The organism is Cupriavidus alkaliphilus (genome assembly GCF_014191175.1).
GTDB lineage: Bacteria > Pseudomonadota > Gammaproteobacteria > Burkholderiales > Burkholderiaceae > Cupriavidus > Cupriavidus alkaliphilus.
Genome location: NZ_JACHWE010000003.1, coordinates 167196 through 223072 on the forward strand (window position 1 = coordinate 167196; position 55877 = coordinate 223072).

Here is a 55877-nt window from a genome sequence, read left to right on the forward strand (position 1 = left end):
GACAAGTTCAGCGAAGGCGTGCTGGCCTCGCTCAACTATGCCGGCAGCTTCTTGGCCATCCACTTCGCGCACTTCACGCTGGCGACCAAGCAGCCGGCCATGACCGGGCCCGCGCTGGCGCACCGGCTCGACAACGCGGGTCGGCCGGAAGGGCGCGAGATCTTCGTCGACGACACCGTCGCCATGATCCGCTCCAACGCGGCGGCCATTGCCGGCAACCTGGCGGTGGTGTTCCCGGTGGCGCTGGGCATCCAGTGGCTGGCGCGCAGGCTGCTGGGTACCAACCTGATCACGCCGGCCAAGGCGATCGCCACCATCGAGTCCTTCTCGATCCTGGGGCCGACGCCGCTGTACGCTGCCTTCACCGGCGTGCTGCTGTGGCTGTCCAGCCTGTTCGCGGGCTGGGCCGACAACTGGTTCGCGCTGCACCGCGTGCACGACGTGATGGCCTACCACCGGCGCCTGCAGTACGTGCTGGGCGCGCACGGCGCCACCCGGGTCGCGGACTTCTGGAAGCGCAACCTGTCGGGCATCGTCGCCAACGTGTCGCTGGGCCTGCTGCTGGGGCTGGGGCCGGAAATCCTGAGCTTTTTCGGCCCGCATATGGAAGTGCGCCATGTGACGCTCTCGACCGGGTCGGTGGGGGCGGCGATCGGCGTGCTGGGGTGGGACGCGCTGCGCATGCCGGCGCTGTGGCTGGCAGTGGCGGGCATCGCGCTGATGGGCATGCTGAATGTGGCGGTCAGCTTTGCGCTGGCGTTCAATATGGCGCTGCGGTCACGCAATTTGCGGCGCATCGATCGCGCCGAGCTGAGCGCGGCCGTGCGGCGGCGCATCCTGAAACACCCGCTGTCGCTGCTGGTGCCGCCGCGCGCGGCACCGGCGCAGGCGGCTGCAGGCGGGCGCCAGGCCTGAGGGCGGGGTGGTGCGGTGCGGCAGGGGTAGTTGACTGAATTAGTCGGGTACCTTTATACTTGACGGAAACGATCAAGTATTAGCTTCACCCCCACGCTTCACCCCAGAGCCCTGCACCATGAGACTGACCACCAAAGGCCGCTTCGCGGTCACTGCGATGATCGACCTGGCCATGCGCCAGGACCAGGGGCCGGTCACGCTCGCCGGCATCAGCCAGCGGCAGAAGATCTCGCTGTCGTACCTGGAGCAGCTGTTCGGCAAGCTGCGCCGGCACGAGATCGTCGAGAGCGTGCGCGGCCCGGGCGGCGGCTACAGCCTGGCGCGCAAGGCCGAGGACGTCACCGTGGCGGACATCATCATCGCCGTGGACGAGCCCCTGGATGCCACCCAGTGCGGCGGCAAGGGCAATTGTAACGGAGATGACGGCTCGGGGCGGTGCATGACCCACGAACTGTGGGCCACGCTGAACCAGAAGATGGTCGAGTACCTCGACTCGGTTTCCCTCAAGAACCTGGTGGACCAGCAGCGCGAGCGCCAGCCCGCCGTGCTGCACGACATGCGCGAAGACGCCGCGCAGCCGGTCGCCGCCGCCGCGCGCGGCAAGGCCGACAAGCAGGAAAAGCCGGTCCGGGCCAGAATGGTGAATTCAGTTTTCAGCCTGGCGCAGTCCTGAGCGCGCCGGCAAGACAGCAACACAGCGATCAGCGGTCCCTTACAAGGCAGTCATAACGATGAGCACCCCACATTTCCCCATCTACATGGATTACTCGGCCACCACGCCGGTGGACCCGCGCGTGGCGGACAAGATGATTCCGTACCTGCGCGAGCAGTTCGGCAATCCCGCGTCGCGCAGCCATGCGTACGGCTGGGAAGCGGAGCGCGCGGTGGAAGAGGCGCGCGAGCAGGTGGCCGCACTGGTCGGCGCCGACCCGCGTGAAATCGTGTGGACTTCGGGGGCAACCGAGTCGGACAACCTGGCGATCAAGGGCGCCGCGAACTTCTATTCGGGCAAGGGCAAGCACATCATCACCGTGAAGACCGAGCACAAGGCCGTGCTCGACACCACGCGCGAGCTGGAGCGCCAGGGCTTTGAAGTGACGTACCTGGACGTGAAGGACGACGGCCTGCTCGACATGGACGTGTTCAGGCAGGCGCTGCGCCCGGACACCATCCTGGTATCGGTGATGCTGGTCAACAACGAGATCGGCGTGATCCAGGACGTCGAGCAGATCGGCGAGATCTGCCGCGAGAAGGGCATCATCTTCCATTGCGACGCCGCGCAGGCGACCGGCAAGGTAGCGATCGACCTGAACAAGCTGAAGTGCGACCTGATGTCGTTCTCGGCCCACAAGACCTACGGCCCCAAGGGCGTCGGCGCGCTGTACGTGCGCCGCAAGCCGCGCGTGCGCATCGAGGCGCAGATGCACGGTGGCGGCCATGAGCGCGGCATGCGCTCGGGCACGCTGGCCACGCACCAGATCGTCGGCATGGGCGAAGCCTTCCGCATCGCCCGCGAAGAGATGGCGACCGAGAACGAGCGCATCCGCATGCTGCGCGATCGCCTGTGGAACGGCCTGTCGGACATGGAAGAGGTCTACCTGAACGGTGACCTGGAACATCGCGTGCCGCACAACCTGAACGTCAGCTTCAACTTCGTCGAAGGCGAGTCGCTGATCATGGCGATCAAGGACGTGGCGGTATCGTCGGGTTCGGCCTGCACCTCGGCCTCGCTGGAGCCGTCGTATGTGCTGCGCGCGCTGGGCCGCAACGACGAGCTGGCGCACAGCTCGATCCGCTTCACGGTCGGCCGCTTCACCACCGAGCAGGAGATCGACTACACCGTCGAGCTGCTCAAGAGCAAGATCGGCAAGCTGCGCGACCTGTCGCCGCTGTGGGAAATGTTCAAGGACGGCGTCGACCTGAACTCGATCCAGTGGGCCGCGCACTGAGCGCATTGGGTACCCGCAGGATCCCGCGAAAATAACAGCAAGACCCCCGTAAAAGATACGCAAGAGGTAAGCCAAATGTCATACAGCACGAAGGTTCTCGACCACTATGAAAACCCCCGCAATGTCGGCTCGTTCGACAAGAACGACGATGCGGTCGGCACCGGCATGGTCGGTGCACCGGCCTGCGGCGACGTGATGAAGCTGCAGATCAAGGTCAACGAGGCTGGCGTGATCGAAGACGCCAAGTTCAAGACCTACGGCTGCGGCTCGGCCATCGCTTCGTCGTCGCTGGTGACCGAGTGGGTCAAGGGCAAGACCGTGGACCAGGCGCTGGAGATCAAGAACACCCAGATCGCCGAGGAACTGGCGCTGCCGCCGGTGAAGATCCACTGCTCGATCCTGGCCGAAGACGCGATCAAGGCCGCCGTCGATGACTACAAGAAGAAGCACGGCGCCGAGCAGAAGGCCGCCTGACCTGTCGCACTGAGCACGGCACCGACGAAGGAACGCAACGATGATCACCATGACCGAGAAGGCCGCCAAGCATGTGGCGCGCTACCTGGAACGCCGCGGCAAGGGCGTGGGCCTGCGCCTGGGCGTGAAGACCACCGGCTGCTCGGGCCTGGCCTACAAGCTGGAATACGTCGACGAACTGCTGCCGGAAGACAACGTGTTCGAATCGCACGGGATCAAGGTCATCGTCGATGCCAAGAGCCTGCCGTATATCGACGGCACCGAACTCGACTACGCGCGCGAAGGGTTGAACGAAGGCTTCCGCTTCAACAACCCCAACGTCAAGGACGAGTGCGGCTGCGGCGAGTCGTTCACGGTCTGACGCACGCTGGCGCGGGCAGGTCCGGTGGAGCGCAGCATCGTCGGCTTCCGCCGGGACGAGGAAGGCCACTGGGTGGCTGAACTCGACTGCGGCCATGGCCAGCATGTGCGGCACGACCCGCCCTGGCAGTCGCGGCCGTGGACGCAGAGCGAGGCTGGCCGCGCCGCCATGATCGGCGCGCGGGTGAATTGCCTGAAGTGCGACCGCAACGAGCCGCCGGCCGAGTGGGCCAGCCAGCCCGCGCGGTAGCGGTGGCAGCACGGACGAAGGGCGGCGCGGCCGCTCTTTTTTCTTGGGGAAGCAGTTGAAAGACGATTTTTTTGCGCTGTTCGGCCTGCCGGTGCAGTACGGCGTCGACGAGGCCGCGCTGGACGCGGCGTACCGCACCGTACAGTCGCAGGCGCATCCGGACCGCTTTGCCCAGGCCGGCGACGCCGAGCGCCGCGTGGCGATGCAGTGGGCCGCGCATGCCAACGAAGCCTACCGCACGCTGCGCCAGCCGCTGCGGCGCGCGACCTACCTGCTCAAGCTGCGCGGCATCGACGTGCAGGCGGAGAACAACACCGCCATGTCGCCCGCGTTCCTGATGCAGCAGATGGAATGGCGCGAGGCGCTGCAGGACGCGGTGGAAGCGCGCGACGTGGACCGCCTTGACGCGCTGCTGCGCGAGCTGCGCCAGGAAAAGCGCGAACGCCACGCGGCGCTGGGCGCGCTGCTCGACGCCGGCGACAACGACGCAGCCGGCGGCGCAGTGCGGCAACTGATGTTTATCGAGAAGATCGAGCACGATACCAGCGAGGCCATCGACCGGCTGGAAGACTGACCGGCAAGATCGCCGGGGCCATGACACAATGGCGCCCGGCCTGAAAACCGCACGCATGCCGCCCCGCATGGCGGTTTCCCCTGCCGTACAAGACAGCGAAGAATTACCATGGCACTGCTCCAGATTTCCGAACCCGGCATGTCGCCGGCGCCCCACCAACGCCGCCTCGCCGTCGGCATCGACCTCGGCACCACCAACTCGCTGGTGGCCGCGGTGCGCAGCAGCATTCCCGAAGTGCTGGCCGACGAGCGCGGCCGCGCGCTGCTGCCGTCGGTCGTGCGCTACCTGCCTGACCGTACCGCGCACATCGGCTACCGGGCCCAGGAAGAAGCGGTGCGCGACCCCAAGAACACCATCGTCTCGGTCAAGCGCTTCATGGGCCGCGGCCTGCGCGACGTCGCCAATATCGAGCACAGCCCGTACGACTTCGTCGATGCGCCCGGCATGGTGCAGATCAAGACCGCGGCCGGCGTGAAGAGCCCGGTCGAGATCTCGGCCGAGATCCTGGCCACGCTGCGCCAGCGCGCCGAAGACAGCCTCGGCGATGACCTGGTCGGCGCCGTCATCACGGTGCCGGCGTATTTCGACGAGGCCCAGCGCCAGGCGACCAAGGACGCCGCGCGCCTGGCCGGCCTGGAAGTGCTGCGCCTGCTCAACGAGCCCACCGCCGCGGCCATTGCCTACGGCCTCGACAACGCCGCCGAAGGCATCTATGCCGTGTATGACCTGGGCGGCGGCACCTTCGACATCTCGGTGCTCAAGCTGACCCAGGGCGTGTTCGAAGTGCTGGCCACAGGCGGCGATTCGGCGCTGGGCGGCGATGACTTCGACCAGCGCCTGCTGTGCTGGATCGTCGAGCAGGCAAATCTGCAGCCGTTGTCGGCGCAGGACATGCGCCTGCTGATGGTGCGCGCGCGCGCCGCCAAGGAAGCGCTGTCGGAAGCGGACAGCACCGTGATCGACGCGGTGCTGGAGTCCGGCGAGATCGTGCACCTGACGCTGACCGACGAGACCTTCGAGCAGATCACCGCCCACCTGGTGCAGAAGACGCTGGCGCCGGTGCGCAAGGCGCTGCGCGATGCCGGCGTGAGCACCGGCGAGGTCAAGGGCGTGGTGCTGGTCGGCGGCGCCACGCGCATGCCGTCGATCCGCAAGGCCGTTGGCGATTTCTTCGGCCAGAACCCGCTCACCAACCTCGATCCGGACCGCGTGGTGGCGCTGGGTGCCGCGATGCAGGCCAACCTGCTGGCAGGCAATCATGCGCCAGGAGAGGACTGGCTGCTGCTCGACGTGATCCCGCTGTCGCTGGGCGTCGAGACCATGGGCGGCCTGGTCGAGAAGATCATCCCGCGCAACAGCACCATCCCGGTGGCGCGCGCGCAGGAGTTCACCACCTTCAAGGACGGCCAGACCGCGATGGCGATCCACGTGCTGCAGGGCGAGCGCGAGCTGGCCAGCGACTGCCGTTCGCTGGCGCGCTTCGAGCTGCGCGGCATCCCGCCGATGGTCGCGGGCGCGGCGCGCATCCGCGTGACCTACCAGGTCGATGCCGACGGGCTGCTGTCGGTGACCGCGCGCGAGACGCATTCGGGCGTAGAGGCCTCGGTCACGGTCAAGCCGTCGTACGGGCTGGCCGACGACGATATCGCGCGCATGCTGCAGGACAGCTTCCGCGAGGCCGAGCACGACATGAAGAGCCGCGCCCTGGCCGAGGAACGCGTGGAAGCGGACCGCCTGGTCGAGGCCACGCAGCGCGCGCTGGAAACCGACGGCGACCTGCTGTCCGTGGAGGAGCGCGCCGCGGTGGAAGCGCTGATGGCAACGGTGCGCGAGATTGCCGCCGGCGAGGACCATCTCGCCATCCGCGCCGCGGTGGAGCAGCTTTCGCACGGTACCGACGAATTTGCGGCGCGCCGCATGGACCGCTCGATCAAAAGCGCACTGGCGGGGCGCAAGGTGCAGGAGCTGGGCTGAGCGCCGGCCGCACCGCATTACAGAACTCAGGACACCACATGCCACAGATCATTGTTTTGCCCCACGTCGAATACTGCCCGGAAGGGAAAGTGATCGAAGCCGAGAAGGGCGTCAGCGTCCTCGACTCCCTGCTTTCCCACGGGATCGATCTCGAGCACGCGTGCGAGAAGTCCTGTGCCTGCACCACCTGCCACGTGATCGTGCGCGAAGGCTTCGACTCGCTCAACGAGGCCGAGGAGAAGGAAGAGGATTTGCTCGACAAGGCCTGGGGCCTGGAGCCGAATTCGCGCCTGTCGTGCCAGGCCATCGTCGACGAGGAAGACCTGACCGTCGAGATTCCCAAGTACACCATCAACCACGCCAAGGAAGGCCACTGAGCGGCCGGCACAGACCTCAGCGGAGAACAAGCCCATGAAGTGGACCGATACCTACGCCATCGCCGAAGCCCTGTACGACAAGTACCCGGATGTCGATCCGGCCGGCGTGCGCTTTACCGACCTGCGCCGCTGGGTGCTGGAACTCGACGACTTTGCCGATGACCCGGCGCGCTCGGGCGAGAAGATCCTGGAGGCGATCCAGCAGGCGTGGATCGAAGAAGCGGAGTAAATTCCTGGCGTCAGGGATAAGCAAAAGGCCGGCTTGATGCCGGCCTTTTGCTTTGGTGCTGCGACGCAGCCCTGATCGACTGCGGGTTTGCTCCCTCTCCCGCGCGCGGGAGAGGGAAGCAAAGCATCAGTCTTCCCGCCGCAGGTGCGGGAACAAGATCACGTCACGGATATTCGGGCTGTCCGTCAGCAGCATCACCAGCCGGTCGATGCCGATGCCGCAGCCGCCCGTCGGCGGCATGCCATATTCCAGCGCGCGGATATAGTCGGCGTCGAAGTACATCGCTTCCTCGTCGCCGGCGTCCTTCTGCTCGACCTGCTTGCGGAAGCGGTCGGCCTGGTCCTCGGCATCATTCAGCTCCGAGAAGCCGTTGGCGATCTCGCGCCCGGTGATGAACAGTTCGAAGCGCTCGGTGATGCCCGGCACCGTGTCCGACGCGCGCGCCAGCGGCGAGACCTCGACCGGGTAGTCGACGATAAAGGTCGGCTCCCACAGCTGGCTCTCGGCGGTTTCCTCGAACAGCACCAGCTGCAGCGTGCCCAGTCCGGCATTGAGGAACTGCGGCGCGTTGGTGTTGACGCCGAACTTCTTCAGTTCGGTGCGCAGGAATTCGGCATCGGCCAGCTGCGCGTCGGTGTACTGCGGCGCGAACTTCTGGATCGCCTGGCAGATGGTGAGGCGGTGGAACGGCCTGGACAGGTCCAGCTCGCGGTCCTGGTAGGTCAGCACGGCGCTGCCGCGCGCGTCGATCGCGGCCTTGCGGATCAGGTCCTCGGTGAAGTCCATCAGCCAGCGGTAGTCGGTGTACGCCGCGTAGAACTCCATCATGGTGAACTCGGGATTGTGGCGCGGGCTCACCCCCTCGTTGCGGAAGTTGCGGTTGATCTCGAACACGCGCTCGAAGCCGCCGACGATCAGGCGCTTCAGGTACAGCTCGGGGGCGATGCGCAGGAACATCTGCATGTCCAGCGCATTGTGGTGCGTGATGAAGGGCTTGGCCGCGGCGCCGCCCGGGATCGGGTGCAGCATCGGCGTTTCCACCTCCATGAAGCCGGCGTCGGCCATATGGCGGCGCAGCGACGAGATCGCGTCGGTGCGCGCGCGGAAGGTGTTGCGCGTTTCCGGCGACACGATCAGGTCGACATAGCGCTGGCGGTACTTCATTTCCTGGTCGGCCAGGCCGTGGAACTTGTCCGGCAGCGGGCGCAGCGACTTGGACAGCAGGCGCAGCTCGCGCACCTGCACCGACAGCTCGCCCTTGTTGGTGCGGAACAGCTCGCCGCGCGCGCTGATGATGTCGCCCAGGTCCCAGTGCTTGAAGGCCGCGTAGACCTCTTCGCCGACCTTGTCGCGGGTGATGTAGAACTGGATCTGGCCGCTGCCGTCCTGCACCGTGGCGAAGCTGGCCTTGCCCATCACGCGCTTGAGCATCATGCGCCCGGCGATGGCGACCTCGACCGGCGCGGCCTCGAGCGTGGCCTGCTCGGTGTCGGCGTACTGCGCCTGCAGCGCGGCTGCCTGGTGGGTGGGGCGGAAATCGTTGGGGAAGGCCACGCCTTGCTGGCGCAGCGCGGCCAGTTTCTCGCGCCGCTCCGCGATGATCTTGTTTTCGTCGACGGCGGGCGTGTCAGCGGCCTTGTTCTGCGCCTGGGCCTGGGCGCGGTTCGGTTCGGTCATGATGTCGTGTCGGTCGCGCGCCGGGCAGCGCGCGGGTTCAGTATGGCTTCAGTAGTTGCGGAGATCGTCCAGCTCGGTGGTGCCGAAATCCGGGCGGTGCAGGTAGGCGACGATGCGGCCGGCGGTTTCCTCGGCCGAGGCGAGCTGCTGGTTGGCCTTGAGCTCGCGGAAGCGCTGCACCTGGGCAAAATCGGCATTGCGGATGGTGGCCTGCATGCCGGTATCGATCACGCCGGGTGCCAGCGCCACCGCGCGCACGGTGCGCGGCGCCTCGGCCTGGGCGTATTCGGCGTTGACCGAGCGCATGAACATGTCGAGCCCGGCCTTGCCGGCGCAGTAGGCGCTCCAGCCTTCGATCGGGCGCCGTGCCGCGCCGGAGGAGATCGCCAGCACCTTGCGCGGGCAGCCGAACTTCTCGGTGCGCTCCAGGAACGCCGCGGTCATGGTCATCGGCGCCGCCAGGTTGGTCAGCAGGTGCGGCACCAGCGATTTTTCCTGCAGCGCCGCGACCGGCCCGATCGGCTCGACCACGCCGGCGTTCAGGATCAGCGTGGCGCTGGTCGGCGGCAGGTCGAGCGTGTCGAGCACGCTGGCCAGCCAGGTGGCCGCGGGGCCGGCCTGCGCCAGGTCCTGCAGGTGCCAGGCCACCGGCACGCCGCTGAGCGTGGCGATGCGTTCGAGCTCGGTGTTGCGGCTGCGCGCCACGCAGATCAGGCGGTTGCCCGGCACGAGCAGGGCGTTGGTCAGTGCCGCGCCCAGCCCGCGCGAGGCGCCGGTGATGATGTACAGGTGATTGGCTTCGCTCATGGTGCCCCGGTCGGAAAGGCCGTCGTGCCGGCAAGGCGCGGGCGGCGGTACAGCGATGGATGGGTTGCTGTGCCGCCGCCGGCCGGCGGCGGGTACGGTCTCAGAGTCCCTGCTTGAGGCTGGCCTCGATGAACGGGTCCAGGTCGCCGTCCAGCACCTTCTGGGTGTTGGACATTTCCACGTTGGTGCGCAGGTCCTTGATGCGGCTCTGGTCCAGCACGTAGGAGCGGATCTGGTGGCCCCAGCCCACGTCGGTCTTGCCGGCCTCGAGCTTGTCGGCCTCGGCCTGGCGCTTGCGCATCTCGTGCTCGTACAGGCGCGACTTCAGCATCGACATGGCTTCGGCGCGGTTGCGGTGCTGCGAGCGGTCGTTCTGGCACTGCACCACGATCCCGGTCGGGATGTGCGTGATACGCACGGCCGAATCGGTCTTGTTGATGTGCTGGCCGCCCGCGCCCGAGGCGCGGTAGGTGTCCACGCGCAGGTCCGCCGGGTTGATCTCGACCTCGAACGAATCGTCCACCTCGGGGTAGACGAACACCGACGAGAACGAGGTATGGCGCCCGCCCGACGAATCGAACGGCGACTTGCGCACCAGGCGGTGCACGCCGGTTTCGGTGCGCAGGTAGCCAAAGGCGTATTCGCCCTCGATCTTGATGGTCGCGCTCTTGATGCCGGCGACGTCGCCTTCGGACTCTTCCAGCACCTCGGCCTTGAAGCCCTTGCGCTCGCAGTACTTCAGGTACTGGCGCAGCAGCATCGAGGCCCAGTCGCACGCTTCGGTGCCGCCGGCGCCGGCCTGGATGTCGATAAAGGCGTTGGCCTGGTCCATCTCGCCGGCGAACATGCGGCGGAATTCCATGTCCGCCACCACCGCCTCGAAGCCCTTGACGTCGGCCTCGATCGACTCGAGGGTATCGTCGTCGCCTTCTTCCCTGGCGAGCTCGAACAGCTCGTCGGCACCGACGAGGTCATCGGTGAGCTTGCCCAGGACGCCGACCACGCCCTCGAGCATCTTCTTTTCCTTGCCGAGGTCCTGGGCCCGCTTGGGGTTGTTCCAGACGTCGGGGTCTTCCAGCAGGCCGTTGACTTCGTCCAGCCTTCCTACTTTGACATCGTAGTCAAAGATACCCCCGTAGATCTTCCGTCCGGGAACGGAGATCGGAGATGGCACCGGAGATGGCGTTGAGGCGTTCTGCTTCCATGATGTTCCTGCGCTTCGAAAACCTCGAATTATAGCGGATCGGCGCGGCAGATCGGGGCTTCGCGGGCGCAGCGGCGCGGCCGCAAACCGAACGGAACGGCGCCCGCGCGGTCTATCCGGCGGTGCCGGCCGGCGCACGCGGCGATAATACGGGTCGCAAGCCGCCCCCGGCACAGACCAAGAACAGGGACGCATGACGAAAACCAGACATGACATCGAGCCAGGCCGGCGCCGCGCGCTGGGCCTGCTGCTGGCCGCCGCGACGACGGCAATCACGGCCGGCTGCGGCACTACGGGCGGGCCCGTGCCGGACGGCTATTACCGCGTCGAGCGCGGCGACACGCTGTATTCGATCGCGCGCAAGCACCGTCGCAGCGTGCGCGACCTGACCCGCTGGAACAGCGACCTCACCAGCCCCAGCCAGATCGAGGTGGGGCAACTGATCCGGGTGCGGCCGCCCGGCGCCGCGGCCGGCGGCGCGACGGCGTCGACCGGCACCGGCCAGGCCGTGACCGATACGCCGCGCGTCGACAGTGCCGCGGCATCCCGGCCGCCGGCCAGCAGCATCCGCCTGCAATGGCCGGCCGACGGCCGCGTCACCGCCGGCTTCTCGCCGCCCGCCAGCAAGGGCCTGAGCATCGCCGTGCCGGCCAACGGCACGGTGCGCGCCGCCGCCGCCGGCCGCGCCATCCACGTCGGCAACCTGCGCGGCTACGGCATGCTGGTGATCGTCAAGCACAACGACGACTGGCTCACCGTGTACGGCAACCTGGACCAGCCGCTGGTCAGCGAAGGCACGCAGGTGTCGGCGGGGCAGGACGTGGGCCGCATGGGCGCGAGCCCGAGCGAGCTGCACTTCGAGGTGCGCGGCAACGGCAAGCCGGTGAATCCGGCCAGCTACCTGCCGTCGCGCGGCTGAGCCGGGGCGCGCCGCGCCCCCTCCGGGCACGCTACTGCGCGTGCTCGATCACCAGCTGCACGCGAGTGACGCCGTTGAAGGTGTTGTTGTCGAGCCGGTAGGCCACCTGCGCGCTGGCGCCGAGCGAGTCGGCATGGTTGAACCAGATCGCGTCGAAGCGCTGGCTGCCGCGCCCCAGCTGCAGCTTCAGGTGCTTGCCCTTGAGCACGCTCTGGCGCAGCACGTCGAACTCGCCGCAGAAGGTCGGCGCCGGGAAGCCCTGGCCCCACACCTGCTGCTCGAGCAGGGTGACGAACTCCGGGCTGAAGCACTGGTCCTCGATATCGCCGTCGGTCTCGATCACGCGCGCCAGCTGGTCGTCGGTCAGCCATTCGCGCCCGACCGCCTCGAACGCTTCCTGGAACTCGGCAAAGCGCTCGGCGCGCACGGTCAGCCCCGCCGCCATGGCGTGGCCGCCGAACTTGAGCAGCATGCCGGGATGGCGCTTGGACACCAGGTCGAGCGCGTCGCGCAGGTGGAAGCCCGGGATCGAACGGCCCGAGCCCTTGACCGTGGTCTCGTCGCCCGGCGCAAAGGTGATGGTAGGGCGGTGGAACTTGTCCTTCAGCCGCGACGCGACGATGCCGATCACGCCCTGGTGCCAGGTGTCGTTGAACACGCTGACCGTGAAGCGAGCCGACGGATCCGGTCCGGCGAGCGGCTGCTCCAGGATCTGTAGCGCCTCCTGCTGCATGCCGGCTTCGATGTCGCGGCGCTCGCGGTTCATGCTGTCCAGCTCCTGGGCGATTTCCCAGGCCCGGTTGGCATCGTCGGTCAGCAGGCACTCGATCCCCAGCGACATGTCGGCCAGCCGGCCGGCCGCATTCAGGCGCGGACCGAGGCCGAAGCCCAGATCGAAGGTATTGGCGCGCGCGGCCTCGCGGCCGGCGGCGCGGAACAGCGCGGCCACGCCGGGCTGCATGCGGCCGGCGCGCATGCGGCGCAGGCCCTGCGCCACCAGGATGCGGTTGTTGGTGTCCAGCCTGACCACGTCGGCCACGGTGCCCAGCGCCACCAGGTCCAGCAGCGTCTGCAGCGGCGGCTGGGTCTGCTGGGTGTAGACGCCGCGGCGGCGCAGCTCGGCGCGCAGGGCCAGCAGCACGTAGAACATCACGCCCACGCCCGCCAGGTTCTTGCTGGGGAATTCGCAGCCCGGCTGGTTCGGGTTGACGATCACCGCGGCCTGCGGCAGTTCCGAACCAGGCAGGTGGTGGTCGGTCACCACCACGTCGATGCCCAGCGCATTGGCCGCGGCGACGCCGTCGACGCTGGCGATGCCGTTGTCGACCGTGACGATCACGTCCGGATTCTGCCTGGCCGCCAGCGCGACGATTTCCGGCGTCAGGCCATAGCCGTACTCGAAGCGGTTGGGCACGATGTACTCCACCCGCGCCCCCAGCATGCGCAGCCCGCGCAAGCCGACCGCGCAGGCGGTGGCGCCGTCGCAGTCATAGTCGGCGACGATCAGCAGGCGCTTGCCCGCGGCGATGGCGTCCGCCAGGTAAGTCGCGGCATGGCCGATCCCTTTCATTGCCGCGGGCGGCACCAGTTCAGGCAGGTCGGTGGCCAGCTCGGCGGCGCGGGCAACGCCGCGCGCGGCCAGGATGCGCGCCAGGGTCGGGTGCAGGCCGGTGGCGGCCAGCGCGCTGGCGTGTTCGGGGGAATATTGACGGATGGCGATCCGGGTCATGGGCGGGGCGGCAGTGTGTTGGGAGAGCGCTGGCTTCAGGCGGCAAGGGCGAGGTCGGACAGCAGCGCGCGCCAGTCGCCGCGCTGGCCCATGCCGCGCCAGAACTTGCGCAGGTCGGCGCGCCGCACGGTGAACTCGGCAAAGTGGTTCTCGCCGCCCAGCACCAGCGTGATGGTGCCGATCTGGCCGGCCGCGAGCGCTGCCAGGGCCGGGCCGAACCAGTCGGCATCGAGCGCGTGCATGCGGTCCAGCCACAACCCCCAGTCTTCGGCGATATGCGCTTCGGTGGCGCTGTCGAGCATGGCCAGCACCGAGCCTTCGAGCGCGGCCGCGCCGCCCAGGCCTGCCGGCACCGGCAGCACGCGGCTGCCGGCGGCCAGCGCCAGGCCGCTCAGGAAGGGGTCGCTGCTCAGCACCGTGTCGGCCAGTCGCGGCACCGGCTGCAACGCGCCGCCGCCGTAGAGCCAGACCGAATTGACCGGCACCTCGCCGGCGGCTTCGCGTGCCTGGTTGACGCGGTGGTCGAACCACGTCATCTGGATTTCGTTCTGCAGCCGGCGCCAGTCGCGCGCGCGCGCGCCGGCCTGCATCCAGATGTCGATATTGCGGCCCGCCGCGCGCAGCGGCGTGGTGGCTTCGAGCGGGCCGAACACGGCCTCGGGCAGATACCAGCGCTGCGGGCAGGGCGTCTCCAGCGCGATGCCGGATTCCTGCAGCAGCGCGTCGATGGCCTCGCGCAGCGCGGTGGCTTCCTGCGGCCGCAGGCCGAGCTGGCCCGGCGGCATCAGCACCAGGTGATCGCGCGCGGCATGGATGTGCACCGGCTGCAGGCAGGCCCAGGACTGGCCGTCGGCGGTGGCCGGGTTGCCCGCCGGGGGGGGCGTGGCCGCGCCGGCGCTGTCGGCCAGCCGCATATAGGGCGCCAGCGGCACCTGCGCCGTGTCCAGTCCGGCCTTGCCGGCCAGCCAGCGTTCCTGCGGCAGGCTGCGCAGGAAGGGGTCGTCGTGCCGCTCGCGCGGGCCGGGCGCGGCCCGGGTCAGCAACTTTCCGAGCGCTGGCAGCTCCAATTGCCGCAGCAGCGCGCCGGGGACGACGTCGTCGCGGCCGTCGTCGCCGGCGCCGGGCGGGACGGAAAAGGGCACAATCAGGGTCAGGTGCGTCATCATGGTGGCGAGATTGTAAACTCCCGGCTGGCTCGCGCCAGTCCCGGACGCTGCCGCGGCATGACCGTGGCGCCGCCCGCCACGGCTGGCCTGCGTGCTGCCGGCGGCGCCCCGACGGGCACTGGCGCTTTTCCGAAACAACAGGAATCCTCTTGAAATTTCCCTACGAGTGGCAGATCGGCTGGCGATATACCCGCGCAAGCAAGCGCGCCAGCCGCAACACCTTCATTTCGTTTATCTCGATGATCTCGATGCTGGGCATCGCGCTCGGCGTGGCCGCGCTGATCGTGGTGCTGTCGGTGATGAACGGGTTCCAGAAAGAAGTGCGCGACCGCATGCTGTCGGTACTGGCGCATATCGAGGTGATCGGCCCGTCGGCGCTGCCGGACTGGCAGAAGACCGCGGCCGAGGCGCTGCAGAACAAGGAGGTGGTCGGTGCCGCGCCCTACGTGGCGGCGCAGGCGATGCTGACCCGCGACGATGCCGTGCGCGGGGTGCTGCTGCGCGGCGTGGAGCCGTCGCAGGAGCCCAATGTGTCCGAGGTCGGCAGCCAGTTCCGCGCCGGCAGCATGGCGGCGCTGGTGCCGGGCAGCTTCGGCATCGCGCTGGGCAACGAGCTGGCCAATGCCATGGGCGTGCAGGTCGGCGACAAGGTCACGCTGCTGGCGCCGCAGGGCACCATCACGCCGGCGGGCGTGCTGCCGCGGCTCAAGCAGTTCACCGTGGTGGGCGTCTTTTCGTCCGGCCACTTCGAGTTCGACAGCGCGCTGGCGCTGGTCAACCTGCAGGACGCCGAGACCCTGTTCCGCCTGAGCGGCCCCACCGGGGTGCGCCTGAAGCTGCAGGACATGCAGCGCGCGCCGCTGGTGGCGCAGGAACTGGCCGGCACCATGTCGGGCGAGCTTTACCTGCGCGACTGGTCGAAGCAGAACCGCAACTGGTTTGCCGCGGTGCAGACCGAGAAGCGGATGATGTTCATCATCCTGACGCTGATCATCGCGGTGGCCGCGTTCAACCTGGTGTCGACGCTGGTGATGACCGTCACCGACAAGCAGGCCGATATCGCCATCCTGCGCACCATGGGCGCGCAGCCGGGCTCGATCATGAAGATCTTCATCGTGCAGGGCGTGGCCATCGGCTTTATCGGCACGCTGCTGGGCGTCGCCGGCGGCACGCTGATCGCCACCAATATCGACGTGATCGTGCCCTTCATCGAGCGGCTGCTGCACGTGCAGTTCCTGCCGCGCGACATCTATTTCATCAGCCAACTGCCTTCCGACCCCCGCGTGAACGACATCGCCACCATCGGCATCATCTCCTTCGTGCTGGCCACGCTGGCCACGCTCTATCCCAGCTGGCGCGCCGCCCGCGTCAATCCGGCGGAGGCGCTGCGCTATGAGTGAAGCCGTGCTGCAAGCCGATACTTCCACGCCCGCCCCGGGCCTGCCGCGCACCGGTGCGCCGGTACTGGTGGCCGAGGGCCTGACCAAGCGCTTCCGCCAGGGCGAACTCGACGTCGATGTGCTGCGCGGCGTCGACGTACGCGTCAACGCCGGCGAGAAGGTGGCCATCGTGGGCGCCTCCGGTTCCGGCAAGAGCACGCTGCTGCATGTGCTGGGCGGGCTCGACGAGCCCGATTCCGGCCGCGTCGCGCTGCTCGGCAAGCCCTTCACGGCGCTGCGCGAGCGCGAGCGCAACGTGGTGCGCAACCGCTCGCTGGGCTTTGTCTACCAGTTCCACCACCTGCTGCCGGAATTCACCGCGCTCGACAACGTGGCGATGCCGCTGCGCATCCGCGGCCTGACCCAGCCCGCCGCGCGCGAGGCCGCACAGGCGATGCTGGAGCGCGTCGGGCTGGGCGGGCGCTCGCGCCACCGGCCGGGCGAACTGTCCGGCGGCGAGCGCCAGCGCGTCGCCATTGCGCGCGCGCTGGTGGGCCAGCCGGCCTGCGTGCTGGCGGACGAACCCACCGGCAATCTCGACGACCACACCGCCGGCGGTGTCTACGACCTGATGCTGGAACTGTCGCGCACGCTCGGCACCAGCTTCGTCATCGTCACCCACGACCTCGATCTCGCCGGCCGCTGCGACCGCGTGCTGCGGCTGCGCGACGGCCACCTGCACCAGGAACGCTGAAGCGGCCGCGGCCATGTGGATCGACACCCATTGCCACCTCGACGCCGGCGAGTTCGACACGGACCGCGAGCAGGTTGCGAACGCAGCCGAGGCTGCCGGCGTGCGCGGCATCGTGGTGCCGGCGGTGGCCGCGTGGAACTTCGACACCGTGCGCGCGCTGGCGCAGCGCGACGCGCGCTGCGTCTACGCGCTCGGCATCCATCCGCTGTGCTCGCCCGGCGCGGGCCAGTCCGAGCTGGACACGCTGCGGCGCCAGGTCGCCGCCAGCATGGGCGACCCGCGCTTCGTCGGCATCGGCGAGATCGGGCTCGATTTCTTCGTCGCGGGGCTGGATGCGGACCACCAGACCTGGCTCTACGTCGAACAACTGAAGATCGCGCGCGAGTTCGACCTGCCGGTGCTGCTGCATGTGCGCAAGTCGCAGGACCAGGTCGGCGCGCAACTGCGCAAGCTGGGCGTCAAACGCGGCATCGCCCATGCCTTCAACGGCAGCCATGAACAGGCGCGGCGTTTCGTCGAGCAGGGCCTGAAGCTGGGCTTCGGCGGCAATGTCACCTTCAGCCGCGCGCGCCAGATCCGCCGGCTGGCTACCGAGCTGCCCCTGGAAGCCTTGGTGCTGGAAACCGACGCGCCCGACATCGCGCCGGCGTGGCTGTCGGACGACCAGTTCGGCGAACAGCACAAGGCGCGCAACACGCCGGCGGAGGTGGCGGGGGTGGCGCGCGTGATGGCGGAACTGCGCGGCATCGACGCACTGACGCTGGCGCAGGCGACCTGGCGCAATGCCGTGGCGGCGCTGCCGCGCCTGGCGGCGTTTGCCGACACCATGGCGCCTCCGCTCGCTGGCGGTCACACAACTTCCACGCCTTCTTGACAGGCTGACAAGCTTGCCGCGCCTGCGCGCGGGTACAACTCCGGTAATGCAAGATCAACGGAGGAGGTGCCATGCGTCGCTTCGTGGTGGCATTCGTGGCCGGATGCTGGGCCCTGCAGCAGCAGTCGACGCTGCCGCAGCCGCACGGCCTGCGCCTGGGCGCCGCGCTGCTGGCCTTGTGCGCCATCGGCATGGCCTGGTGGGGCAGGCGCCTGCCTGCCACGCTGCAAGGCCTGGCGCTGGCGATGCTGGCCTTTGCCATTGCGTTCTGCTGGGCCGCCTGGCGCGCCGAGTTGCGCCTGCGCGAATGGCTGCCGGTGGCGCTGGAAGCCCGCGACCTTGACGTGCGCGGCGTGGTCTCCGGGCTGCCCACCCAAACTGTCACCGGCACACGCTTCGCGTTCACCGTCGAGCAGTCAGCCGGTTCAGCCCCGCCGTTGCCGGGCCGGGTCATCCTCAACTGGCGCGACGCGCCCCCCGGGTTGAGCCCGGGACAACGCTTCACGCTGACGCTGCGCCTGCGGCGCCCGCGCGGGCTCGCCAATCTGTCCGGCTTCGATTACGCCTACTGGCTGCTGGCGCAAGGCTATGGCGCGACCGGCTACGTGCGCCGCGCCCAGGGTCCGCCGCAGGATGCCGCCTCCGAGCGGCTGGCCTGGCGCATCGAAGCCTGGCGTGCCGCGGTGCGCGATCACCTGCGCGCCGCGCTGCCGGCCGGGGCGCGCTATGGCGCGGTGCTGGTTGCGCTGGTGATCGGCGACCAGCGCGGCATCGAGGCGCAAGACTGGCAGCTGTTCCGGCGCACGGGCGTGAGCCACCTGGTCGCCATTTCCGGGCTGCATATCACCATGGTGGCCGGCATGGCGGCGTCCCTTGCCGGACTGTTGTGGCGCCACTCGTTCGGCTGCGGCCGCTGCCTGCGCCGGCCACTGCCATTGTGGCTGCCGGCCCGGCAAGCCGCGCTGGCGATGGCGGTGGCCACCGCGCTGGGCTACGGCATGCTGGCCGGCATGCAGATCCCGGCGCTGCGCACCGTGGCCATGCTCTGCGTCGCGGCGGTCGCGGTATGGGGCTCGCGCGCGCCGCCGGCTTCGGTAGTGCTGGCGTGGGCGGCGCTGGTGGCGCTGCTGGTGGACCCGTGGGCCGCGATGCTGCCCGGCTTCTGGCTGTCCTTCGGTGCCGTCGCGGTGATCTTCTTCGCTGCGCGGCCGGGACGGGACGCCGCGATCGCAGGGCGCTGGCAACGGCTGCGGGCCGCGCTTGCCGCGAGCGCGCGCACGCAGTGGGCCGTCACCATCGGGCTGGTGCCGCTGACGCTGTTGCTGTTCGGCCAGGTCTCGGTGGTGTCGCCGTTCGCCAATGCCCTGGCGATTCCCGTGGTCAGCCTGCTGGTGACGCCGCTGGCGCTGCTGGGCGCCGCGCTGCCGCTGTGGCTGGCCGCGCCGGTCATGGCGGTCGCGCATTTGGCGATGGTGATGCTGGCTGCCGTGCTGCAATGGTTCTCCCTGCTGCCATGGGCGATGTGGGAGGCCGCCAGCGCAGGGCCGGTGGCGCTGCTGCTGGCGGCGCTTGGCGTGGCGCTGCTGGTGGCGCCCGTGGCTTCGGCGCGCCTGCGCCGGCATGGCGGGCTGCTGATGCTGCCGATGCTGCTGGCGCGCGGCCCGCCGGTGGCCGAAGGCCAGTTCCGCGCGGTGATGTTCGACGTCGGGCAGGGCACGGCGGTGCTGGTGCGCACGCGCTCGCACGCCCTGCTGTACGACACCGGGCCGGGCTATGCCGCGGGCGCCAGCGCGGGCGCGCAGGTGGTGGTGCCGCGATTGCGCGCCGAGGGGGTGACGCGGCTCGACCACCTGATGGTCAGCCATGAAGACATCGACCATGCCGGCGGCGTCGCGGACATTGCGGGGACGGTCGACGTGGCGGCACGCAGCACCGGTGCGCCTGCCGGCCACCCGCTGCTGGCAGCTCCCCATCCGGGGGCTGGTCCATCCGACTGGAGCCCGTGCGCCGCGGGACAGCAATGGGAGTGGGACGGCGTGCGCTTTGCCGTGCTGCACCCGCTGCCGGAGCAGTCCCAGCAGGCCGCCATCCCCAGCAATGCGCGCAGTTGCGTGCTGCGCGTGGATAGCGCCGCGCACAGCCTGCTGCTGACCGGCGATATCGGCCTGGCGCAGGAGCGGGCGTTGATCGGGCGCTTGCCGGCCGGGGCCTTGCGCGCCGACGTGCTGGTAGTGGCGCATCACGGCAGCGGCACGTCGTCCGGTGCGGACTGGATCGAGGCGGTCGGGCCCGCGGCCGCGGTGTTCCAGCTGGGCTATGGCAACCGCTATCGCCATCCGAACGCCGAAGTCTGGGAGCGCTTTGGCCGCGCGGGCATCCCGCGCTATCGCACCGACGAAACCGGCGCGGTAACCCTGGACACCGCGCGCGCGGGTTACACGCTGTCGATGTTCCGGCAGGCGGAGCCGCGCTACTGGCGGGAACGGCCGCCTGCGCCGCGCTAGGGCGCGCCCGTGCCGCGGGCGGTCAACCGGCCTTGCGGCGCCCGGGGCGCGCTGCGGGCGGCACAGGTTTGGCAGGCGGGGCGGGCTCGGCCGCCACGGTGCGGCCCCGGCTGCGTGCCGGCGCCGGCTCGGCCCCGGCGATGCGCCGCTCGCGCAGATGCGCCTTGGCGCGCTGCAGGCGCGGCGCGACGGTGTCCGCGCGCGCCAGCGCGACGCCCGCGGCGAGCACGTCGCCCAGCACCAGGTGGCTGATGCGCGAGGTCATCGGCGTGTAGACCTCGCTGTCTTCCTCGACGTCCGAGAACACGCAGACATCGGCCAGTCGGGCCAGCGGCGAGCCGCTGTGGGTCAGCGCCAGCACGCTCGCGCCGCTGCTGCGCGCCAGCGTGGCGGCGGTCAGCATGTCCCAGGTGCGGCCGCTGTTGGAAACCAGCACGGCCACGTCGCCCGGGGCCAGCAGCGCCGCCGACATGCTGAACACGTGCGGGTCGGCATAGGCGACGGTCGGCATGCCCAGGCGGAAGAACTTGTGCTGCAGGTCCAGCGCGACGATGCCGGAGTTGCCGCAGCCGTAGAACTCGATGCGGCGCGCGCCGGCGAGCAACTGGATGCCATGCTCGATCTGGTCGGCCGACAGCGCGTTGCGCACGCTCATCAGCGTGGCAATGGTGCGGTCGAACACCTTGCCGGCGATGTCCGCCGGGCGGTCGTCGGCGGCGACATCCTGGTGCACGAAGGGCGTGCCGCCGCCGAGATTCTGCGCGAACTGCAGCTTGAATTCGCGGAAGCCGTCGTAGCCCAGCGCCGCGCAGAAGCGCGCGATGGTGGGTTGCGATACCCCGGCGCGCTCGGCCAGTTCCGGCATCGACAGCCGGATCACGGCGGCGCCGTGGCGGGCGACATAGTCGGCCAGGCGGCGTTCTGAAGGACGAAGGGTGTCGTAGACGGCAAGGATGCGGTCGCGCATGGCGGCAGGCGGCGGTATCGGTGTGGAAAGGATATGTAGATATTCTACATTGATTGGCGCCGCATCTTGCCTGAGATGAGGCCCGGCTGGCTCTCCGGGTTTGTCCTGATTACGGCGTTTTTTGCGTGATTTTTCCGTACGGATGGGTCGACGAGCGGCAGGTGCTGGGTATAATGGCGCCCGATCTGTAGAAAATCTACAGTTTTAAGCGCCGCTGCGGCGCCCGTCACCCCGCCTCATTCCGCCCACAAGGACCGTCATCGCCATGCCTTCCGCCGTCCATGCCGAGCTTCAGGCCGTTACCGCCCGCATCGTTGCGCACAGCCGCGCCAGCCGTGCCGCCTACCTTGCCCGCTGCGAGCGTGCGCAGGCGGAACTGGCGCCGCTGCGTGGCATGTCCTGCGCCAACCTGGCCCACGGCTTTGCCGCGCTGCCCGCCAGCGACAAGCTGAAGCTGCGTGTCGAGCATGCGCCCAACCTGGGCATCGTCACCGCGTACAACGACATGCTGTCGGCACACCAGCCCTACGAGCGCTATCCCGCCGTGATCCGCGAGGCCGCGCGCGCGGTCGGCGCGGTGGCGCAGGTGGCGGGCGGCGTGCCGGCCATGTGCGACGGCATCACGCAGGGCAACGCCGGCATGGAGCTGTCGCTGTTCTCGCGCGATGCGATCGCCATGGGCACCGCGGTGGCACTGTCGCACAACACCTTCGATGCGGCGCTGATGCTGGGGGTGTGTGACAAGATCGTGCCGGGGCTGCTGATGGGCGCGCTGCAGTTCGGCCACCTGCCGATGGTGTTCGTGCCGGCGGGCCCGATGGCCAGCGGGCTGCCCAACAAGGAAAAGGCGCGTGTGCGCCAGCTCTACGCCACCGGCCAGGTCGGGCGCGACGCGCTGCTGGAAGCCGAATGCCAGGCCTATCACGGGGCCGGCACCTGCACCTTCTACGGCACCGCCAACAGTAACCAGTTCCTGATGGAAATCATGGGCCTGCACCTGCCGGGGGCGGCCTTCGTCCATCCCGACAGCGGCCTGCGCGATGCGCTGACGGCCGCGGCGGCGCAGCGCGCGATCGCGCTGCGCGCGCGCGGCGACAGCTACCTGCCGCTGGCGCGCATCGTCGACGAACGCGCCATCGCCAATGCCATGGTCGGCCTGCTGGCCACCGGCGGCTCCACCAACCACACCATCCATCTGGTGGCGATGGCGCGCGCCGCGGGCATCGTGATCGACTGGAACGATTTCGACCTGCTGTCGCGCATCACGCCGCTGCTGGCGCGCGTCTATCCCAACGGCTCGGCCGATGTGAACCACTTCCATGCCGCCGGCGGCGCCGGCTTCGTGATCCGCGAGCTGCTGCAGGCCGGGCTGCTGCACGAGGACGTGCAGACCGTGGCCGGCCCGGGCCTGGCCCGTTACGCGCAGGAGCCGGTGATGACGGACGGCGTGCTGCACTGGCGCGACGGCGCGGCGCGAAGCGGCGACCCGCAGGTGCTGGCGACCGCCGCCGCGCCGTTCTCCGCCGAGGGCGGCCTGCGCCTGATGCAGGGCAACCTGGGCCGCGGCGTGATCAAGGTCTCGGCCGTGGCGCCCGAGCACCGCGTGGTCGAGGCCCCGGTGCGGGTGTTCGATTCGCAGGAGGCGCTGCAGGCGGCGTTCGATGCCGGCGAGCTGGGCGGCGACCTGGTCGCGGTGGTGCGTTTCCAGGGACCGAATGCCAACGGCATGCCGGAACTGCACCGGCTGACCCCGGTGCTGGGCGCGCTGCAGGACGCCGGCCACAAGGTGGCGCTGGTGACCGACGGACGCATGTCCGGCGCCTCCGGCAAGGTGCCGGCGGTAATCCACGTCGGCCCCGAGGCGCTGGCGGGCGGCGCGCTGGCGCGCGTGCGCGATGGCGACCGCATCCGGGTCGACGCCGTCGCCGGTACGCTGCAATGGCTGGGCGACGAGGCCGAATTCGCTGCGCGCGCGCCGGCCCGCGCGCCTGCCGATCCGTTCGCGCAATTCAGCCTGGGGCGTGGCCTGTTCGGCCTGTTCCGGCGCCACGCACGGATCGCCGAAGAGGGCGGCAGCGCACTCGACCTGTCCGAGCTCGATGCCGCAGCCGCCGGTGGCGACGTCCATACCGCCGCGCTGCGATCCGTCGCACAATAGCCCGGTCAGAGGCCGATTTTTATCGTGAACTTTCCCGCGGGGCGACAGCGCCCCGCGACGTCCCTGGGATCGGCAGCAACCGCGTTCAGCGGGACCGACCAGGACGGGCAGGCAACCGACAAGGATGGCACCACCATCCGATACCAAGACCGACGGAGCAGACATGATCTATATCCTGATGGGCGTTTCCGGCAGCGGCAAGACCACGGTCGGCCAGCTGCTGGCGCAGCGGCTGGGCTGCGGCTTCCATGACGCCGACGACTTCCACAGCGACGCCAACAAGGCCAAGATGCACGCCGGCATCCCGCTGACCGACGAAGACCGCTGGCCCTGGCTGGCTGCGATGCGCGCGGCCATCGACACCGCCCGGGCCGAGGGCCGCACCCATGTGTTCACCTGCTCGGCGCTGCGCCAGGCTTACCGCGACCGGCTGACCCCGCCCGATGGCGGCGTGACCTTTGTCTTCATGAGGGGGGATGCCGAGCTGATCGGCCAGCGCCTGTCCGCGCGCACCGAGCATTTCTTCAACCCCGAGCTGCTGCAAAGCCAGTTCGATACGCTCGAAGAACCCGGCGACGCGCTGGCGCTCGACATCCGCCAGCCACCCGAGGCGCTGGTCGACACCATCCTGCAGGCCACCGTGCGGCAGGGCGCCGGCGCGGCGCGCTAACCTTCCGTCGATCTGCCCACGGAGGGGCATGGTTGGGGGCGAGCTCTCGATTTTTCCATGGATCGCAACCACGGCCGCCGGCCTCGCCGCCGGCTGTTTTTGCGTGCGCTGGCAGGCATCTTGCTAGCCTGGCTTTGGTGCCGGTGCGGCGCGGGAACGGTGCCACAGGCGGCCCGCCGCGCCACCTTGCGGCTTTCGCCGGCACGGGTATGCTGGAAGGGCCAGTGACTCGACGGCATCACCGCGGCTTGCGCGAACCGGCGCGGCCGCGCGGCAGGGCAAGACAGCCAGGGCAACCAGGGCGGCCGGCAGCGGCGCGAACGCGCGCTGGCTTCGGCGCCCGCGACATGGAGGAGCGGCCATCATGGCGGCGCGGTACTTCGACGAGATGCTGGACTGGCGCGAGGACAATGCGCTGGCGCTGATCCACGCGGGACAGGCCTTGCCTGAAGGGGCGGTACGCCCGCACTACCGGCATTTCGCCGAATGGCTGGCGCGCCAGACCGAAAGCACGATGGCCAACAAGCGCGCGGAGGCCGACCTGGTGTTCCGGCGCGTGGGCATCACCTTTGCCGTCTACGGCGATAAGGACGAGGCCAACAGCGGCACCGAGCGCACCATCCCGTTCGACGTGGTCCCGCGCATTTTCCCCGCGAGCGAATGGGCGCTGCTGGAAAAAGGCCTGCGCCAGCGCGTGGCCGCGCTGAACCGCTTCATCCACGACATCTACCACGGCCAGGACATCATCCGCGCCGGCGTGATCCCGCCCGACCAAATCTACAACAACGCCCAGTACCGGCCCGAGATGCTCGGTGTCAGCGTGCCGCACGACGTCTATGCGCATGTCGCCGGCATCGACGTGGTGCGTGCCGGCGAGGGCGAGTTCTACGTGCTGGAAGACAACCTGCGCGTGCCGTCGGGCGTGTCGTACATGCTCGAGAACCGCAAGATGATGATGCGGCTGTTCCCGGACCTGTTCGCGCGCAACCGCGTGGCGCCGGTGGCGCACTATCCCGACCTGCTGCTCGACATGCTGCGCGGGGTCTCGCCGCAGGCCATCGCCGATCCCACCGTGGTGGTGCTGACGCCGGGCATGTACAACTCGGCGTACTTCGAGCACGCCTTCCTGGCGCAGCAGATGGGGGTGGAACTGGTCGAGGGCAGCGACCTCTTCGTCGAGGACGACCACCTGTTCATGCGCACCACGCAGGGGCCGCAGCGTATCGACGTGATCTACCGGCGCGTCGACGACGATTTCCTCGACCCGCTCGCTTTCCGCCCCGATTCCGCGCTGGGCGCGGCGGGGTTGCTGTCGGTCTACCGCGCCGGCAACGTGACCATCTGCAATGCCATCGGCACCGGCGTGGCCGACGACAAGTCGATCTATCCGTATGTGCCGGACATGATCCGCTTCTACCTGGGTGAAGAGGCAATCCTCAGCAACGTGCCGACCTACATGTGCCGGCGCCCCGACGACCTGCAGTACGTGCTGGACCATATGGCCGAACTGGTGGTCAAGGAAACCCATGGCGCCGGCGGCTACGGCATGCTGGTCGGCCCGGCGGCGACGCGCGCCGAGATCGATGCCTTCCGCGAGGTGGTCAGGGCCAGGCCCGGGCAGTACATCGCGCAGCCCACGCTGGCGCTGTCCACCTGCCCGACCTATGTCGAGGCCGGCATCGCGCCGCGCCATATCGACCTGCGCCCGTTCGTGCTGTCGGGCAGAGAAGTGCGCATGGTGCCGGGCGGGCTGACGCGCGTGGCGCTGCGCGAGGGCTCGCTGGTGGTGAATTCCTCGCAGGGTGGCGGCACCAAGGACACCTGGGTGCTGGAACGATGAACGCCGATACGGGAGAGCCCACATGCTGAGCCGCACCGCCGACCACCTGTTCTGGATGGCCCGCTACACCGAGCGCGCGGAGAACACCGCGCGCATGCTAGACGTCAACTACCAGACCTCGCTGCTGCCGCAATCGGCCGAAGTCGCCGAGCAGGGCTGGTGGGCCATGCTGGACATCTCGGAGCTGACCGAGGTGTTCGACCACAAGTACGGCCTGCTGTCGCGCGACGACGTGATCGATTTCATGGTGCGCGACATGACCAATGCCTCGTCGATCATGAGCTGCCTGCGCGCGGCGCGCGAGAACGCGCGCGCGGTGCGCGGCTCCCTCACCACCGAGGTCTGGGAGACCGTCAACACCACCTGGCTGGAGGTGCAGCGCCTGATTGCCGACGGCGTGCTGAAGGAAGACCCGGCGCGCTTCTTCGAATGGGTCAAGTTCCGCTCGCACCTGGCGCGCGGGGTGCAGTTCGGCACCATGCTCAAGGACGATGCCTTCCATTTCATGCGGCTGGGCACCTTCCTGGAGCGCGCCGACAATACCGCGCGCATCCTCGACGTCAAGTTCCAGGCGTCGTCCGGCGCGGAGGGTGGGAACGGCGGGAACGGCGGGAATGGCGGAGAGGGCGTGGAAGCCGAGCCCAATCCCGACCAGGGTGCCCACAACGATTTCTACCACTGGGCGGCGATCCTGCGCTCGGTGTCGGGCTTCGAGGTTTACCGCAAGGTCTATCGCGCGGTGATCACGCCGCAGCGCGTGGCCGAACTGCTGATCCTGCGCCCGGACATGCCGCGCTCGCTGGTGTCGAGCATGGACGAGGTGGTGGCGATCCTGCATACGGTGCGCAACCAGCATTCGGCGGAAACCGAGCGGCAGGCTGGTAAACTTCACGCCGACCTGAAGTACGCGCGTATCGACGATATCTTTGCCGTCGGCCTGCATGCGTACCTGACCAGCTTCCTGGAGCGCATCGGCGACCTCGGCAACGGCATCAGCCGGGACTTCCTGGTGCCGCTGCAGGCGGCCTGAGCCGGGCCACCGGCAGCCTTCCGTGCCGCCGCGCGCCCTGATACCGTGAAATACAAGATCCACCACCATACCGTCTACCGCTACGCCGAACCGGTGCGGCGCAGTGTGCACGAAGTGCGGCTGCAGCCGCGCTCGGGCCCGCTGCAGACCGTTGACCACTGGCAGCTGTCGACGCCGGGCAACCCGTCGGCGGCCCGCGACGGCTTCGGCAACATCGTGCACAACTTCACGGTGGTCGGGCCCGCCAGCACCATCGCCATCGAAGCCAGCGGCGAGGTGGAGGTGCTGCCGCCACATGGCGATCTCGACCGCGACGGGCACCATGCATTCTGCGATGCGCCGCCGGATGGCGAAGCACGCGTGTCGCCGCTGTATTTCCTCGGCAGCACGCCGCTGACCACGGCGCCGGCGGCGATGCAGGCGTTTGCCGCGCCGTTCCTGGCGGCGGGGCATGACATCGATGCGCTGCTGGCGCTGGCCGGTGGCATCGGCGAGCGCGTGCGCTACAAGCCCAACACCACCGATGTCGGCACTTCCGCTGCCGAGGCCTTCGCCCTGGGCAGCGGCGTGTGCCAGGACCAGGCCCAGGTGATGGTCGCGGCTTGCCGGGCGCTGGGCATTCCGGCGCGCTATGTCAGCGGATATTTCTACGACCCGGCCGCCACCGAACTGGCCAGCCACGCCTGGGCCGACGTGTGCCTGGATCCGGCCGGCGAAATCTGGTGCAGCATCGATATCACGCATGGCTGCCTGACCGACGAACGCCATATCCGGCTGGCGGTGGGACGCGATTACGCGTCGGCGGCACCAGTGCGGGGCATCCTTGACGGCGGCGCCGGCGAGACGCTGGAAGTCAATGTAACAATTACGCCACTTTCGACCTGATTAGGTGCTTGCTTCCAGACGCGGCGCCGTGCCGGTGCACGGGCGCTAGAATCCGGAGTGATGCAGGCCACTGCCGGCTAGGGCCGGCCGCCACCCAGAACACCAAGACAAACCATGACGTATTGTGTAGCCATGCGGCTGGATGCCGGCCTGGTATTCCTGTCCGATTCCCGCACCAATGCCGGGGTAGACGCCATCTCGACCGCGCGCAAGATGACGGTGTTCGAGGAGCCCGGCGACCGGGTAATGGTGCTGATGACCGCCGGCAACCTGGCGATCAGCCAGTCGGTGCGCCAGATCCTGATCGAGGACCATGACGAGAAGCGCTCGCTGTGGACCGCGCGCGACATGTTCGAGGCCGCCTCGATCGTCGGCGAAGCGGTGCGCCAGGTGCACCGGCGCGATGCGCACGCGTTGCGCGACGCCGGCATCGAGTTCAATGTCAGCCTGATCTTCGGCGGCCAGGTGCGCGGCGAGCGGGTGCGGCTGTTCAATATTTACGCGGCCGGCAATTTCGTCGAGGCCACGTTTGAGAACTGCTATTTCCAGATCGGCGAGGCCAAGTACGGCAAGCCCATCGTCGACCGCGTCGTGCATCCGTCGCTGCCGCTGGCGGAAGGCGCCAAGTGCGCGCTGATCTCGATGGACTCGACGCTGAAGTCGAATATTTCGGTCGGCCTGCCGCTGGATCTGCTGGTCTATGAAGCGGATTCGCTCCAGGTGACCCGCTTTGTCAATATCGACGAGCGCAACGCCTATTTCCGCATGATCCGCGACACCTGGGGCCATCGCCTGCGCCAGGTCTTCGGCGAGATCCATAACCCGGAATGGGATCCGGCCGCGCCCGCGGAATTCTCGCTGGCGCGCTCCGGCGAGGCCGACCGCTGGGCCCAGCCGGTGCGGGCCAGGCGCGTGCATCCGCGCAAGCCGGACTGAGGCGGCGGCAGACATGCGCGAGATCATTCATTTTTCCCACGCCAACGGCTTCCCGGTGACGACCTACCGCAAGCTGTTCGGCGAACTGGACGGCGAGTTCGAGTTCCGCGCCGTGGACCGCTACGGACACAAGCCGGAATTCCCGGTGACACGCGGCTGGCCGCATCTGGTGGAAGAGTTGCTGGGCGACATCGACCGCCAGTACCGCCAGCCGGTGTGGCTGGTGGGCCATTCGCTGGGCGGGTTCCTGTCGCTGATGGCGGCGCTGCGCCGTCCGGAACGGGTGCGCGGCGTGGTCATGCTGGACTCGCCGATCATTGCCGGCTGGCGCGCGTCGCTGCTGAAGACCGCCCAGATGCTTGGCATCGATGAAAAGCCGGGTCCGGCGGCGGTGACCAGGAACCGGCGCACGCACTGGCCGGATGCCGAGGCGGTGTGGGAACACTTCCGCGCCAAGCCCAACTTCGCGGTGTGGGACCAGGACGTGCTGCGCGACTACGCCATCCACGGCACCGAGCCCACCGGCAAGGACAACGAGCGCCGGCTGCGCTTCGACCGCGAGGTCGAATACTGGATCTACCGCACGCTGCCGACCAGCCTGGGGCGCAAGGTCGCGCGCGGGGCGCCGGTGCCGGTCGGCTTCGTCGCCGGCACGCGCTCGCGCGAGGTGCGGCAGTGCGGCCTGGGGGCGACGCGCCGGCTGGTCGGTCCCAACCTGCGCTTTATCGAAGGCGGCCATCTGTACCCGATGGAGCGGCCCCGGCAGACCGCGCAACTGGTGCGCGAACTGATCGGCGCGATGCGGGAGCAGGGGCGCTGAGCCGGTGTGCGGCGCATGCGCCGCAGCGCGGCCGCAAACATGGCGCGCAGCCCGCCGCAGCCGGGCTGCTGTCACAATTTCCGGGTCGGCGGGGAACGGGCTCTCATGTATAATCCCGATTTCCCCGGCAAGCTCGGTTTATGACCAAATTCGTCTTCGTCACCGGTGGCGTCGTCTCTTCTCTCGGCAAGGGCATCGCTGCTGCCTCGCTCGCGGCCATTCTTGAGTCGCGCGGCCTCAAAGTCACCCTCCTCAAGCTCGATCCCTACATCAACGTCGATCCCGGCACGATGAGCCCTTTCCAGCATGGCGAGGTGTTTGTCACGGAAGACGGTGCGGAAACCGACCTCGATCTCGGCCACTACGAGCGTTTCGTCTCGGCCAAGATGCGCAAGTCGAACAACTTCACCACCGGCCAGATCTACGAATCGGTGATCCGCAAGGAGCGCCGCGGCGAATACTTGGGCAAGACCGTGCAGGTGATCCCGCATATCACCAACGAGATCCAGGCCTTCGTCGAGAAGGGCGCGGCCGCGTCGCACGACGGCAAGGCCGATGTGGCGCTGGTGGAAATCGGCGGCACCGTGGGTGACATCGAGTCGCTGCCGTTCCTGGAAGCCGCGCGCCAGATGAGCCTGCGCATGGGCCGCAACCACTGCGCCTTCGTGCACCTGACGCTGGTGCCGTTCATTGCCAGCGCCGGCGAGCTGAAGACCAAGCCGACCCAGCACTCGGTGCAGAAGCTGCGCGAAATCGGCATCTCGCCCACCGCGCTGCTGTGCCGCGCCGACCGCCCGATCCCCGACGACGAGCGCGCCAAGATCTCGCTGTTCGCCAATATCCCGCAGGACGCCGTGATCTCGGTGTGGGACGCCGACAGCATCTACAAGATCCCGCAGATGCTCAACGAGCAGGGCCTGGACCGCCTGATCTGCGAGGAACTGCGCCTGGATCCCAAGCCGGCCGACCTGTCGATGTGGCAGAAGCTGGTCAACGCCCAGGAAAATCCCGAGCACGAAATCACCATCGGCATGGTCGGCAAGTACGTCGACCTGACCGAGTCGTACAAGTCGCTGATCGAGGCGCTGCGCCACGCCGGCATGCACACCGCCACGCGCGTCAATATCGAGTACATCGATTCCGAGGAACTGGAATCGGGCCACCTCGAAGTGCTGGCCCCGCTCGACGCGATCCTGGTGCCGGGCGGCTTCGGCAAGCGCGGCACCGAAGGCAAGATCCGCGCGATCCAGTACGCGCGCGAGAACAAGATCCCCTATCTGGGCATCTGCCTGGGCATGCAGCTGGCGGTGATCGAGTTTGCCCGCCACCTGGCCGGCATGGCCGACGCCAACTCGACCGAATTCAACCTGGAAACCGAGCACCCGGTGGTCGCGCTGATCACCGAGTGGGTCGACCGCGAAGGCAAGGTCGAGCAGCGCTCGGCCGATTCCGACCTGGGCGGCACCATGCGCCTGGGCGCGCAGCGCGTGCCGGTCAAGGAAGGCACCAAGGCCGCGGCCATCTACGGCGCCGAGGTCAACGAGCGCCACCGCCACCGCTACGAGGTCAACAACCACTACGTGCCGACGCTGGAAAAGGCCGGCATGGTGATCTCGGCGCGCACGCCGACCGAGAACCTGCCGGAAATGATGGAGCTGCCGGAGTCGATGCACCCGTGGTTCGTCGGCGTGCAGTTCCACCCGGAATTCACCTCGACCCCGCGCGACGGCCATCCGCTGTTCAAGGCCTACGTCGAAGCCGCGCTGGCCAGCCAGCAGCGCAAGGGCGCGTAAGGCCCGGCGCAAGCAGGAGAGACAGTCATGAAACTCTGTGGATTCGAGGCCGGCCTCGACCAGCCGTTCTTCCTGATCGCGGGTCCGTGCGTGATCGAGTCCGAGCAGATGGCGCTGGATACCGCGGGCGAGCTCAAGGCCATCACCACCGAGCTCGGCATCCCGTTCATCTACAAGTCGTCGTTCGACAAGGCCAACCGCTCGTCCGGCAAGTCGTTCCGCGGCCTCGGCATGGAGAAGGGCCTGGAGATCCTGGCCCACGTCAAGCGCGAGATCGGCGTGCCGGTGCTGACCGACATCCACGAGATCGACGAGGTCCAGCCCGTCGCCGCCGTGGTCGACGTGCTGCAGACGCCGGCGTTCCTGTGCCGCCAGACCGATTTCATCCGTGCCTGCGCGCAGAGCGGCAAGCCGGTGAATATCAAGAAGGGCCAGTTCCTGGCGCCGCACGACATGAAGAACGTGATCGACAAGGCGCGCGACGCTGCGCGCGAGGCCGGTCTGCCCGACGATGTCTTCATGGCCTGCGAGCGGGGCGTTTCGTTCGGCTACAACAACCTGGTGTCGGACATGCGCTCGCTGGCGATCATGCGCGAGACCGGCGCCCCGGTGGTATTCGACGCCACCCACTCGGTACAGCTGCCGGGCGGCCAGGGCACCAGCTCGGGCGGCCAGCGCGAGTTCGTGCCGGTGCTGTCGCGTGCCGCGGTCGCCACCGGCGTGGCGGGCCTCTTCATGGAAACGCATCCGGATCCGAGCAAGGCCATGTCCGATGGCCCCAACGCGGTGCCGCTGTCGCGCATGAAGGAACTGCTGGCCGTGCTCAAGGATCTGGACACGCTGGTCAAGCGCGCCGGCTTCCTGGAAGACAATTTCGGCTGGCCGGCCTGCGCCTGAGCCCGCCCCGTTTGTCGCCGCCGCGCCGGTCGCGCGCGCCGGCGGTGACAAACCATATCGAAAGACAATACAAAAAATCGGGAGATTCTCCATGGCCGCGGGCTTTATCATCGCCTACGTCGACGTGACCGACCCCCAGCAGTACGAGGAATACAAGGTGCTCTCGAGCAAGGCCATGCAGATTCATGGCGCCGAGGTGCTGGTGCGCGGCGGCAAGACCGAGGCGCTCGAGGGCGAATGGGCGCCGACGCGCGTCGTGGTGCTGAAATTCCCCAGCTATGACGCCGCCAAGGCCTTCCACGACGGCGAGGCCTACCGCGCCGCGCGCAAGTCGCGCGAGCACGCGGCGAAGATGAACATGATCGTGGTCGAAGGCGCCGCCTGAGCCGGCAGCCGCCAGGCAGCCGTCATGCGCGCATGACCTGCGCGCGTGACATGCGCCTGACACGCACGCAGGTTGAAGTGATCAGCAGCAAGAATCAACAGTCAGAGAGGAATTCATGAGTGCAATCGTAGATATCATCGGTCGCGAGGTTCTCGACTCCCGCGGCAATCCCACCGTCGAGTGCGACGTGCTGCTGGAATCCGGCGTGATGGGCCGCGCGGCGGTGCCGTCGGGCGCGTCGACCGGTTCGCGCGAAGCCATCGAGCTGCGTGACGGCGACAAGAGCCGCTACCTGGGCAAGGGCGTGCTGAAGGCCGTCGAGCACATCAACACCGAGATCTCCGAAGCCATCATGGGCCTGGATGCCTCCGAGCAGGCCTTCCTGGACCGCACCCTGATCGACCTCGACGGCACCGAGAACAAGGGCCGCCTGGGCGCCAACGCCATGCTGGCGGTGTCGATGGCGGTGGCCAAGGCCGCCGCCGAAGAAGCCGGCCTGCCGCTGTACCGCTACTTCGGCGGTTCGGGCGCAATGCAACTGCCGGTGCCGATGATGAACATCGTCAACGGCGGCGCGCACGCCAACAACAGCCTGGACATCCAGGAATTCATGATCATGCCGGTGTCGCAGACCAGCTTCCGCGAAGCCCTGCGCTGCGGCGCCGAGATCTTCCACGCACTGAAGAAGATCCTGGCCGACAAGGGCATGTCCACCGCGGTGGGCGACGAAGGCGGCTTCGCTCCCAACTTCTCGTCCAATGAAGAGTGCCTGAACACCGTCGTGCAGGCCATCGAGAAGGCCGGCTACCGTGCCGGCGAGGACGTGCTGCTGGCGCTGGACTGCGCCGCGAGCGAGTTCTACCACGAGGCCGAAGGCGTGTACCAGCTGGAAGGCGAAGGCCTGAAGCTGTCGTCGACCCAGTTCGCCGACTACCTGGCCAACCTGTGCGACAAGTTCCCCATCGTGTCGATCGAGGACGGCATGGCCGAAGGCGACTGGGACGGCTGGAAGACCCTGACCGACAAGCTCGGCAAGCGCGTGCAGCTGGTGGGCGACGACCTGTTCGTCACCAACACCAAGATCCTGAAGGAAGGCATCGAGAAGGGCATCGGCAACTCGATCCTGATCAAGATCAACCAGATCGGCACCCTGACCGAGACCTTTGCCGCCATCGAGATGGCCAAGCGCGCCGGCTACACCGCCGTGATCTCGCACCGCTCGGGCGAAACCGAAGACAGCACCATCGCCGACATCGCCGTGGGCACCAACGCCGGCCAGATCAAGACCGGCTCGCTGTCGCGCTCGGACCGCATGGCCAAGTACAACCAGCTGCTGCGCATCGAGGAAGACCTGGGCGATATCGCCAGCTACCCGGGCAAGGGCGCGTTCTACAACCTGCGCTGACGGTTTGCCGCGTCGCTCCCGCGCCAGCGGGAGCGACAGCGGGCGAATGGCATGGCGGCGGCCGGGACTTCCCGGCCGTCGCCGTTTTTGTATCGAAATCTGCCTGGCAATTGCCTTCCAGGCGGAGTTCGCAGATCATTGTGCGGAAATTCCTGTCCGCCATCTTTCATGCGCCTGATTTCGCTGCTGTTGTTCGTGCTGCTGCTTGCCATCCAGTACCCGCTCTGGCTTGGCAAGGGCGGCTGGCTGCGCGTGTGGGACCTGAACCGCCAGCTGACCGAGCAGGGCGCCCGCAACCAGACGCTCAAGCTGCGCAACGCCAAGCTGGAAGGCGAAGTGGCCGACCTGCAGGACGGCACCGGCGCCATCGAGGAACGCGCCCGCTATGAGCTGGGCATGGTGCGCGAAGGCGAGGTCTTCGTGCAGTTCGTGGCGCCGGCGCCCAAGGTCAGCGCCACGCCGCCGTTGCCGCCGCCGCCGAATTCGGTCGCCGGCCGGGGCGGCCACTAAGCCGTTTTCCGTGACTGCCGGCGGCCTGCTTCAAGCACGCCGCGGCGACCTCACCACCAGCCGTACGGATAGCCGCCCCAGCCCCAGCCGGGCATGCCGACGCTGACGCCGCCGCCCCAGCGGCCGCCACCCCATCCCCCGTAATACAGGTTCCAGCTGGTGTTGGGATAGGCATAGGCCGCGCGCGCGGCCGCGGCCTGCTGGTCCAGCGCGATCGCGGCGGCCTGGTCGCGCAGCACCTGCTGGTTGAGCGCGTCGAGCTTCTGCTGGTCTTCGGCGCTCAGCGGTGCCGGCGGCACGGCATTGGGCGCCAGCCGCGCGGTGGGCGGCGAGCCATTGGCGTCGCGCGGGATCTGCGCGCAACCGGCAGCCAGCAGCAGCGCGCCGAGCGCGGCGCATGCCGCCACGCCGCGCCGCGGCAGCCGGGCACGGGAAGCGAAGTCAGGCAGGGGAGGGTTGGCTCGGGCGGACATGGCGGTTCTCAGGCTGGCTGACCGGCAGCTGGATGCTGCCATCGTACAGCCGTTGGACCGGGCGGCAAGGCCGATGTTTCCAGCGCGCCGCGCGCCGGGTGTCCTGTACCGCCCGCGCCGGTGCGGCAGCGCACGCAGGCGCTGCCGAAGGCGGATCAGTGGTGCTGGCTGGCGCCCGCGCCGGCGCCGGTGGCGACCGGCGTGGCCGAGAACAGCTGCGCGCAGTCGACCGGGTCGAACTCATAGCGCTGGCCGCAGAAGTCGCAGTGGATTTCGACATGGCCGCGCTCGGCGATGATGCTGTCGATCTCCGCCTGGCCCAGCGACTGCAGCATGCCGGCCACCTTCGGGCGTGAGCAGCTGCAGTAAAAATGCGGCATCAGCGGCTCAAACACGCGCAGGCCGGCGTCCTGCAGGTCTTCCCAGAACAGGCGGCGCAGCAGCGTGTCGGGGGTCTCGGCCAGCAGTTCCTCGGCCTTCAGCGTGGTGCCGAGCTGTACCGCGCGGTCCCAGGTATCGAGATCCTGCGCCTTGGCGTGGCTGGCCAGCGGCGCGCCGGTCTCGCCGACTTCGGCGGTGCCGCCGTACGCCGGCAGCTTCTGCAGCAGCATGCCGGCGGCGACATGGTCGTCGGCGGCGAGCCACAGGCGCGTGTCGAGCTGCTCGGAGGCCTGCATGTAGTGCTCCAGCACGGCGCTGATCGAGCCCAGCGGGCCGTGCGCGTCGGCCAGCGGCACGATGCCCTGGTACGGCTGCTGGCCCGGAAGCTTGTCCTTGGGGTCCAGCGTGATGGCGAAGCGGCCGTGGCCGTGGGCGTTGACCATCTGCGCCAGCGTGGCATCGTCGGCCAGCTGTGCGCCTTCGGCCAGCTTGGCGGTCGCGCGCATCGACAGGTCGGACAGGCATTCCACCACCAGCATGCGCACCGGGCCGTCGCCATGCAGCTGCATCACCAGCGCCCCGTTGAACTTCAGGTTGGCCGACAGCAGCGCCGCGGCGGCCATCATCTCGCCCAGCAGCCGGCGCACCGGGGCAGGGTAGCTGTGGCGGCCGAGCACTTCTTGCCAGGTGGCTTCCATGCGCACCAGTTCGCCGCGCACGGGGGCCGCGTCGAACAGGAACTTCTGCAGGGTGTCGGGGGTGGTGGTATCGGTCACAATAATCGGTCGGGTTTCGGTAGAGGCTCGGCGGTCGTCAGCCGATCCGCTTGAGCTGTTGCTTGTACAGGGCCTGCCGCGTGGCGTAGGTCTCGGCGTTGCGGTACAGGTTGGCGACGTCGGCATCGGTCAGCTGGCGCACCACCTTGGCCGGCGCGCCCAGGATCAGCGAACGGTCCGGGAACACCTTGCCCTCGGTCACCACGGCGCCGGCGCCTACCAGGCATTCCTTGCCAATCACGGCACGGTTCAGCACCACGGCCTGGATCCCGATCAGCGAGCCTTCGCCCACGGTGCAGCCGTGCAGCATGGCCTGGTGGCCGATCGAGACCTTGTCGCCCAGCGTCAGCGGACAGCCCGGGTCGGTATGCAGCACCGAACCCTCCTGGATATTGGTGTCCGCGCCGACCACGATCGGCTCGTTGTCGCCGCGGATCACGACACCGGGCCAGGCGCTGGCGCGGGACTTTAGGGTCACGTTGCCGATGATGGTGGCTTCGGGGGCCACGTAGGCTTCGCTGTCGATACTGGGCTTGACGTCGCCGAGCTGGTAAAGCGCCATGAGGTCTCCTGCACGAATGGCTTTTGTTGAAGTGGGGGTTGCCGCCGGACTTTAAAGAGCCGGTGCCGGGGAACGGCGCCGCGCCGCGCTGCGCGGCAGGCGGGCGCCGGCCAGGCCCTACAATGGCGGCAGACCCGGATTTTACGCCCATGCCAGAAAAAACACCCGACGCCGCGCTGCCTGACCCGTCTCCTTCGCCACGCCGCCAGGCGCTGGCGGTGCTGTGCCTGACGGATCCGCGCGACAAGGCCGTGGCGGCGCGAGCACTTTATCGCCAGGCGATGACGTTGCCCGATTCCGCCCTGGAAGCGGGAGAGGCGATCCATGCCGAGGCCACCCACGCGATCCCTGGGCGACCGGCGCGCCCGGTGCTGGTGGCGCCCCAGCACGTCGAACGGCGCCGCTCGCTACAGACCCCGGCGGGGCGCGCGGCGATGATCCACGCGCTGTGCCATATCGAGTTCAATGCGATCAATCTGGCGCTGGACGCGGCCTGGCGCTTTGCCGGCATGCCGCCCGCGTATTACCGCGACTGGCTGCGCGTGGCCGATGAAGAGGCCTACCACTTCACGCTTCTGGCCGACCACCTCGGCACGCTCGGCGCCGCCTACGGTGACTTCCCGGCCCACAACAGCCTGTGGGAGATGACCGACAAGACCGCCGGCGACGTGCTGGCGCGCATGGCGCTGGTGCCGCGCACGCTGGAGGCGCGCGGGCTCGACGCCTCGCCGCCGGTGCGTGCCCGGCTGGCCGGCGCCGGCGACCATGCCGCCGCGGCCATCATCGACATCATCCTGCGCGACGAGGTCGGCCACGTCGCCATCGGCAACCACTGGTACCGCTGGCTGTGCGCGCAGCGCGGGCTCGATCCCGTGGCCACCTACGCGCGCCTGGCCGAGCAATACCGCGCGCCGAAGCTGCGCGGGCCCTTCAATCTCGAGGCGAGGCGCGCCGCGGGGTTTGACGAGGACGAGCTGGCCTGGCTGGAGGCCTCGGCCGGCTAACAGGCTTCAGTGGTGCGGCGGGAAGCCATGCCGGCGCGCCGACCACACCGCCAGCCATGTTGCCGCGAGCAGCGCCACCAGCACCGGCGGGAATACTGCGATGCCCGGCCCGTCGAGCAGCAGCCCGCCGATGACGCCGCCGCCGGCGATGGCGATGTTCCACGCCGTGACCAGCATCGACTGCGCCACGTCGGCGGAATGGCCGGCGGTCTTTGCCAGCGCGGTCTGGAACAGCGTGGAGACGCCGCCGAAGCCCAGGCCCCAGATCCCGGCCGCGCCATAAATCACCGCCTGGTGTGCGCCGCCGGCCGCGAGCGCCAGCACCGACAGCCCGAACAGCAGCGTGCTGGCCAGCGTCAGCGCCCGCAGCCACTTGTCGATCAGCAGGCCGGTGATCCAGATGCCGGCGAGCGAGGCCACGCCGAAAACGAGCAGCACAAGATCCAGCCGTGTCCCGGCGTTTGCCGCGCGCAGGAACGGCGAGACATAGGTGTAGAGGATGTTGTGCGCCAGCACGAAGGCAAGCGTCACGAACAGCACGGGGCGCACGCCCGGCAGGGTAAAGACGCGCGCTAGCGGCAGCCGCTGGCCGGCGGACTGGCCGGCAAAGTCCGGTACGGTCGCCAGCACCCAGGCAATCAGGCCCAGCGTCATCGCGCTGATGATGCCGAAGCCCGCCCGCCAGCCGATGATGGCACCGAGGAAGGTCCCGGACGGCACGCCCAGCGACAGGGCCAGGGGGATGCCCACCATCGCGACCGCAATGGCACGGCCCTTGAGGTGATCGGGAACCATGCGTGCGGCATAGCCGGCCAACAGGGCCCACAGCAGGCCCGCCGAAACGCCGGCGAGAAAGCGCGCCGCCATCGTCACGACATAGTCGCCTGACCAGGCCGTCACGGCGTTGGCGACGGCGAATCCCGCAATGGCAAGCACCAGCAGCGGCCGACGCCGCAGGGCCTGCGTGGCCGCCGTCAGCGGAATGGCGGCCACCAGCGAGCCGAGGGCGTAGATGGTGACCAACTGGCCGGCAAGCGGCTCGGAGATAGCGAGGCCCGCGCCGATCTGGGGCAGCAGCCCTGCCGGCAAGGCTTCGGTCAGCACGGTGATGAAGCCGGCGACGGCAAGCGCAAGCAGTGCCGGCAGCGGTAGCCGCTCAGGCTGCGCGCCCTGGTGTGCATGGTTCGCAAGTGTGTTGGTGGTTGTGGTCATGTTGGCGCCCTGGGTAGGGGTAAGGGGTTATGCGTTGCGAGTGGATGGCTGCGCGGCAGCGGGAGCGACCCCATAGACCGCGTCGCGCAGGTCGGTGACAAAGCGGCCTGACATGCCTTCGTACAGCGTGTTGGTGAACGCCACCACGCTCAGTCCCTGGCTGCGGTCGACGAACCAGGCGTGGCCGTAGGCGCCACCCCAGCGCCAGGTGCCGGCGGATTCCGGGGAACCTGCCCGGCGCGGATCGCGCAGCACCGAGAAGCCCAGCCCGAAGCCGGTTCCCGGCGCATCGGGCAGGTCCAGGCCGCCGGTATGGTCGCGTCCCATGTCCTCGACCAGAGAAGCGGGCAGCAACGTGCCGCCGCCCTGGCGCAAGCTCTCCAGCAGGCGCAGGAAGTCTTGCGCCGTGCCCGCCATGCCGGCGCCGCCGGATGGGTGCGCGCGCGCATTGAAGATGCGGGCAAGGCTGTAGCGAATGCCAACCGTGCCCTCGACCACAGGAACCACTTCGCCTTCGCGCAGGCGGCGTGGGCGAGGGTTGTCATTGACATACGGGGTCGGAACGCGATGCGGATCCCGCACCACGAAGCCCGTGTCGGCCATGCCCAGCGGGCCGGTGACCAATTGCCGCACGGCGGTGTCGAGCCGCGCCCCGTGGACGCGCTCGATCAGCGCACCGAGCACATCGGTCGCGAGCGAGTAGCCCCATGCGCTGCCCGGTTCGTACAGCAAGGGCACGCTGGCGATGCGCCGCAGGTTCTCGGCCAGGCTGATGGCGGCGTCGTCCATGCCATCGGAGACGCCGGCACGGGCATAGGGTCCGTCCGCGCCGGACTCGAAAAAGCGATAGCCCAGCCCCGCGGTATGGCTGAGCAGTTGCCGCGCCGTGATCCGTGCCGGTCCGCGGTCGGCCAGGCGCGGGCGGAATTCGGGCAGCCAACGGTCGATGCCCTGGTCGAGGTCGAGCCGGCCTTGTGCCGCCAGCACCAGCGCGGCCACGGAAACGATGGGCTTGCTCACGGAAGCCAGCCGGAAGACGGCATCCAGCGCCATCGACTGCCCGTTTTCCCGGTCGGCCAGGCCAGCCGCCTGCTGGTGGACCAGTGCGCCGTCACGGCTGACCAGCACGACGGCGCCGACCAGTCGCTGCTGGTCCAGTGCCTGCCGGATAACGGCGTCGACGCGGGCATTCACAGGCGCGGGGGATGCAGCGGACACACGGGGGCGTGGTGCGATCGTTGGGAGGGGCACAGCGAAATCCTTTTTCGATGAACGACCCGTCCACGATAAGGAACCAGCCATTAAAGAAAAAGTGGGCTACAGTTCCTTTTTCTCCGGAACTTTGTGTCCGCAATCGGAGGGCATCATGGACAGCCTCAGTGGCTTCGCGGTGTTTGTGCAGGTGGCCGAGACCCGCAGTTTTGTCGCGGCGGGGCGCCTGCTGGGGGTGTCGGCCTCTGCCGTCGGCAAGAGCGTGGCGCGGCTGGAGGAACGGCTTGGGGTGCGGCTGTTCCACCGCAGCACGCGCAGCGTCACGCTGACCGCTGAAGGCGCGCTGTTCCTGGAGCGCAGCCGCCGCGTGCTGGCGGAGATCGAAGCGGCGGAGCTGGAGCTGGCCGAGACCACCGCGGCGCCGCGCGGCCGCCTGCGCGTAAGCCTGCCGCTGGTCAGTTCACTGGTCTTGCCCGTGCTGGGCGATTTCATGCGCGCGTATCCGGACATAGAGCTGGACCTGGATTTCACGGACCAGCTGGTCGATGTCATCGAGGAGGGCTTCGATGCGGTGGTCCGCACCGGCGAGCCCGCGGACTCGCGCCTGTCGGCACGCTGGCTGGGTGCTTTCCAGGCGGTGCTGGTGGCGTCGCCCGAGTACCTGGCGCAGCGTGGCGCGCCCAAGGTGCCTGCCGACCTGGCCGGCCATGCCTGCCTGCATTACCGCTTTCCCCACACCGGCAAGCTTGAGGCATGGCCGCTGCGGCGCGCGCCGGGCGAGCCCGAGCTGGCGCCGCCGACATCGATGATCTGCAACAACCTCGAGACGCGTTTGTGTTTTGCGCTGCGCGGCCTGGGCATTGCCTGCCTGCCGGATTTCGCCATCCGCGAGCAGCTGGCCGACGGCAGCCTGTGCCAGGTACTGGCCGGCCATGTGGGGCCGGCCAAGGCATTCCACGTGCTCTGGCCGGCGAGCCGGCATGCCGCGCCCAAGGTACGGGCGCTGGTCGACTTCCTCTGCGCGCGGGTCTTCCCCGCCGACGAGGCGCGCGCCTAGGGCCTAGGCGCGCCTGGCGGCGCGCTCTTCCTCCAGCAGGCGCAACACCCGCCGCTGGATTTTCCCGGTCGTCGTCATCGGCAGCTGGTCGATGAATTCGATCGCCTTCGGGTATTCGTACGGCGCCAGCTGGCCGCGCACATGCGCCTGCAGTTCGGCGACCAGCGCCGCGTCGGCGTCGAACGAACGCGCGACCGACGGCGTCAGCACCACGAAGGCCTTGACCACCGCGCCGCGCTCCGGATCGGGCGACGGCACCACGGCGCAGTTGGAGACCGCCGGATGCTTGAGCAGGCAGTTCTCGATCTCGCTCGGCCCGATGCGGTAGCCGGAGGACTTGAACACATCGTCGGCGCGCCCCTGGTACCACAGGTAGCCGTCGGCATCGACGCGCGCCAGGTCGCCGGTGCGGCACCAGCGCAGGCCGTCGCGCTCGGTGTACTTGGCCGCGGTGGCGGCGTCGTTCTTCCAGTAGCCGAGGAAGAACACCGGGTCCGAATGCCCGGCGCCGTCGGTGGCGCACACCGCCACCTCGCCATCCTCGCCCGGCGCGCAGGGGCGGCCTTCGTCGTCGATCACCTGCACGCGGTGGCCGGGGTAGGGGCGACCCATCGAACCCGGCCGGGCCGGCCAGCCAAGCCGCTCGTCGTCGTTCTGCGCGGTGCAGTTGCCGACGATGTAGTTGATCTCGGTCTGGCCGAACATCTCGTTGACCAGCACACCGAGCGCGTCGCGGCACCAAGCGAACACGGTCTCGCCCACGGCCTCGCCGGCGCTCATCAGCGCGCGCAGGCGGATGTCGTAGTGACGGCGCGGCTCGGGGCAGGCCTTCATCATCTGCTTGAGCGCGGTCGGGAACAGGAAGGTGTTGGTAACGGCATAGCGCTCCAGCAGCTCGAAGGCACGCTCGGCGGAGAAGCGGCCCTGGTAGCCGACGATCGGCTTGCCGAAATACAGCGCCGGCATCAGCGCGTCCCACAGGCCGCCGGTCCAGGCCCAGTCGGCAGGGCTCCAGAACACATCGTCGTGCTGCGGATACCAGTTCTGCGAGCAGACGAAGCCGGTCAGGTTGCCGATCAGCGCGCGGTGCGGGATCAGCGCGCCCTTGGGCGGGCCGGTGGTGCCGCTGGTATAGATCAGCACTGCGGCCTCGTCGGCCTTGGTCTGCTCGGCGACAAAGGTCGGCAGCTGCGCCGCGAGCAGCAGGTCCCAGTCGTGGTCGCCGCGGCCGCGGGCGTCGCCGGCGGCGATCACGGTGGCCATGGTCGGGCATTCGGGGCGCGCCGCCAGCAGGTTGTCGATCGAGGTCTCGTCGGCGATGGCCACGCCGGCTTCGCTGTGCGCGATGCGGTAGGCCAGCGCCTCCGGCCCGAACAACATCGACAGCGGCATGGCGATGGCGCCCAGCTGGTAGATCGCCATATGCGCGATCACGGTCTCGATGCGCTGCGGCATCACGATGGCGACGCGGTCGCCGCGCGCCACGCCCAGCGCGCGCAGCGCCGCCGACAAGCGGTTGGCCTCGGCCTGGATATAGGCAAAGCTATGCGCGTTGCGGCGGCCGTCCTCATGCTCGGTATAGACCGCGATGCGGTCCATGCTGGCCGGGTCACGGGCCCAGCGGCCGCAGCAGGCTTCGGCGATGTTGAACTCGGCCGGAATCTCCCAGCGGAAGGAGTCGTACAGGGCGCGATAGTCGTCGCGCCGGCTTGCCGGCAAGGCAGCTGCGGCCATTCAGGGTCTCCATTGGGGTCCGCCTCGCGGCAAACGGCGAGCCGCTATAATGCGCACAAGCGAACGATCGTTCTATTTTGTCGTGGCTTCCCCGCCAACCCCCGCGGCGGGCAAGATCCCGACGCAAGGGTGGAGACAATGACAATCAAGGAAACCTCGCGGTCTGAATTTATCACGGTGCGCGGCCTGCGCTACCACGTGCGCCACTGGGGCACGTCCGGCGCGCGCAAGCTGTTCATGCTGCATGGGTGGATGGACGTGGCCGCGTCGTTCCAGTTCCTGGTCGACCACCTGCGCGGCGACTGGCATGTGATTGCGCCCGACTGGCGCGGTTTCGGCGCGACCGACTGGCCCACGCGCTACCCCGGCACGCAGTCGTACTGGTTTGCCGACTACCTCGCCGACCTGGAGGCCCTGCTCGACCACTATGCGCCCGACGGGCAGGTCGACCTGGTCGGTCACAGCATGGGCGCCAACGTGATCTGCCTGTATGCCGGCATCCGCCCGCAGCGCGTGCGCCGCGTGGTGGACCTGGAGGGCTTCGGCATGACCGCGACGCGGCCGGAGCAGGCGCCCCGGCGCTACGCGCGCTGGCTCGACGAAGTGCGCGCCGGCACCGAGCTGAAGACCTATGACAGCCTCGACGGCGTGGCCGCGCGCCTGCAGAAGACCAACCCACGCCTGCCGGACGAGCGCGCCGCGTTCCTGGCTGCGCACTGGTCGCGCCGCAACGCCGAGGGCCGCTGGGAGATCCTGGGCGACCCCGCGCACAAGCTGATCAACCCGATGCTGTACCGCCTCGACGAAGTGATGGCGGTGTGGGAGCAGGTCACCGCGCCCGTATTGCACGTCGAGGCGCGCGCTTCGGAGACGCTGCGCCATATCGCCCACAAGCAGGCCATCGATGAATTCAGGCAGCGCTTCCGCGCCTTCCGCGACTTCCGCGAGGCGGTGGTGGAGGACGCCGGCCACATGCTGCATCACGACCAGCCCGCCGCCGTGGCGGAACTGGTGGAATCGTTCTGCGCCGGCAGGTGATACCGGCGCATGGGCAGTCCACGCTTCAGGCGTGGGTGAGTTTTTCCTTCAGTGCGGCGTTGTTGCTGGTGTGCACGTGCACCAGCGCCTTTTCCGGGAAGGCGTAGTGGTAGGCGCGGCGCAGCGCCAGCGCGGCCTCGTGGAAGCCGGACAGGATCAGCTTCTGCTTGTTGGGGTAGAACGCGATATCGCCGGCGGCGAAGATGCCGCGGCGCGAGCTTTCGTAGGTGGTGGTGTCGACCAGGATGCGGCCGGCGCGCATGTCCAGGTCCCACTGCGCGATCGGGCCAGGCTCGGACACCAGGCCGTACAGTGCCACCAGCTCCTCGGCGGGCAGCACGGTGCTGCCGTCGCGGGTCCGCACTTCGACTTCGCTGAGCGCGCCGTCCGTACCTTCGGTGCGCAGTGCGCCCAGCATGCCGACCACGAAGTCCATTTCGCCCTCGGCCACCGCGCGGCGCATCTCGGCGACGGTGCCGTCGGCGGCGCGAAAGCCCTCGCGCCGGTGCAGCAGCGTCACGCGCGCGGCGACCTTGCGCAGCGCCAGCGCCCAGTCCAGCGCCGAGTCGCCGCCGCCGGCGACGACCACGCGCTTGCCGGCGAAGTGCGAGACATCGCGCACCCCGTAGTGCACGTGGCGGCCTTCCAGCGCCGGCGCCTCGGGCAGCGACACACGCTGCGGCGCAAACGCGCCCGCGCCGGCGCAGACCAGCACCGCGGCGACATCGAAGCGCTTGCCGCCGTCGGTCGTCACCAGCAGGCGCTCGTGCCCGGCATGGCCCTCCGGCGCTGCTGGCGCCGGGATTTCGGCGGCGCTTTCGGCGCGCTGGCCGAAGTGCATCGGGAAGTCGAACGGGGCGCATTGCTCCAGCAGCCGGTCCACCAGGTCCTGCGCCAGGCATCCCGGCACGGCGGGAATGTCGTAGATCGGCTTTTCCGGATACAGCTCGGTGCACTGGCCGCCGGCGCGGTCGAGCACATCGATCAGTTCACATTTCAGGCCTAGCACGCCGGCCTGGAACGCGGCGAACAGGCCGACCGGGCCCGCACCGACGATCAGGACATCGGTGGTGGTGACCGGGGCGGTGGCGGGAGCAGTGGCTGGGTTGGCGGTGGACATGGGGCATGGCAGGCACGCCAGGTGCCCGCGAATCGACGATGCAAAGCCCGACTATACCCCGCAGCCGGCGGCTTTCCGCCGACGCCAGCGTTGCCGGCATGGCTTTGCCTGGCCGGCCGGGGGGGCGGCGGCGCCGCGCAGGCCAGGTGCGACGGGAGTAGAATTGCCACCATGCAAAACGCCCACGCCATCAATGCCGACCTGCATTGCCATTCCACCGTTTCCGACGGCACGCTCGCGCCGCGCGCCGTGGCGCAGATCGCCCGCGACGCGGGGGTTGCGTACTGGGCGCTGACCGACCATGACGAGCTGGGCGGGCAGGCCGAGGCACGCGCCGCCGCCGAGGAATTCGGCATGCGCTATGTGCCGGGCGTCGAGATCTCGGTGACCTGGGCCGGACAGACCGTGCATATCGTCGGGCTGCAGATCGACCCGTTCTGCCCGGAACTGATCGATGGCCTGACCGAAACCCGCTCGGGCCGCGCGCGGCGCGCGCGCGATATCGCCGATGCGCTGGCCAGGGTGGGCATCGAGGGTGCCTATGAAGGGGCCCTGCAGTACGTGGGCAACCCGGACCTGATCTCGCGCACGCACTTTGCGCGCTGGCTGGTCGACCAGGGTCGCTGCGCCAGCATCGGTGATGTCTTCAGCGAGTACCTGTCCGAGGGCCGCCCTGGCTATGTCGGCCACCGCTGGGCCAGCCTGTCTGAAGCCGTGGGCTGGATACGCGCGGCCGGCGGCATCGCGGTGATGGCGCACCCGGGCCGCTACCACTACACCGACACCCAGCACGACGCACTGTTCGATGAATTCAAGGCGCTGGGCGGCGGTGCGGTCGAGGTGGTTACCGGCAGCCATACCCCCGACCAGTACCGCCGCTACGCCGAGGTGGCGCGGCACTACGGGCTGCTGGCTTCGCGCGGCACGGACTTCCACGGGCCTGGCGAGGGCAGGGTGGAACTCGGCACGCTGCCGCCGCTGCCGTCCACGGTCACGCCGGTCTGGCACGACTGGTAGGCACCCCGCCTGGCCGGGGCCAGCCCCCGGATGCCGCTCCGTTCCGTCCGACTCCGCTCCCTGGCCCATGTCCCAGTACTTCGAGATTCATCCGCTCAACCCGCAGTCGCGCCTGCTCAAGCAGGCGGCCCAGATCCTGCAGAAGGGCGGGCTGGTCGCGCTGCCGACCGACTCAAGCTATGCGCTGGCCTGCCGGCTCGACGACAAGGCCGCGGTCGAGCGCCTGCGCCGGCTGCGCGGCATCGACGACCGCCACCACCTGACGCTGATGTGCCGCGACCTGTCCGAGCTCGGCAACTTTGCCCGCGTCGACAACCGCCAATACCGCTGGCTCAAGGGCGCCACGCCGGGCCCGTACGTGTTTATCCTGGAAGCGACCAAGGAAGTGCCGCGGCGGCTGTCGCACCCGGCGCGCAAGACCATCGGCGTGCGCGTGCCCGAGCACGCCATCCCGCTGGCGCTGCTTGGCGAAACCGGCGAGCCGCTGATCTCGGCGACGCTGCAGCTGCCGGGCGACGAGGAACCGCTCAACGATCCGGCGCAGATCCGGGCGCGGCTGGAAAAACAGCTCGACCTCGTGGTGGACGGCGGGCCGGCGCCGGCGCAGCCGACCACGGTGATCGACCTGACCGGCGGCGAGCCCGAACTGGTCCGCGCCGGCCGCGGCGACATCGCCCGCTTCGGCCTCTGACCCGCGGCACCGCCGCGCCTTCGGTCGGGTGCACCAGCGTGCGCCCGGGCGCCGGCGGGCCGCTACAATAGCGCTCATGGATTCCTCCCTTATCCAGACCTTCGCGGTCTATGCCCTGCCGGTGCTGTTTGCGATCACGCTGCACGAGGCCTCGCACGGCTACGTGGCCAAGCTGTTCGGCGACAGCACGGCCTATGCGCTCGGGCGCGTCAGCCTGAACCCGATCCGCCATATCGACCCGATCGGCACCATCGCCGTGCCGCTGCTGCTGTACATCATGACCAGCGGCCAGTTCGTGTTCGGCTACGCCAAGCCGGTGCCGGTGGTGTTCGAGCGCCTGCGCAACCCGCGCTGGCATGGCATGTGGGTGGCGCTGGCGGGCCCGGCCAGCAACGTGGTGCAGGCCTTCGTGTGGGTGCTGCTGGCGATCGGCCTGACCTGGGGCGGCGTGCGCGAGCCGTTTTTCGGCGAGATGGCGCTGGCCGGCGTGCGCGTCAACCTGGTGGTGGCGGCCTTCAACCTGTTCCCGGTGCCGCCGCTGGATGGCGGGCGCGTGCTGACCGCGCTGCTGCCGCAGGGCATTGCGCGCGCGGTGTCGCGCATCGAGCCGTACGGCATTTTCGTGGTGCTGGCGCTGGTGGCCGCGGGGGTGATCACCACCATCTGGATGACGCCGGTGGTCAATGTGCTGATGTCCCTGATCGAGCTGCTGCTGCGCCCGATCGTGCTGCTGCTCAATTGACGGGGGCTGCCATGACGCTGTCGCATGCCGGCATTGCCGCGCCCTCCGCCTGGGTCACGCGCTGGGCGCATCTGCTGCGTCCGGGCGCACGGGTGCTGGACCTGGCCTGCGGCGGCGGCCGCCATGCCGCCTGGCTGGCGGCGCGCGGCCACCAGGTGCTGGCGGTCGACCGCGATGCCGACGCCATCGCCGGCCTGCCCGCCGGCGTCACCGGGCGCGTGGCCGACCTGGAGCAGGGCGACTGGCCGCTGGCCGGCGCGGCGCCGTTCGACGCCATCGTCGTCACCAACTACCTGCACCGGCCGCTGTGGCCGCACCTGGCGGCCGCGCTGGCGCCGGGCGGCTGCTGGATCTACGAAACCTTCGCCGCCGGCAACGAGACCGTGGGCAAGCCGTCGCGGCCGGATTTCCTGCTGCGCCCCGGCGAGCTGCTCGAGGTCGCGCGCGCCCATGGGCTGCGGGTGGTGGCTTACGAGGACGGCGTGGTCGAAGTGCCGAAAACAGCCTTCGTGCAGCGCCTATGTGCGGTGCGCGAGGCGGCGCCGGCGGCCGGTGCGGCCGCGCCGCCACGCTACCGGCTCGATCCCTGAGCGGCGCGCCGCGGTGTCGGCGCAAACGGCGCCGCACGCGTTGAAACAGTTGGTATCAACCCCTGTCCGGGCAGCGGTCGAAGCGGCCTGCGGTTCCGGTACAATCCCGTTATTCGCATCCCGAATTCCCTAACGTTATGACACAGATTACCGGCAGCATCGTTGCCATCGTCACCCCGATGCAAGAGGACGGCAGCCTGGACTTCCCGGCCCTGCGCGCACTGGTCGACTGGCACGTTGCCGAAGGCACCGACGCCATCGTGATCGTGGGCACCACCGGCGAGTCCCCGACGGTGACCGTCGAGGAGCACTGCGAACTGATCCGCGTTGCCGTCGAACAGGCCGGCAAGCGCATCCCGATCATCGCGGGGACCGGCGGCAATTCCACCAAGGAAGCGATCGAGCTGACCGCCTTCGCCAAGAAGGTGGGCGCCGATGCCTCGCTGCAGGTCGTGCCGTACTACAACAAGCCGACCCAGGAAGGCATGTACCGGCATTTCCGCACCATCGCCGAGGCGGTGGACCTGCCGGTGCTGCTGTACAACGTCCCCGGCCGCACGGTCGCGGACATGAACAACGAGACCATCCTGCGCCTGGCGCAGGTGCCGGGCATCGTCGGCGTCAAGGAAGCGACCGGCAACATCGACCGTGCCGCGCAGCTGATCAAGGGCGCGCCGGAAGGCTTCGCCATCTACAGCGGCGACGATCCCACCGCGGTGGCGCTGATCCTGCTGGGCGGCCACGGCAACATCTCGGTGACCGCTAACGTGGCGCCGCGCAAGATGCACGAGATGTGCGCGGCGGCACTGAAGGGCGACGTCGTGACCGCGCGCCGCCTGCATATGGAACTGATCGGGCTGAACCAGGCCATGTTCATCGAAGCCAATCCGATCCCGGTCAAGTGGGCGCTCCAGCAGATGGGCAAGATGGCAGGCGGTATCCGCCTGCCGCTGACCCCGCTGTCCGAGGGCAACCACGACTATGTACGCAAGGCACTGGCCGCCGCCGGCCTGCTGGCCTGATTCTTCGCGGCGTCCTGCTGTCCGCCTTATCTATTAGGATTGCGTGTCAATGAAACTGAAGCTTAACCGCCGCGGCGCGACGCAAGTCCGCCGCGCCGCCCTGGTTGTGCCCGTGCTCGCCGCCGGTGTGTTGACCGGCTGCAGCAGCCTCAACGAGGCCATGCAGCCCGACAAGATCGACTACAAGTCGTCGGCCTCGAAGCGCACGCCCACGCTGGACGTGCCGCCCGACCTGACCAAGCTGGAAGGCGACCGCCGTTACTCGGTGCCCGATGCCAACGGCACCTCGACGCTGTCGACCTACAGCCAGGCCACCAAGGTGCGCGAGCAATCGCCGACCGAGAACGTGCTGCCGTCGGCGCAGGGCATCCGCATGGAGCGCGACGGCAACCAGCGCTGGCTGGTGATCAGCAATGGCATGCGCGGCGACCAGCTGTGGCAGCAACTGCGCGGCTTCTGGCAGGAGAGCGGTTTCCTGCTGGTGCAGGACTCGCCCGAGACCGGCATCATGGAAACCGACTGGGCCGAGAACCGCGCCAAGATCCCGCAGGACATCATCCGCAACACCATCGGCAAGGTGTTCGACGGCCTGTACTCGACCTCGGAGCGCGACAAGTTCCGCACCCGCGTCGAGCGCGCGCAGAACGGCACGCTGGAAGTCTTCATCAGCCACCGCGGCGCGCAGGAACAGCTGACCGGCATCGACAAGTCCAGCACGGTCTGGACCACGCGGCCGGCCGATCCTGAGCTGGAAGCCGAATTCCTGTCGCGCCTGGCCCAGCGCCTGGGCGTGCAGAAGGAGCAGGCCGACCGCATGGCCAAGAACCCGGCGCCGGCCGGCAATACCGCGGCGGCGGCGGGCGCTGCCGCGGGCACCGCTGCCGCAGCGGGTGCCACGGCCGGCACCGATGGCGCCGCGCCGAACAAGTCGTACCTGGCCCAGGTCAACGGGGCTCCGGCGCTGCAGCTGCCCGAGCCGTTCGACCGCGCCTGGCGCTCGGTGGGGCTGTCGCTGGACCGCGTCAACTTTACCGTCGAAGACCGCGATCGCGGGCAGGGGCTGTACTTCGTGCGCTATGTCGACCCGCGCAACACGGTCGACAACCGCGGCTTCTTCTCCAAGCTGTTCACCAAGCCGGACGATCCCAAGACCGCCAAGAAGTACCGCGTCTCGCTCAAGGGCACGGGCAGCGGTACGCTGGTGACGGTGCTCAACGACGCCGGCCAGCCGGAGAACGGCGAAGTCGGCAAGCGCATCCTGTCGCTGATCGACGAGCAACTGCACTGAGCCGGCGCATGATTGCTGGCTTGCCAACCGGCCGTCCTGGCCGGTGCCTGGCGGGGAGGGCGCGGCCATGATGCGCTTCGCCTTCCTCGGCAGCGGCAGCGAGGGCAACTCGCTGCTGATCGAATCCCGCGAAGACACCACCACCACGCGCGTGCTGCTGGACTGCGGCTTCGGCATCCGCGAGACCGCCCGGCGCCTGGAGCGCCTGGGCGTCACGCCGGACCAGCTGGACGCCGTGCTGGTCACGCACGAGCATGGCGACCATGTCGGTTCGGCCTATGCCTTTGCCGCCCGTCATCGCCTGACGGTCTATACCAGCCACGGCACCTGGCTGGCCACCTCGCACCTGCGCGGTGCCGACGTGGCCGACGTGCGGGTCTGCTGCGCCGACCATGGCTTCGCCATTGGCGGCCTGCACGTGTTGCCCTATACCGTGCCGCACGACGCGCGCGAGCCGGTGCAGTTCGTGCTGTCGGACGGGCAGGCACGGTTGGGCGTGCTGACCGATGCGGGCATGGAAACGCCTTATGTGACCGCGCGCCTGGCGGGCGTCGATGCGCTGGTGCTCGAATGCAACCATGACCGCGAGATGCTGCGCAATTCGGTATATCCGGCCTCGCTCAAGCGGCGCATCGGCGGCGACTTCGGCCACCTGGCCAATGAAGTGGCGGCCAGCATCCTGGCGCAGGTAGCCCATGACGGGCTGAACCGCGTGGTGGCGGCCCACCTGAGCAAGCAAAACAATACGCGTGCACTGGCCACCGGCGCGCTGGCGGCGGCGCTGGGCGCCAGGCCGAGCGAAGTGCTGGTGGCGGATCAGGAAGAAGGCCTGGCGTGGCAGGCGGTGCGGGCCTGAGGCCCGAGGCGGCAGGGGCCGTGCGAGGGCGCGCCCCAAAAACAAAAACCGGCCCGAAGGCCGGTTTTTTTATCGGTCAGGAACCGATTACTGCTTGGCGGCCGGAGCCGAAGCGTCAGCAGCCGGAGCCGAGGCGTCAGCAGCCGGGGCCGAAGCGTCAGCAGCCGGAGCGACCGGGGCTTCAGCAGCCGGAGCCGAAGCTTCAGCAGCAGGAGCGGTAGCAGCCGGAGCAGCCGTGTCAGCGGCCGGGGCGGCAGCTTCTTCCTTCTTGCCGCAAGCAGCGAGAGCAACAGCGGCCAGCAGCGATGCGATCAGGAGAGACTTCTTCATTGTTCGTCCTTTAACTTGTAATAACGAAAAACAGGCGATGAATAATTACCGGTAATTATCGCTCTTGAACTGCAAAATTAGGCCCTCCCGGGTGCCGACATATGCAGTGGTCCACAGTACTAGCCAGCCAACGATTATATCCGCGTTTTCCCGGCTTGTGTAGCGCCGACATTTGCTGATTCGCAATGTTACGCATTATTACAGCCGCGGCCCCAATTGCAACCATCCTTCCAGGGTCCAGTGATGGAATGTTTCCATCAGATCGGGCAGTTCGGCACAGTTTCCCACCTCCTGGGCACTAAGCTGCCGATTATCGGCCAACTTCTTCAGCCACGGCATCAACTCGGCCGGCGGCTCGTAGGCTTCTCCATTCAGGAAGAAATTGGCCCGGTCGTAAAGCGCAATCGATGCCGGCGCCAGCACCACCCCATGCCGGGACGCCAGTGTCGCATAACGGCGCAACGGCATGTCAGCGATCTCTGCAAATTCAACGCCAGGCTTGGGCTCGGACAGATGGCTGCCGAGGAATTCCGACACCATCTGGCTGTTCCATTGCAGTGACTTGAGCCGTTCCGCCACCGCCTTGGCCATGCCGGCCGGCAATTGCGCGGGACGTGTCGCGGCACGCTCGCCGGCATCGGCATAACGGCCGCCGAGATCCTCGTTGTCTTCCACTGTTTCCGAAAGCCAGGCCAGGAAGTGGCCGGCCAATTCGCGATAGGCGGGCGCACGGAAACCGATCGAGCAGGTCATGCATTCGCCCTCGGCAATACCATCGTGCGCATATTGCGGCGGCAGGTACAGCATGTCGCCCGGTTCCAGCACCCATTCCTGTTCCGCGCTGAAGTCGGCAAGAATCTTCAGCGGCATGTCGGGGATCAGCTCGAGGCTGGTCTGTGACGAAATGCGCCAGCGGCGCCGGCCCGAGACTTGCAGCAGGAACACGTCATACGAGTCGAAGTGCGGACCCACGCCGCCGCCGTCGGTGGCGTAGCTGATCATCACGTCGTCGAGGCGCGCGTCGGGCACGAAGCGGAAGCGGCCCATCAGTTCCGCCGCGGCGGCATCGTGCAGGTTGACGCCTTGCACCAGCAAGGTCCACTGGCGGGTCTTGACGCCGGGCAGGTTTTCGCGCGCAAATGGACCATGCGCGAGCTTCCAGCGGTTGCGGAAGTGCGTCACCAGGCGCGATTCGACCTCGTCGCGATCGGCGAGATCGAAAAGCGCATCGCGCGACACCGGCGGCACAATTCCCGGCACCGCCTGTCGAATGAGCATGGGCTTGCGATGCCAGACATCCCGCATGAATGCAGCAGGCGTCATGCCACCAAGCAGGTCGAGCGGAGTGTCTGGATCGACGGGGCCAGGGGGCAGGGCCTGCGCGTATAATGCGGAATCGTTCATGGAGTCAAGAATTGAAAATCGCTAAGAACACGGTGGTGTCCGTGATGTACAAGCTATCGGACGCGCAAGGCAATCTGATCGAGGAGTCAGATGAAGCCATGGTCTATTTGCACGGCGGCTATGATGGCACGTTCCCCAAGATCGAGGAAGCGCTCGACGGCCATGACACCGGCTTCGAGACCCAGCTGCAGCTGGAGCCGGAAGATGCGTTCGGCGACTACGATGCCGACCTGGTGAAGGTCGAGCCGCGCAACCGCTTCCCCGAGCCGCTCGAAGTCGGCATGCAGTTCGAAGGCATGCCCGAGGACGGCGACGAAGAAGACTCCGTCATCTACACCGTGACCGACGTGGCCGAGGACAAGGTCGTGCTGGACGGCAACCATCCGCTGGCCGGCATGGCGCTGCGCTTCTGGCTGAAGGTTTCGGAGGTGCGCGAAGCCACCGCCGAGGAAGTCGAGCATGGCCACGCCCACGGCGCCTCGGGCGTTGAAGTGGTGGACGAAGACGAGGACGACGATACCCCCCGCACGCTGCACTGAGCCTTCGCTTGCAGTGCTGTCTACAGGAAGCCGGCCGTTGCCGGCTTCTTTGCTTTGGCGCGCGCGTCAGTTCGGTGCCGGGGCATCCTTTAGCACCACCGCGAACGGCGACGCCGCGGCGGGCGTGATCACCAGTTCGGCCCATTGCGAGATCGAGCTGGCTGGCAGTGACACGCGCGTGAAGTTCTGCAGCACCTTGCCGGCCGCGTCGCGCAGCGGCTTGTCGATGCCGAAGCCGTTGTCGGCGCCGCTGCCGGCGGCGTGCACCAGCAACACCTGGCCGTTGAAGCGCGCGCTGAGGTCGCGCAGCTGGCGCTTGAATTCGAGGTAGCCGTCGCGCGTGCGATGGCGCATGAAACCGTCGAGCAGCGTAGGCCGTCCTTTCTTCTCCCAGCCGTTGGCGAAATGCGGATCGGCATGGGCCACCACGACGATGCCGTTCAGGCCGCGCTGGCGCGCCACCGAAAACGCCCGTGCCAGCCACTGCCGGTTGGCTTCGCGCCGGTCCTCGAACTCGCTGTTGCGGCCGCCTTCGTCGCGGTAGTGGTTGTTGTCGCCCGGCACGTTGAGGCCAACGATCAGCACGTCGCCGACACTGATGCGCATGTTCTCGCGGAAGCTGCGGAACAGCGCCTGGTCCGATTGCCGCACCAGCGGCCGCGTCTGCCGTCCGAGCGTGGCGTCTTCCGGAAAGAACAATTCGCGCAGCCGGCTCAGCCGCTCGACCGGGTCGAAGCTGCCGTTGACCGGCAGCCTGCATTCGGACCAGTCGGTTTCGCCCGGCACGTAGATCAGCGGCAGCGGCGACTGGTTCAGCAGCTGCTGGCGGCTGCCGAGCACCGCATCGCTGCATGACTCCGTATCGCCCTTGATGCCGCCGGCATGGATCACCAGGTTCAGCTTGCGCTCGGCGAAGTGGTCGAGCAGCGTCGCCAGATTGGCTTCCGCGGCGGGCCATTGCGGCAGGTCGGCGACCAGCGCGACGCGCACCACCTGCGGCTTGGCCGGTGCCCGCGCCGCCAGCGCCTGCGGCGCGGCAGCCGCCATCGCGGCCAGGCACAGCCATGGCAGCAGCAGGGTCGGCAGGGCCCGGCGCAGCGCCTTCATGCCGTATCGACCGCCTCGCCCGCCAGCGCCTTGAGCCGGTACAGCGCCTCCAGCGCCGCGCGCGGGGTCAGCGTGTCCGGATCCATGTCGGCCAGCGCGTCGATCACGGCTGCCTGCTCCGGGGCCAGCGCGGGGGCGGAGGCGGTCGTGGCGGCAGCGTTGTGGTCCCAGGCGTCGTCGCCGTCCGGCGTCGGCGGCGCGGCGAACAAGTCGAGCTGCGGCGTGGGCGTGGCATCGGCGGATTGCTGCTCCAGCCAGGCAAGGTGCTTGCGCGCGGCGCGGATCACCGGCTGCGGCACGCCGGCCAGTTGCGCCACCTGCAGGCCGTAGCTCTGGCTGGCCGGGCCGTCCTGCACCGCGTGCAGGAACACGATGCCATCACCATGCTCGACCGCCGACAGGTGCACGTTGGCCGCCTGCGGGAACTCCTGCGGCAGCTGGGTCAGTTCGAAGTAATGCGTGGCGAACAGGGTATGGCTGCGGTTGTGCGACAACAGATGGCGCGCGATGGCCCACGCCAGCGCCAGGCCGTCGAAGGTCGAGGTGCCGCGGCCGATCTCGTCCATCAACACCAGCGATGCCGGCGTGGCATGGTGCAGGATGCCGGCGGCCTCGGTCATTTCGACCATGAAGGTCGATCGCCCGCCGGCCAGGTCATCGGCGGCGCCGATGCGGGTGAAGATGCGGTCGATCGGCCCGATCACCGCCCGCCGCGCCGGCACATAGGCGCCGACGCAGGCCAGCAGCACGATCAGCGCGGTCTGGCGCATGAAGGTCGATTTACCGCCCATGTTCGGGCCGGTGATCAGCAACAGCTTGCGCGCCTCGTTGAGCTGGCAGTCGTTGGCGATGAACGCCACCGACTCCGCCGCGAGCTGGCCCTCGACCACCGGATGGCGGCCCTGCACGATGTCGACCACGTTCTCGGCGACGCGCTCCGGCGCCGACCAGTCCAGCGTCTGCGCGCGCTCGGCCAGTGCCGCCAGCACGTCCAGCCGCGCCAGCGCGCCAGCCACGCGCTGCAGCTCGCCGATATGCGGCAGCAGTGCCTGCAGCAGGCCATCGTAGAGCTGCTTCTCGCGCGCCAGCGCGCGGTCCTGCGCCGACAGAGCCTTGTCCTCGAAGGCCTTGAGCTCGGGCGTGATGTAGCGCTCGGCGTTCTTCAGGGTCTGGCGGCGGCGGTAGTCGTCGGGCACCTTGTCGGCCTGGCCGTTGGTGACCTCGATATAGAAGCCGTGCACGCGGTTGAATTCGACGCGCAGGTTGGCAATGCCGGTGCGCGCGCGCTCGCGCGCTTCCAGGTCGATCAGG

Annotated in this window: 55 protein-coding genes (2 of these 55 cut by a window edge); 38 read left to right on the top strand and 17 right to left on the bottom strand. The window is 68.7% G+C overall.

Annotated features, from left to right (window positions below; translation table 11 throughout):
- The 10 genes from FHX60_RS12210 to iscX all read left to right on the top strand — a co-directional run.
- Nucleotides 1-915 carry the end of a site-specific recombinase gene (locus FHX60_RS12210; protein ID WP_183283505.1) on the top strand. It extends 1182 nt beyond the left edge of the window, so 915 of the gene's 2097 nt are visible here — the last part of the coding sequence; its start codon lies off the left edge, out of view; it ends in the stop codon at nt 913-915.
- A gap of 118 nt (nt 916-1033) precedes the next feature.
- Entirely contained in the window at nt 1034-1588 is a 555-nt protein-coding gene (iscR, locus tag FHX60_RS12215; protein ID WP_011614910.1) for a Fe-S cluster assembly transcriptional regulator IscR, read from the top strand.
- A gap of 52 nt (nt 1589-1640) precedes the next feature.
- Nucleotides 1641-2864 carry an IscS subfamily cysteine desulfurase gene (locus tag FHX60_RS12220; RefSeq protein ID WP_279327337.1) on the top strand — a complete coding sequence of 408 codons (1224 nt, stop codon included), beginning with the start codon at nt 1641-1643 and terminating at the stop codon, nt 2862-2864.
- A 75-nt stretch (nt 2865-2939) separates the two neighbouring features.
- Nucleotides 2940-3338, top strand: a complete 399-nt coding sequence (iscU, locus tag FHX60_RS12225; protein ID WP_092313877.1) for a Fe-S cluster assembly scaffold IscU — start codon at nt 2940-2942, stop codon at nt 3336-3338.
- 40 nt (nt 3339-3378) lie between these two features.
- Entirely contained in the window at nt 3379-3699 is a 321-nt protein-coding gene (iscA, locus tag FHX60_RS12230; RefSeq protein WP_012352433.1) for an iron-sulfur cluster assembly protein IscA, read from the top strand.
- A gap of 24 nt (nt 3700-3723) precedes the next feature.
- The gene (locus FHX60_RS12235; RefSeq protein ID WP_092313875.1) at nt 3724-3948 is read left to right on the top strand and encodes a DUF3565 domain-containing protein; all 225 of its coding nucleotides are present in this window, start codon (nt 3724-3726) and stop codon (nt 3946-3948) included.
- A 55-nt stretch (nt 3949-4003) separates the two neighbouring features.
- Nucleotides 4004-4522, top strand: a complete 519-nt coding sequence (gene hscB / locus FHX60_RS12240; RefSeq protein WP_112775349.1) for a Fe-S protein assembly co-chaperone HscB — start codon at nt 4004-4006, stop codon at nt 4520-4522.
- 108 nt (nt 4523-4630) lie between these two features.
- Nucleotides 4631-6496 (top strand): Fe-S protein assembly chaperone HscA, encoded by a 1866-nt coding sequence (hscA, locus tag FHX60_RS12245; protein WP_183283506.1) that lies wholly within the window; start codon nt 4631-4633, stop codon nt 6494-6496.
- 38 nt (nt 6497-6534) lie between these two features.
- Complete coding sequence (gene fdx, locus FHX60_RS12250) at nt 6535-6873, top strand: ISC system 2Fe-2S type ferredoxin (protein WP_025582290.1); 339 nt, start codon at nt 6535-6537, stop codon at nt 6871-6873.
- Between the two features lie 34 nt (nt 6874-6907).
- A complete protein-coding gene (iscX, locus tag FHX60_RS12255) occupies nt 6908-7102 on the top strand; it encodes a Fe-S cluster assembly protein IscX (RefSeq protein ID WP_112775350.1) in 195 nt (64 codons plus the stop codon).
- Nucleotides 7103-7228: 126 nt separating this feature from the next.
- Here iscX and lysS read toward each other — a convergent pair whose 3' ends face one another.
- The 3 genes from lysS to prfB all read right to left on the bottom strand — a co-directional run bounded on the left by lysS (nt 7229) and on the right by prfB (nt 10791).
- Nucleotides 7229-8779 carry a lysine--tRNA ligase gene (lysS, locus tag FHX60_RS12260; RefSeq protein WP_112775351.1) on the bottom strand — a complete coding sequence of 517 codons (1551 nt, stop codon included), beginning with the start codon at nt 8777-8779 and terminating at the stop codon, nt 7229-7231.
- A gap of 48 nt (nt 8780-8827) precedes the next feature.
- Nucleotides 8828-9586, bottom strand: a complete 759-nt coding sequence (locus FHX60_RS12265) for an SDR family oxidoreductase (protein WP_092313863.1) — start codon at nt 9584-9586, stop codon at nt 8828-8830.
- 100 nt (nt 9587-9686) lie between these two features.
- A protein-coding gene (gene prfB / locus FHX60_RS12270) for a peptide chain release factor 2 (protein WP_112775352.1) occupies nt 9687-10791 on the bottom strand; the annotation gives its coding sequence in 2 pieces (ribosomal slippage) (nt 9687-10709 and nt 10711-10791; 1104 coding nt in all).
- Nucleotides 10792-10983: 192 nt separating this feature from the next.
- On the opposite strand from prfB, the gene FHX60_RS12275 reads away from it, so the two are divergent.
- The gene (locus FHX60_RS12275) at nt 10984-11709 is read left to right on the top strand and encodes a peptidoglycan DD-metalloendopeptidase family protein (RefSeq protein ID WP_092313860.1); all 726 of its coding nucleotides are present in this window, start codon (nt 10984-10986) and stop codon (nt 11707-11709) included.
- A gap of 31 nt (nt 11710-11740) precedes the next feature.
- Here the strand turns inward: FHX60_RS12275 and recJ are convergent, their stop codons facing one another.
- On the bottom strand, nt 11741-13438 hold the full coding sequence (gene recJ, locus FHX60_RS12280; protein ID WP_183283507.1) for a single-stranded-DNA-specific exonuclease RecJ: 1698 nt from the start codon (nt 13436-13438) through the stop codon (nt 11741-11743).
- Nucleotides 13439-13473: 35 nt separating this feature from the next.
- Nucleotides 13474-14604 (bottom strand): hypothetical protein, encoded by a 1131-nt coding sequence (locus FHX60_RS12285; RefSeq protein WP_183283508.1) that lies wholly within the window; start codon nt 14602-14604, stop codon nt 13474-13476.
- Between the two features lie 149 nt (nt 14605-14753).
- Here FHX60_RS12285 and FHX60_RS12290 point away from each other — a divergent pair, with 149 nt between their 5' ends.
- From FHX60_RS12290 to FHX60_RS12305, 4 genes are all read left to right on the top strand, one after another.
- Complete coding sequence (locus FHX60_RS12290; RefSeq protein ID WP_092313851.1) at nt 14754-16004, top strand: lipoprotein-releasing ABC transporter permease subunit; 1251 nt, start codon at nt 14754-14756, stop codon at nt 16002-16004.
- Complete coding sequence (gene lolD / locus FHX60_RS12295; RefSeq protein WP_112775356.1) at nt 15997-16737, top strand: lipoprotein-releasing ABC transporter ATP-binding protein LolD; 741 nt, start codon at nt 15997-15999, stop codon at nt 16735-16737. The genes FHX60_RS12290 and lolD overlap by 8 nt, the downstream gene beginning before the upstream one ends.
- 13 nt (nt 16738-16750) lie before the next feature.
- Complete coding sequence (locus FHX60_RS12300) at nt 16751-17611, top strand: TatD family hydrolase (RefSeq protein ID WP_183283509.1); 861 nt, start codon at nt 16751-16753, stop codon at nt 17609-17611.
- 71 nt (nt 17612-17682) lie between these two features.
- Nucleotides 17683-20115, top strand: coding sequence for a DNA internalization-related competence protein ComEC/Rec2 (locus tag FHX60_RS12305; protein WP_183283510.1), 2433 nt, complete (start codon nt 17683-17685; stop codon nt 20113-20115).
- A gap of 22 nt (nt 20116-20137) precedes the next feature.
- Here FHX60_RS12305 and FHX60_RS12310 read toward each other — a convergent pair whose 3' ends face one another.
- The gene (locus FHX60_RS12310; protein ID WP_112775359.1) at nt 20138-21082 is read right to left on the bottom strand and encodes a MurR/RpiR family transcriptional regulator; all 945 of its coding nucleotides are present in this window, start codon (nt 21080-21082) and stop codon (nt 20138-20140) included.
- A 265-nt stretch (nt 21083-21347) separates the two neighbouring features.
- Between FHX60_RS12310 and edd the strand changes: the two genes are divergently transcribed.
- From edd to ftsB, 12 genes are all read left to right on the top strand, one after another.
- Nucleotides 21348-23240 (top strand): phosphogluconate dehydratase, encoded by a 1893-nt coding sequence (edd, locus tag FHX60_RS12315; RefSeq protein WP_183283511.1) that lies wholly within the window; start codon nt 21348-21350, stop codon nt 23238-23240.
- 163 nt (nt 23241-23403) lie between these two features.
- Nucleotides 23404-23910, top strand: a complete 507-nt coding sequence (locus FHX60_RS12320; RefSeq protein WP_112775361.1) for a gluconokinase — start codon at nt 23404-23406, stop codon at nt 23908-23910.
- A 364-nt stretch (nt 23911-24274) separates the two neighbouring features.
- Nucleotides 24275-25750, top strand: coding sequence for a circularly permuted type 2 ATP-grasp protein (locus FHX60_RS12325; protein ID WP_112775362.1), 1476 nt, complete (start codon nt 24275-24277; stop codon nt 25748-25750).
- Between the two features lie 22 nt (nt 25751-25772).
- Nucleotides 25773-26780, top strand: a complete 1008-nt coding sequence (locus FHX60_RS12330) for an alpha-E domain-containing protein (protein ID WP_112775363.1) — start codon at nt 25773-25775, stop codon at nt 26778-26780.
- A 45-nt stretch (nt 26781-26825) separates the two neighbouring features.
- Entirely contained in the window at nt 26826-27665 is an 840-nt protein-coding gene (locus tag FHX60_RS12335; protein ID WP_112775364.1) for a transglutaminase family protein, read from the top strand.
- A gap of 114 nt (nt 27666-27779) precedes the next feature.
- Nucleotides 27780-28601 (top strand): proteasome-type protease, encoded by an 822-nt coding sequence (locus FHX60_RS12340; RefSeq protein WP_112775365.1) that lies wholly within the window; start codon nt 27780-27782, stop codon nt 28599-28601.
- A gap of 13 nt (nt 28602-28614) precedes the next feature.
- Nucleotides 28615-29421, top strand: coding sequence for an alpha/beta fold hydrolase (locus FHX60_RS12345; RefSeq protein ID WP_183283512.1), 807 nt, complete (start codon nt 28615-28617; stop codon nt 29419-29421).
- A gap of 140 nt (nt 29422-29561) precedes the next feature.
- A complete protein-coding gene (gene pyrG, locus FHX60_RS12350; protein ID WP_092313816.1) occupies nt 29562-31214 on the top strand; it encodes a CTP synthase in 1653 nt (550 codons plus the stop codon).
- A 27-nt stretch (nt 31215-31241) separates the two neighbouring features.
- Nucleotides 31242-32111 carry a 3-deoxy-8-phosphooctulonate synthase gene (gene kdsA / locus FHX60_RS12355; RefSeq protein ID WP_183283513.1) on the top strand — a complete coding sequence of 290 codons (870 nt, stop codon included), beginning with the start codon at nt 31242-31244 and terminating at the stop codon, nt 32109-32111.
- 91 nt (nt 32112-32202) lie between these two features.
- Entirely contained in the window at nt 32203-32496 is a 294-nt protein-coding gene (locus FHX60_RS12360; protein ID WP_092313810.1) for a DUF1330 domain-containing protein, read from the top strand.
- A gap of 115 nt (nt 32497-32611) precedes the next feature.
- Nucleotides 32612-33901 carry a phosphopyruvate hydratase gene (gene eno / locus FHX60_RS12365; RefSeq protein WP_092313807.1) on the top strand — a complete coding sequence of 430 codons (1290 nt, stop codon included), beginning with the start codon at nt 32612-32614 and terminating at the stop codon, nt 33899-33901.
- Between the two features lie 168 nt (nt 33902-34069).
- Nucleotides 34070-34411 (top strand): cell division protein FtsB, encoded by a 342-nt coding sequence (gene ftsB, locus FHX60_RS12370; protein WP_025582264.1) that lies wholly within the window; start codon nt 34070-34072, stop codon nt 34409-34411.
- Nucleotides 34412-34461: 50 nt separating this feature from the next.
- Here ftsB and FHX60_RS12375 read toward each other — a convergent pair whose 3' ends face one another.
- The 3 genes from FHX60_RS12375 to FHX60_RS12385 form a co-directional block, all read right to left on the bottom strand.
- The gene (locus FHX60_RS12375; protein WP_092313804.1) at nt 34462-34884 is read right to left on the bottom strand and encodes a hypothetical protein; all 423 of its coding nucleotides are present in this window, start codon (nt 34882-34884) and stop codon (nt 34462-34464) included.
- 155 nt (nt 34885-35039) lie between these two features.
- Nucleotides 35040-36041, bottom strand: coding sequence for an Hsp33 family molecular chaperone HslO (gene hslO, locus FHX60_RS12380; RefSeq protein WP_183283514.1), 1002 nt, complete (start codon nt 36039-36041; stop codon nt 35040-35042).
- A 37-nt stretch (nt 36042-36078) separates the two neighbouring features.
- A complete protein-coding gene (locus tag FHX60_RS12385; protein ID WP_018006882.1) occupies nt 36079-36603 on the bottom strand; it encodes a gamma carbonic anhydrase family protein in 525 nt (174 codons plus the stop codon).
- A gap of 149 nt (nt 36604-36752) precedes the next feature.
- On the opposite strand from FHX60_RS12385, the gene FHX60_RS12390 reads away from it, so the two are divergent.
- Nucleotides 36753-37607, top strand: coding sequence for a ferritin-like domain-containing protein (locus tag FHX60_RS12390; protein WP_260163863.1), 855 nt, complete (start codon nt 36753-36755; stop codon nt 37605-37607).
- Nucleotides 37608-37613: 6 nt separating this feature from the next.
- Here the strand turns inward: FHX60_RS12390 and FHX60_RS12395 are convergent, their stop codons facing one another.
- Nucleotides 37614-38819 (bottom strand): MFS transporter, encoded by a 1206-nt coding sequence (locus FHX60_RS12395; RefSeq protein ID WP_183283516.1) that lies wholly within the window; start codon nt 38817-38819, stop codon nt 37614-37616.
- Between the two features lie 27 nt (nt 38820-38846).
- Entirely contained in the window at nt 38847-40121 is a 1275-nt protein-coding gene (locus FHX60_RS12400; protein ID WP_183283517.1) for a serine hydrolase domain-containing protein, read from the bottom strand.
- 64 nt (nt 40122-40185) lie between these two features.
- Here FHX60_RS12400 and FHX60_RS12405 point away from each other — a divergent pair, with 64 nt between their 5' ends.
- Entirely contained in the window at nt 40186-41088 is a 903-nt protein-coding gene (locus FHX60_RS12405) for a LysR family transcriptional regulator (protein ID WP_183283518.1), read from the top strand.
- 3 nt (nt 41089-41091) lie between these two features.
- Here FHX60_RS12405 and FHX60_RS12410 read toward each other — a convergent pair whose 3' ends face one another.
- On the bottom strand, nt 41092-42822 hold the full coding sequence (locus FHX60_RS12410; protein WP_183283519.1) for an acetate--CoA ligase: 1731 nt from the start codon (nt 42820-42822) through the stop codon (nt 41092-41094).
- Nucleotides 42823-42960: 138 nt separating this feature from the next.
- Here FHX60_RS12410 and FHX60_RS12415 point away from each other — a divergent pair, with 138 nt between their 5' ends.
- Nucleotides 42961-43860 (top strand): alpha/beta fold hydrolase, encoded by a 900-nt coding sequence (locus FHX60_RS12415; RefSeq protein WP_183283520.1) that lies wholly within the window; start codon nt 42961-42963, stop codon nt 43858-43860.
- 25 nt (nt 43861-43885) lie between these two features.
- On the opposite strand, the gene FHX60_RS12420 is transcribed toward FHX60_RS12415, so the two are convergent.
- Complete coding sequence (locus FHX60_RS12420) at nt 43886-44980, bottom strand: NAD(P)/FAD-dependent oxidoreductase (RefSeq protein ID WP_183283521.1); 1095 nt, start codon at nt 44978-44980, stop codon at nt 43886-43888.
- 171 nt (nt 44981-45151) lie between these two features.
- Here FHX60_RS12420 and FHX60_RS12425 point away from each other — a divergent pair, with 171 nt between their 5' ends.
- From FHX60_RS12425 to FHX60_RS12455, 7 genes are all read left to right on the top strand, one after another.
- Nucleotides 45152-45997 carry a 3',5'-nucleoside bisphosphate phosphatase gene (locus tag FHX60_RS12425; protein ID WP_092313776.1) on the top strand — a complete coding sequence of 282 codons (846 nt, stop codon included), beginning with the start codon at nt 45152-45154 and terminating at the stop codon, nt 45995-45997.
- Nucleotides 45998-46064: 67 nt separating this feature from the next.
- Nucleotides 46065-46688: an L-threonylcarbamoyladenylate synthase gene (locus tag FHX60_RS12430; protein WP_092313773.1), complete on the top strand. Its 624-nt coding sequence runs from the start codon at nt 46065-46067 to the stop codon at nt 46686-46688.
- 76 nt (nt 46689-46764) lie between these two features.
- Nucleotides 46765-47430, top strand: coding sequence for a site-2 protease family protein (locus FHX60_RS12435; protein WP_012352471.1), 666 nt, complete (start codon nt 46765-46767; stop codon nt 47428-47430).
- Between the two features lie 11 nt (nt 47431-47441).
- Nucleotides 47442-48020 (top strand): class I SAM-dependent methyltransferase, encoded by a 579-nt coding sequence (locus tag FHX60_RS12440; protein ID WP_183283522.1) that lies wholly within the window; start codon nt 47442-47444, stop codon nt 48018-48020.
- 137 nt (nt 48021-48157) lie between these two features.
- Entirely contained in the window at nt 48158-49042 is an 885-nt protein-coding gene (dapA, locus tag FHX60_RS12445; RefSeq protein ID WP_092313767.1) for a 4-hydroxy-tetrahydrodipicolinate synthase, read from the top strand.
- A gap of 49 nt (nt 49043-49091) precedes the next feature.
- Nucleotides 49092-50330, top strand: a complete 1239-nt coding sequence (gene bamC / locus FHX60_RS12450; protein WP_183283523.1) for an NlpB/DapX family lipoprotein — start codon at nt 49092-49094, stop codon at nt 50328-50330.
- Nucleotides 50331-50397: 67 nt separating this feature from the next.
- Entirely contained in the window at nt 50398-51186 is a 789-nt protein-coding gene (locus FHX60_RS12455) for an MBL fold metallo-hydrolase (protein WP_112775380.1), read from the top strand.
- Between the two features lie 87 nt (nt 51187-51273).
- Here the strand turns inward: FHX60_RS12455 and FHX60_RS27710 are convergent, their stop codons facing one another.
- On the bottom strand, nt 51274-51516 hold the full coding sequence (locus FHX60_RS27710) for a hypothetical protein (RefSeq protein ID WP_092313758.1): 243 nt from the start codon (nt 51514-51516) through the stop codon (nt 51274-51276).
- A gap of 198 nt (nt 51517-51714) precedes the next feature.
- Nucleotides 51715-52920, bottom strand: a complete 1206-nt coding sequence (locus FHX60_RS12460; RefSeq protein WP_181487008.1) for a cupin domain-containing protein — start codon at nt 52918-52920, stop codon at nt 51715-51717.
- An 11-nt stretch (nt 52921-52931) separates the two neighbouring features.
- Between FHX60_RS12460 and FHX60_RS12465 the strand changes: the two genes are divergently transcribed.
- Nucleotides 52932-53459 (top strand): FKBP-type peptidyl-prolyl cis-trans isomerase, encoded by a 528-nt coding sequence (locus FHX60_RS12465; protein WP_025582242.1) that lies wholly within the window; start codon nt 52932-52934, stop codon nt 53457-53459.
- Between the two features lie 66 nt (nt 53460-53525).
- On the opposite strand, the gene FHX60_RS12470 is transcribed toward FHX60_RS12465, so the two are convergent.
- Together FHX60_RS12470 and mutS are read right to left on the bottom strand one after the other, a co-directional pair.
- Nucleotides 53526-54566 (bottom strand): hypothetical protein, encoded by a 1041-nt coding sequence (locus tag FHX60_RS12470; RefSeq protein ID WP_116601769.1) that lies wholly within the window; start codon nt 54564-54566, stop codon nt 53526-53528.
- Nucleotides 54563-55877, bottom strand: partial view of a DNA mismatch repair protein MutS gene (gene mutS / locus FHX60_RS12475; protein ID WP_260163865.1) — the 3' portion only. It continues 1310 nt past the right edge of the window; only the last 1315 of its 2625 coding nucleotides appear in the window; its start codon lies off the right edge, out of view; its stop codon occupies nt 54563-54565. The genes FHX60_RS12470 and mutS overlap by 4 nt, the downstream gene beginning before the upstream one ends.

Bases quoted from the DNA above. Each gene is read 5' to 3' on its own strand.
- FHX60_RS12460 (WP_181487008.1), bottom strand. From the start codon at position 52,920: ATGAACGATTCCGCATTATACGCGCAGGCCCTGCCCCCTGGCCCCGTC.
- FHX60_RS12375 (WP_092313804.1), bottom strand. From the start codon at position 34,884: ATGTCCGCCCGAGCCAACCCTCCCCTGCCTGACTTCGCTTCCCGTGCC.
- FHX60_RS12310 (WP_112775359.1), bottom strand. From the start codon at position 21,082: ATGCGCGACCGCATCCTTGCCGTCTACGACACCCTTCGTCCTTCAGAA.
- eno (WP_092313807.1), top strand. From the start codon at position 32,612: ATGAGTGCAATCGTAGATATCATCGGTCGCGAGGTTCTCGACTCCCGC.
- FHX60_RS12410 (WP_183283519.1), bottom strand. From the start codon at position 42,822: ATGGCCGCAGCTGCCTTGCCGGCAAGCCGGCGCGACGACTATCGCGCC.
- FHX60_RS12390 (WP_260163863.1), top strand. From the start codon at position 36,753: ATGCCAGAAAAAACACCCGACGCCGCGCTGCCTGACCCGTCTCCTTCG.
- hscA (WP_183283506.1), top strand. From the start codon at position 4,631: ATGGCACTGCTCCAGATTTCCGAACCCGGCATGTCGCCGGCGCCCCAC.
- kdsA (WP_183283513.1), top strand. From the start codon at position 31,242: ATGAAACTCTGTGGATTCGAGGCCGGCCTCGACCAGCCGTTCTTCCTG.
- FHX60_RS12430 (WP_092313773.1), top strand. From the start codon at position 46,065: ATGTCCCAGTACTTCGAGATTCATCCGCTCAACCCGCAGTCGCGCCTG.
- FHX60_RS12340 (WP_112775365.1), top strand. From the start codon at position 27,780: ATGACGTATTGTGTAGCCATGCGGCTGGATGCCGGCCTGGTATTCCTG.
- FHX60_RS12385 (WP_018006882.1), bottom strand. From the start codon at position 36,603: ATGGCGCTTTACCAGCTCGGCGACGTCAAGCCCAGTATCGACAGCGAA.
- FHX60_RS12285 (WP_183283508.1), bottom strand. From the start codon at position 14,604: ATGATGACGCACCTGACCCTGATTGTGCCCTTTTCCGTCCCGCCCGGC.
- iscR (WP_011614910.1), top strand. From the start codon at position 1,034: ATGAGACTGACCACCAAAGGCCGCTTCGCGGTCACTGCGATGATCGAC.
- FHX60_RS12330 (WP_112775363.1), top strand. From the start codon at position 25,773: ATGCTGAGCCGCACCGCCGACCACCTGTTCTGGATGGCCCGCTACACC.
- pyrG (WP_092313816.1), top strand. From the start codon at position 29,562: ATGACCAAATTCGTCTTCGTCACCGGTGGCGTCGTCTCTTCTCTCGGC.
- FHX60_RS12420 (WP_183283521.1), bottom strand. From the start codon at position 44,980: ATGTCCACCGCCAACCCAGCCACTGCTCCCGCCACCGCCCCGGTCACC.
- FHX60_RS12415 (WP_183283520.1), top strand. From the start codon at position 42,961: ATGACAATCAAGGAAACCTCGCGGTCTGAATTTATCACGGTGCGCGGC.
- FHX60_RS12400 (WP_183283517.1), bottom strand. From the start codon at position 40,121: ATGGCTGGTTCCTTATCGTGGACGGGTCGTTCATCGAAAAAGGATTTC.
- FHX60_RS12345 (WP_183283512.1), top strand. From the start codon at position 28,615: ATGCGCGAGATCATTCATTTTTCCCACGCCAACGGCTTCCCGGTGACG.
- iscX (WP_112775350.1), top strand. From the start codon at position 6,908: ATGAAGTGGACCGATACCTACGCCATCGCCGAAGCCCTGTACGACAAG.
- ftsB (WP_025582264.1), top strand. From the start codon at position 34,070: ATGCGCCTGATTTCGCTGCTGTTGTTCGTGCTGCTGCTTGCCATCCAG.
- lysS (WP_112775351.1), bottom strand. From the start codon at position 8,779: ATGACCGAACCGAACCGCGCCCAGGCCCAGGCGCAGAACAAGGCCGCT.
- recJ (WP_183283507.1), bottom strand. From the start codon at position 13,438: ATGACCCGGATCGCCATCCGTCAATATTCCCCCGAACACGCCAGCGCG.
- FHX60_RS12395 (WP_183283516.1), bottom strand. From the start codon at position 38,819: ATGACCACAACCACCAACACACTTGCGAACCATGCACACCAGGGCGCG.
- FHX60_RS12360 (WP_092313810.1), top strand. From the start codon at position 32,203: ATGGCCGCGGGCTTTATCATCGCCTACGTCGACGTGACCGACCCCCAG.
- FHX60_RS12275 (WP_092313860.1), top strand. From the start codon at position 10,984: ATGACGAAAACCAGACATGACATCGAGCCAGGCCGGCGCCGCGCGCTG.
- FHX60_RS12300 (WP_183283509.1), top strand. From the start codon at position 16,751: ATGTGGATCGACACCCATTGCCACCTCGACGCCGGCGAGTTCGACACG.
- FHX60_RS12305 (WP_183283510.1), top strand. From the start codon at position 17,683: ATGCGTCGCTTCGTGGTGGCATTCGTGGCCGGATGCTGGGCCCTGCAG.
- lolD (WP_112775356.1), top strand. From the start codon at position 15,997: ATGAGTGAAGCCGTGCTGCAAGCCGATACTTCCACGCCCGCCCCGGGC.
- FHX60_RS12470 (WP_116601769.1), bottom strand. From the start codon at position 54,566: ATGAAGGCGCTGCGCCGGGCCCTGCCGACCCTGCTGCTGCCATGGCTG.
- FHX60_RS12425 (WP_092313776.1), top strand. From the start codon at position 45,152: ATGCAAAACGCCCACGCCATCAATGCCGACCTGCATTGCCATTCCACC.
- iscA (WP_012352433.1), top strand. From the start codon at position 3,379: ATGATCACCATGACCGAGAAGGCCGCCAAGCATGTGGCGCGCTACCTG.
- FHX60_RS12265 (WP_092313863.1), bottom strand. From the start codon at position 9,586: ATGAGCGAAGCCAATCACCTGTACATCATCACCGGCGCCTCGCGCGGG.
- iscU (WP_092313877.1), top strand. From the start codon at position 2,940: ATGTCATACAGCACGAAGGTTCTCGACCACTATGAAAACCCCCGCAAT.
- FHX60_RS12405 (WP_183283518.1), top strand. From the start codon at position 40,186: ATGGACAGCCTCAGTGGCTTCGCGGTGTTTGTGCAGGTGGCCGAGACC.
- edd (WP_183283511.1), top strand. From the start codon at position 21,348: ATGCCTTCCGCCGTCCATGCCGAGCTTCAGGCCGTTACCGCCCGCATC.
- dapA (WP_092313767.1), top strand. From the start codon at position 48,158: ATGACACAGATTACCGGCAGCATCGTTGCCATCGTCACCCCGATGCAA.
- FHX60_RS27710 (WP_092313758.1), bottom strand. From the start codon at position 51,516: ATGAAGAAGTCTCTCCTGATCGCATCGCTGCTGGCCGCTGTTGCTCTC.
- FHX60_RS12455 (WP_112775380.1), top strand. From the start codon at position 50,398: ATGATGCGCTTCGCCTTCCTCGGCAGCGGCAGCGAGGGCAACTCGCTG.
- bamC (WP_183283523.1), top strand. From the start codon at position 49,092: ATGAAACTGAAGCTTAACCGCCGCGGCGCGACGCAAGTCCGCCGCGCC.
- FHX60_RS12440 (WP_183283522.1), top strand. From the start codon at position 47,442: ATGACGCTGTCGCATGCCGGCATTGCCGCGCCCTCCGCCTGGGTCACG.
- FHX60_RS12325 (WP_112775362.1), top strand. From the start codon at position 24,275: ATGGCGGCGCGGTACTTCGACGAGATGCTGGACTGGCGCGAGGACAAT.
- fdx (WP_025582290.1), top strand. From the start codon at position 6,535: ATGCCACAGATCATTGTTTTGCCCCACGTCGAATACTGCCCGGAAGGG.
- FHX60_RS12435 (WP_012352471.1), top strand. From the start codon at position 46,765: ATGGATTCCTCCCTTATCCAGACCTTCGCGGTCTATGCCCTGCCGGTG.
- FHX60_RS12320 (WP_112775361.1), top strand. From the start codon at position 23,404: ATGATCTATATCCTGATGGGCGTTTCCGGCAGCGGCAAGACCACGGTC.